Genomic DNA, 57671 nt, shown 5'->3' on the forward strand with positions numbered 1-57671 from the left:
ACCTTGCGCAAAAGAAGCGTGCTCACTGTGTTCGCTGTCGCTAACCTTTTGCACGATAGCCGATGATAGTGTGGGGGCGGCCAGCGGTGGCTTTCCCATATGAAAGTAGGGCATCGCCAAGCGCCAAATAAAAGAAAGCCCGATCCGAAAGAGTCGGGCTTTTTTTCGTCTAAGTCCCTCGGCAACAGCTAAACGAGCTCATTCACCTTGCGCAAAAGAAGCGTGCTCACTGTGTTCGCTGTCGCTAACCTTTTGCACTTTATTCATCTCTGAAGCTGGGTTCTATCGCGCACCCATGTGCTCACCTCTTCGAGCTGCGAAGCATAGCTTTGGTTTCTCATCGCCATTAATCAAAGCATGTAAGTTCAATGCACAAGCTAATCATCTAGAAAGTATTCGTATAACTTTTAGCTATTCCCGCTTTTTGCCAATGTCGTTTTACACATTATTATTGCTTTAATTGCACTATAGCCCTGGGTTTAATTGGGAAAACGCTCTTGGTGAAAAGTACTGAATAGTATTCAGAAAAGCGCTTATGTGGCTTACTCATTTCCCTAAATTTGCGAGAATAACCGCTTAATATTAATAAAATCATATGAATGTGATTTCTTGTTATGAGTGCTGCCTAGGCCATTGTAAACGAATGTAACGGTATGCATGAGATTGGTGTTTTTTTGATAGAAAGTTCATTTAATTTGATGTATTATCCCCGCTTTGTGAATGGTTGATGGAAGATACCGTTCAGAATTGTTGTATTCAAAGTGGAGCGTCAGATGCAGTTCGAATTAGCAGTCGACGATTATTTTATTCTTACTCCCACGCAGATAGGGAATATCGACCTCAAGCAGTTGCTGAGCGATCTCAAACCGATGCAGAAGAGGCGCTTGAGTTATTTTGCCAAACTCGCTATGGGTAGTTTATTACAATTAGATAAAAGTGATTCCGAGCGTCTTAATTCTCAAATGGGGTCCAATTGTGAACTCGTTTTTGCGAGCCGACACGGTGACTTTCATAAAACAAGTGAGTTACTCGACACTTTAGCTGCAAAGCAAGAGTTGTCACCGACAGCCTTTAGCCTATCTGTACACAATGCTGTATCTGGCCTGTATTCAATATTTAAAAATAAAAAAATACCCATAACCGCAATTTCTGCTGGGAAGGACACTTTTTTATCGGCACTTATTGAATCTTATATACGGATTCATAGTAAACGATTAGACAAAGTTATCTTGATATACGTAGACCAAGCGCTACCGGATCACTACCAGTGTTTTTCTGATGAAGAATTACCAGCACACACGGTGGCTTTAGAGTTATCGGCTTGTACGGAAAGTAATGACGACTCTTTAAAGCTGGCGTTTAGGAACGAAACTGACGTCGCAACGAATGGAAAAAGCAACGCTTGTCATAGCCTTTGTTTTGCTGAATGGATTACTTCAGTAGAACCGCAATTAATACTGACAAGTGAGCGAACGAGCTGGGTAGTTAAAAAATTATGATTAAACGTATGAGCTATTTACGTCGCTTAATATTGACGGGTGCATCATTTACTCTTTTCGGCTTTGGCGGGATTTTTCTGTCGTTTATTGTTTTTCCAATTCAGGCTTTAATCTATCGTAATTTGGAAAAGCGAAAGCAAGTTGCTAGATATAGTGTGCATCTTGGTTTTAGGTTTTTCTTAAAGGTAATGATGGTATTTGGTTTGTGTAAAGTTGAGGCTAATATTGAGGAGAAACTACAAAACCTCAAAGGCAGCCTTATTTTGGCCAACCATCCTTCGCTAATTGATGTCGTCGTACTGATTTCAATGGTGCCAAATGCGGATTGCGTTGTAAAAGCGCACTTATTAAAAAACCCGTTTATGCGGCGAGTTATTCTGGGCACTGGCTACATCAGTAATAGTGAACCCGAGTTATTGATTTCAGACTGTCAGCATTCTCTACAACAGGGAAATAACTTAATCATTTTCCCTGAGGGAACGAGAACTAATAAAGACAGCATCTTAGACAATTTTCAACGCGGCGCGGCAAATATTGCTTTACGTTGCAATGCATCACTTACGCTTTTAAAAATTAAGGTTACCCCAACTACATTAACTAAAAAAGAAAAGTGGTATCACATCCCAGAGCAAAAAATTAAGTTCTCTCTAACGGAGTTAAATAGGGAGTTATGTATCAAAAAATACAACCACACGTCACTGAGTGTTGCTTCTAGAGCGCTGACTAAAGATTTGTGGAATATGTACGAGCAGGAGTTAAATATAAATGGCTGATGAAAACTTAAGAGTTGTGGTAAAAAAGCTGATAATCGAGAGTCTCGATTTGGAAGATATCACACCTGAAGAAATTATTGATGATGAACCACTTTTCATTGATGGTTTAGGGCTAGATAGTATTGATGCGCTTGAACTTGGGCTAGCCGTTAAAAAGCAGTTTGGCGTGAAAATAGATGCAAATAGCGAAGATACAAAACAGCATTTTGCATCAGTGAATAGTTTATGTGATTTTATTTCGAGTAATACCGAAGGTTAAAAATGAGTTCTAGAGAAGATTTATTTAAGAAGCTAAGCGCAATTTTGGTTGAAGAGTTTGAGATTGAAGAGGACTCGATAAAGCCGGATGCTAACCTTTACGATGAATTGGATTTAGACAGCATCGATGCTGTCGATTTAGTCGTGAAATTACGTGAAATGACGGGGAAGAAAATTGACCCAGAAGCATTCAAGCAGGTAAGAACCGTGAATGACGTCATTGACGAAATGGAAAAGCTACTAAGTAAGTAAACCACTTGAAAGTATTTGTTGGGGTCATACTTGCGATTTTGACCATCGCGTATCCTATATTAGTCTTTGTAGGATTGAAGCACTTGAATTTTCAAGTGCTAGCGATGGTGTTGGCAAGTGTGCTCGCATTAAAACTAGTGCTACAGCGCAAGGCGACCTCTAAAGTGTTTAATTGTGTTTTAGGTGTCGGAATAAGTTTCCTAGTCCTGTCTTCTGCGCTGAATTTGCCTTTAGGGATGTTGCTATATCCTGTCGTGATTAACGCTTGCTTGTTACTTGTATTTGGCGCCTCTTTGAGGTGGAAGCCGTGTATTATAGAGCGCTTAGCAAGACTCAGTGAACCTGACTTGCCACCCAAGGGTGTTTTGTATACTGAAAAGGTGACCAAAGTGTGGTGCGCTTTTTTTGCAATTAATATGCTCGTCTCTTTATATACTGCTTTGATGACGCCGATTGAGGTTTGGACTTTATACAATGGCTTTATCGCATATATTGCAATGGGGCTTCTGTTTATAGGCGAATGGTTGGTGAGAATTAAAGTCAGACAACAACATGATTAGATCCTCCATTTGTACACCTACGCACTTTTCCTTTGTATCTGATTTAGGGGAGGTGAAATCTTCTGAGTCATTCTGGCGAGACTGTTGCTTGTACAGCCAAAAGCTCAGACTTGTAAAAGAAAACTTAGATGGCCAGTCCACGCTAACAGCTGTCTTGTTTGACAGCACCCCTTATTCTTTTGGCTACAAATTATTTGCGCTTTTAATCAATGAATTTGAAGTTGTACTCCCCAACAACTCACAGCCATGCACATTACAAGATGCCGCCAGTCATGCAGATATAGTTTGTGGTAATGCGCTTGGAGATATGGCTCGAAGTAAAGTATGGGTGGATGGTTTGCCGGACTCTGAATTGAATCGCATGTCGGATAATATCGATTGGCCTCTTTGCGGTTCGGTGGTTTTTTCAACTTCGGGGTCCACCGGCAAAAGTAAACAGATCAGAAAATCTTGGCAATCACTACAACTTGAATTAGACACGCTTTTGACGACTTTTGATATGTCATCTGTGAAAACGTTTATTTCTACAGTGCCTCATTATCACATCTATGGTCTGCTATTTAGGTTGTTGCTACCGATGAAACTAGGTGCGCAAATCTATCCTACAAAGGAATACCCAGAGCACATTGTTCCACTGGTAAAAACAGCAGGAAAACAGCATTGTATATTGATTTCAAGTCCCGCATTCTTGAAGCGTTTATGCAATGATAACGTACTTAGTGTAAGCGCTGATAGGTTTTGCCATATCTTTTCTTCAGGGGGGAAACTTGAGCAGGATACTGCGACCAAGTTATATGCGCAGATGCGTTTCTCAATTTGTGAAATTTATGGCAGCACAGAATCTGGCGGTATTGCCCACCGAAAACAGACCAATGGACCAGATGCTCTTTGGACGTTGTTCCGGGGAATGTCGATTTCGGCTAAAGCAGAAACTCAGCAGTTAGTGCTGCGATCCCCCTATTTGAATTTTCAGCCATTGGCAATGGATGACAAGGTCGCGCTCCATGCAAGCGGCCAATTTAAATTGCTAGGTCGTATCGACCGCACGGTAAAAGTGGAAGAAAAGCGGGTTAACTTAAGTGATTTAGAGCGCACTCTCGAGGCGCATGCATGGGTGCAGTCTTGCAAGGTAATATTGCTCGAAGGTAAACGCACCACATTGGCAGCGGTCGTCGTTTTAAAGCAAGAAAAACCTGCGTACGAATCAAAGCGTCGCCTCAATCAGGCTTTGAGGCAACATTTAGCCAGTAAATTTGAATTGATATGTATACCCAAAAAATGGCGGTATGTGGAAGAGTTTCCTATAAACAACCAAGGAAAAACCACCGCAGCAGCATTGGAGAAACTTTTTGAATAACCTTACTACGCGCCCTGAAGTACTTAATGTGACGAAAGAAGAAAGCAAAGTGACACTCTCACTTAAGGTCACTGAACAGATCACTTACTTTCAAGGGCACTTTCCTGATGCGCCTATTTTAGCAGGTGTGGTACAGCTGGATTGGGCGATATATTATGCTCGATCGCTGTTTGAACTCACAGAAGTAGAAGTTGAAGAGATACAGGTATTAAAGTTTCAAAACGTCATTGTACCCAATAGTATTATTACTTTACGGCTGGTCCAAAAATCACCAACTAAAGTCGTTTTCGAATATGAATCTGAGAAAGGTAATCATGCATCTGGGCGCATTGTTTTTGAGGAGCTGTAGGTGAAATATTGCTTTATTATTCCGAATTATAACCATATTGATGGTTTTGACAGTCTCATTAGTAAATTAAGTGTGTATTCACTGCCTATTATTGTGGTAGATGATGCAAGCACTGAATCTGTAAAGTCCCAATTGCTTACAATTGCACAACAGAACCCAATGGTAGTTTTGTGTCATCATCGCTTTAATCAAGGGAAAGGGGGGGCTGTGCAAACCGGGTTGAACAAAGCCATTGAGCTTGGGTTTTCGCACGCGTTGCAAGTTGATGCGGATGGCCAGCACAATTTACAAGACATCGATGTGTTTTTGTCTTTATCAAAGGCGAATCCTGACACTCTCATTTCGGGATGCCCTATTTATGATGAGTCTGTGCCTAAGCACCGTTACTATGCGCGCTATATCACGCATTTTTGGGTCTGTGTGGAAACCCTTTCTAGAGAGTTGAAAGATACGATGTGTGGATTTCGGGTTTATCCTTTGGAAGCCTATGACCGGTTATCAAGTCGCAGCGCTTTAGGCAAAAGAATGGACTTTGATATCGAAGTGATGGTCAAGCTCTACTGGCAAAAAACACCGTTCAAGTTTGTGCCAACAAAAGTACATTATCCAGAAAATGGCCTCTCTCATTTCAATGCGTTAGATGACAATATTAGGATATCCTGGATGCACACACGCTTGTGTTTTGGCATGCTGTGGAGAAGCCCTGATCTATTAGCCCGTTTCATCAAAAGAAGTTTTAGCAAAGCATGAGTCAGAAACATTGGTCTCAAATTGGTGAGCGAGGCTCCTTGTTAGGATTGCGCTTCTTACTCATCGTATATAAAGCGCTCGGGAAATATCCGCTTTGGATTTGTTTGTTCCCTGTGGTTTTTTATTTTTATCTAACAGATAAAAATGGCAGAAAGGCGTCCAAACAGTTTTTGACGAAGATCTCTGAAAATCAAAGCAATAATCAGATTGCCCATGGTCAAATGTCGGTATTGAAACACTATTGTACTTTTGCTGATGCTGCTTTTGATAAGCTTGATGCCTGGTTAGGGAATATAAGTAACAAACAGATCGTTTATAGCTACCCAGATGCGATGGAAAATATCGCGAAGCAGGGCAAAGGGGCCATTTTTATCGGCTCTCATTTGGGGAATCTAGAAGTATGTAGAGCGATGAACCAGGACCGCTACGGTACAAAAATTAATGTGCTTGTATTTACGCAACATGCAATCAAATTTAATCAGTTGCTTAAGGAAGTTGCAGAGGATGTGGATCTTAATATGATTCAGGTCTCAAATGTCGGTCCCGATACCGCAATGCTTTTAAAGGAAAAAGTGGAACAAGGTGAAATAGTGGTAATTGTGGGTGACAGAACGAGCCAGTCTGTTGCTGGAAGAGTCATTTATTCGCCCTTTTTAGGGCAAGAAGCGCCATTTTCTCAAGGCCCATTTATTTTGGCAGCGCTGCTGGAATGTCCAATATACTGGTTATTTTGTTTTAAAGAAGGTCGTAATTTCAAGGTGTGTATCGAACATGTCACCGACAAATTGAAATTACCTCGCAAGCAGCGCCAAGAAGTACTTTCAGACCTAATTGCAAGTTATGCAGCTAGGCTGGAGTATTATGCTATGAAGTATCCATTCCAATGGTTTAATTTTTACGATTTCTGGCAGCGGGACAACAGTGCTCAACGTGTCAGCTCAAAAGAGGATAAATAAGTGAGTAAAAGTACCATCACTTTTGGTAACAGCAAGCTTACCATAAAAAACATTGTTGATATTGCGAAAGACAAAACGACAGTTGCATTGAGCGGCGATGAGCACTTCGCAGAAAAGATTGACTCTGCCGTTGCCTTTCTTGAGAGTTTGCTGGATGAAGAAGGCGTCATTTATGGCGTCACAACGGGGTACGGTGACTCGGTTACGGTGGATATACCTTTGGACCTAGTAAACGAACTACCTTTGCACTTAACACGTTTTCACGGCTGTGGTCTGGGCGATTATTTCGATGAACAACAAGGCAAAGCGATTTTGGCTGCTCGTTTAGCTTCTCTTTCGCAAGGGTTTTCTGGAGTAGATTGGCCCATGCTGAAATTGCTTTGTGAGTTCATCAATCAAGATATTATTCCACGTATCCCTCAAGAAGGGTCTGTCGGAGCCAGTGGTGATTTAACGCCACTTTCTTACATTGCAGGGGCCTTGGTTGGAGAACGTGATGTGTTCTACAAAGGTGAGGTCAAAAATAGTAAGACAGTCATGCAGGAAGTGGGGTTGGAGCCTATTTCGCTTAGACCTAAAGAAGGTTTAGCGATCATGAATGGCACGGCGGTGATGACTGCTTTGGCCTGTCTCGCACACGATCGTGCTGCATATTTAAGTGAGCTTGCTACGAGAGTGACGTCTATGGCAAGTATCGCTTTGCAAGGTAATACACACCATTTCGACGAAATTTTGTTTAGCGTTAAACCGCATCAGGGCCAACAGAAAGTGGCGGCACGCATCCGTTCGGACTTGCGTCACGTTGAGCACCCAAGAAACTCACCACGATTGCAAGATAGATACTCAATTCGATGTGCGCCTCACGTCATTGGGGTATTGGAAGATAGTTTACCATTCTTCGAAACTACGATTGAAAATGAACTTAACTCGGCAAATGACAATCCTATCATCGATGGTGTGGGCCAACATGTGTTACATGGGGGCCACTTTTATGGTGGTCATATTGCGATGGTGATGGACTCACTAAAAACCGCTGTTGCTAATTTAGCGGATTTAGCAGATAGACAGCTAGCTTCTTTGGTGGATACCCGATACAACAATGGGTTGCCTTCAAACCTATCTGGTAGCTGTGAAGCGCGCAAGTATATCAACCACGGCTTCAAGGCTGTACAAATTGGTGCATCTGCATATACAGCAGAAGCGCTCAAGCTGACTATGCCGGCGAGTGTATTTTCTCGCTCAACAGAGTGTCACAACCAAGATAAAGTCAGTATGGGCACCATATCCGCAAGAGATGCACTGCGAGTATTACAACTGACCGAGCAAGTTGTCGCAAGCACGCTGCTTGCCGCGGTACAGGGAATAAGGTTGAGGATTGCACAAGGGCAATTGACTCGCGAAGATTTAGAAGAAAGTGTTGGTAAGATGTACGATGATATTGACGCATCATTTCCGTTATTGGTCGAGGATAGGCCATTAGAGCAAACGCTTAGAGACACAATCGCATCGATTCAAGGACAAAAATGGAAGCTCTATGAGAAATAAAAAGGTATTGCTAGAAGCCAATGTTGAGATTGAAGTCCCATTTCATGATTGTGATCCAATGAATGTGGTTTGGCACGGTAATTATGCGCGCTACTTTGAAGTGGCGCGTTGTAAGCTACTAGACAAATTCAATTTTGGATACAACAACATGGAGAAGCTGGGGTATGTGTGGCCAATCATTGATATGCAGACCAAGTTTATTGGTGCCTGCGTGTTTGGTCAAAAAATCAGTGTTTTGGCGCAATTAGTTGAGTACGAAACACGTCTGAAAATCAACTATTTAATAACCGACAAAGAGACAGGCCGCAAATTGACCAAAGGGTCTACAACACAAGTTGCGGTAGATAAAGAAACAAAAGAAATGCAGTTCGGTACGCCACAGAAATTAGTTGATAAATTAAAGGCAGCGATAGAACCGTGATTAAGGCAGTATTTACAATACTGTTGATGCTTTGTAGCCTGGACGTTTTTGGCCAGGCTTTGACGGCACAACAGGCTACAAATCGATTAAATTTAATCGCCCCAACTTTGCCTTTATCGGGGAGTTTTGAGCAGCTGAAATACTTCAAAGTGTTGAAGCACCCTCTTAAGTCCCAAGGAGAGTTTGAGGTTAATCGGCAGCGTTTAATCTGGCAGACTCTCATGCCCGTTAAAAGTGCAGTGTTGTATGAAAACGAGACGCTTTATACTGTGAATAGTCGAGGGGAAAAAACGCCAACACCACAGGGCGGTGATATGTCGACATTGATTTTTTCTCTGTTGCAAGGCGAGTTTGAAGAACTAGAAAAAACTTTCAGCCTATCACCAGATAAACGCCTCAATTGTATTTTAATGACTCCAAACAGTGCGCCTTTGAGCTTAGCACTGAACAAAGTTGTGCTATGTGGTCAAGGTGCTATTGATAGAATCGAGCTTTTTGATAGCAAAAACAATAAGACAGCCATTAATCTGCAGTCTGCATCGTCGAAATGACAAAAAGAGTTAGTCGTAATATATGCCACATTTGTCAAAGAAACTTCATTTACCGCTAGGTCTTGCGCAGTTAATCATGGCTGTTTCGTTCCTTGTCTACTTACTCGTGCAGGGAAAGGTTCATCTTGAAGCGGATATACTTTCACTGTTGCCCAGTGAGGATATTGAATTTGTAAATGAAGCAGAAAGTGCATTTTTTCAACGTTACAAAAATAATGTGATCATTGCTTTTAGTGGGGAAGATGCAAAAGCTGCTCACGATGAAATCCGGACAAACTATGGCGAAAAAGGGTGGCTATATGGCAATGCTAGTTTTCCGGAACTTGAAACCATCGCGAAACTATTTGGTGCATATCAAGGTTACTTATTGACTGAAGAGTCTCGTCAGATGTTGGCGCAAGGCAGCTCTCTGGGAGACGCGGCACTGGCGAAGCTAAACAGTGCCTTTGACCCGTTTTCACCGTTATTCTTCCCTATTGACCCAACACTAACAACCGCTTCATTTGTGCAATCCGCTTTGGCGCAGCAGGCAAGTAAGTTGACTGTCGAAGCGGGACGTCTGGTCGTCAATGACGACCTTAAGCAGTATGTTTTGATGTTGTCTCTGCCGTTAGCCGACATAGGGAGCATGAAGGAAGCCACAGACATCGTATATTCAGTCAGAGATTCACTGGCAGATGTTGAAGCTGCCTACTCAAACCTGTCCATAAGCTACTCAGGGGTCCCCTTTCATACCGCTGAAAATATGCGTCAAGCAGACAAAGAAATGCGTTGGCTCGGTGGAGTGAGTGCATTCTTCATCGTTTTAATTGTATTGTGGTCTTTCAAAAGTATACGCGCTTTATTGGCAGTACTGGTTACGCAGTTAAATGCGGTATGTTTTGGTCTACTGGCTTTGTCATTGTTGTATGACTCTGTGCATGTTATCACCTTGGTGTTTTCTATCACGTTAATTGGAATCGCGATAGATTACAGCTTTCATGTGATGACAACAAAACAAGATGATTTAGCCGCTTATCACAATGTGCGTAGCGCAGTTAAACTGGGATGTGTATCAACGGCGACGGGGTATTGTGCATTTATGATGTTGCCTATGGAGGCCTTGGAGCAAGTCGGTATCTTCATCGCATTTGGATTAGTGGGAGCTCTGTGCAGTGCCTTATTTATCATCCCGAGTATGCTGCGCCGATATGCTGGTCAATCACGTCTAGATCGGTTAGGGGAAGGAGTGGTTGCAATTTTAGATGCTTCAAGGGCTAAAACAAGGGTGACAATATGCGTAATTGGTTTGCTGTCTATTGCGCTGGTTATGATCAATGAACAAGTCTTTAATGACGATATAGCGTTACTAAACGCAAGTAGTGACGAGTTACGAGTTAATGAGTTCGAGCATCAGCAGTGGTATTTTGGTACCCAAAGCCAGCGTTTAATTTTATGGGAAACCGATTTAGAGGCGCTGCTGGAGAAAGAGGAAGCACTTGTAGCTGCGCTAAAATTACAATCCCCCACTGTCACAGCACAAGCAATCAGCAATTGGCTGCCGTCTAAATCTCGCCAGCAGAAAAACCTCGCGCTTCTCACAGAAGCTCAAAACCGAGGTGATTTTGTGACCCTTTCAGGATTGATGGGACGCCCAATTGAGTTAGGGACGACATCTAATTTGACTTTGGAGACATTGCTGGAATCAGAGCTGGGTGAGTTATTGTCTAGTCAATATCTAAAGCTCGATGGATATCATGTTAGCTTGGTATATATTAATCACGCGGAAAAACATGACATTGACACGGTGCTCTTAAATTTTGTTCAGACTGCTCGTATTGATAAAGCAGAGCAACTGTCACAAGTGTTACTTGAAATGCGACACAGCCTGTTGATTTGGTTTGCTATTGCGCTCAGTGTATTTTTAGCTATTTTGTGCGTGCGCTTTGATCTCATGTCGGCGGTCAAGAGTGGTTTTTGGTTACTATTGTCTTGTTTAATTGGCTTGTCAGGCTCGTTATTACTGCAGGGAAGCCTGAATCTATTTAATTTGTTAGCGTTGGTCTTATTGGTGGCACTCGCCATTGATTATTTTATTTTTTACCTGAAGTGTGGTCAGGAGAGCAGCACCGCACTGGCAATATCACTGTCAGCCCTTTCATCAGTATTTGTATTTGGAATGCTGTCATTTAGCCAAACACCAGCCATATACAGTTTTGGTTATACCATCATGATTGGCATCGTAAGTATATATTTTGTCGCGCCGTTAGTCGTAAAGAGGAAAGCATGAATCGAGAAGTATCAGATGTAATAATTATTGGCGCAGGCCCTGCAGGCGCTGCCACTGGTGCGATGTTAGCGCGCCAAGGCTATCAAGTGACAATTATTGAAAAGCAACATTTCCCGCGATTCTCAATTGGCGAGAGTTTGCTACCGCAGTGTATGTCGTTTCTCAAAGAAGCTGGCCTAGAACCTTTAATCCACGACGCGGCACAGCACTTGGGCTTTCAATACAAAGATGGTGCGACATTCCAAAAGTTGGACAGCTATACAAGCTTTGACTTTGAAAAGAAATTTAGTGAAGGGCCATTTGCAACCTACCAAGTTAAACGTGCTGACTTCGACCATTTGCTGGCGAAGGGAGCCGCGCAGTTTGGTGCGGATATTCGATTTGGTCATGCCGTGGAAAAAGTTGACGTTGAATCTGATATGCCAGTACTAGATGTGCTAAATGAGCAAGGTGAAGCTTACCAATTGCAAGGCCGGTTTCTTTTGGATGCAAGTGGCTTTGCGAGAGTGTTACCGCGTTTACTCGATCTAGAAAGGCCTTCTTGTTTTCCATCGAGAAAGTCGTTTTTTACACACATCACAGACAAGATTCAATGCGATCAATTTGATCGTAATAAAATTTTAATCACCGTTCATCCTGAGTCGCCAGATATCTGGCTGTGGTTAATTCCTTTTTCGGATGGCACTTCTAGTATCGGTGTTGTTGGTAAAGAGACACAGTTCTGTGCGCGTTTAACTGAGCAGGAAACGCTTAAAAAATATGTTTACTCTGCCCCTAACCTTGCGCATTTGTTACAACAGGCCGAATGGCCAAATGATGTTAATAGCATTAAAGGGTACAGCGCAGATGTGACGCACTTGTCGGGTAAGAACTATGCATTGCTTGGTAATGCGGGAGAGTTTTTAGATCCTGTGTTTTCTTCGGGGGTTACGATAGCCCTCAAGTCTGCCAGTCTGATTTCTCCACTGGTAGTCAAATACCTTGAAGGGGAGAAAGTAGACTTTAAGACTCAATTTGAAGTGCCATTGCGCAAAGGCGTGGACTGCTTTAAGACGTTTGTCAGTGCTTGGTATACCGCTGAGTTCCAAGATATTATTTTCTACGATGAACAAGATGCGAATGTTAAAAGCATGATTTGTTCGATTTTGGCAGGGTACGCTTGGGATGAGAAAAACCCCTATGTGGCACAAAGTGAGCGACGTCTGAAAGTATTGGTGGACTTATGCCGTATGTAAAGTCATTGCCAATAACGCTCAGTGTTGTCCTGATGATGATGGTTCTGAGTGCTTGTACCTCTTTGAAGGTGCATGACCAAGGGACTGTTTATCTAGCCAAAGGTGTGACCATGTCCCTGAGCTCAGTTGCGGAAACACTGCAAGGTAAACACCTTGTTCAGCTACTGCAGTTTGAAGTTGACGGTAAGGTGAATGAGCTCATTGTGCAGCTAGAGTTTAAACAACGTGAAATGTCGATGGTTGCTATGACGACGACTGGACTACCTGTTTTTGAACAAACTTTTCGCGATGATGGCCAGCATGAATTACATAGTTATATAGCGCTACCTCAAGTGAAGCCCGAGTATGTCATCGCTGACATTCAGTTGGTACATTGGCCAATTAGGTTACTTCAACAGAGTATTCGTGGCGCTCATATTTCGGAAACCCTAGTGGGTAATGAACGCCAACGAGTTTTACTCGTCGATGGGCAACCTATAATTGAGATACGCAAATCTTTGGAAAAGACCACATTTGTCAATCTAGAGCGTAAATACAAAATTGAGATTAGCAGCTTAGACTATTGAGTTAAGGTTATGACTTCATTTATAAATGATTTAGGAATTGTGTGCTCGCTGGGTTGTGGCCAGAGTGAAATTAAACAAGCGCTGAGCAACCCAGAACAAGAATATTTAAGTTTAGATTCAGCGCTTCATACCTCAGAGAAGCCCGTATATGTTGGTAAGGTGCGTGAGGAACTGCCTACTTTAGCGTCATTTCCAAGCCACTATCAGACTAGAAACAATGCGTTAGCTAAATTAGCTTATACGCAAATTGAAAATACGTTCATGATGCTGACCCAAGGTGTTGAGAAAAAACGTATTGCTGTTGTCATCGGCACCAGTACATCGGGCGTTGCGAGCGGTGAAGAAGCGGCTTCGCACTTCAAAGAGCAAGGAAAATTTCCAGAGCAGTATGATTATCAGTGTCAAGAGTTGGTCGCCCCCGCCCATTTCATTGCCGATTTGACAGGTGCATTAGGGCCAGTGTATGCCATCTCTACCGCCTGCAGCTCGAGTGCAAAAGCGATGATGACAGCCCATATGCTGCTAGATAGTGGTGTGGCAGATATTGTTATCTGCGGCGGTGTTGACTCTCTGTGCCGATTAACGGTGAATGGATTTGATGCATTGGAATCTGTGTCCGCTTCATTGTGTGAACCATTTGCAGAGGAACGTGACGGCATCAATATTGGGGAAGCGGCTGCGTTGTTCATTATGTCAAAGCAGACAAGTAAAATTGCACTCCTTGGTGCCGGTGAGAGCTCCGACGCTTATCACATCTCTGCGCCCGATCCCAGTGGTGCGGGAGCAATATCAGCGATGCAGCAAGCCATTGAAATGGCGCAGTGCCGAGCATCTGACATCGACTACGTTAATTTGCACGGTACGGGCACCGTAAAAAATGATGAGATGGAATCAAAAGCAGTATTTGATATGTTTGCTAACAAGGTCAGCACGAGTTCAACTAAGCGTTTCACTGGTCACACACTCGGTGCGGCAGGGGCATTAGAAGCCGGGCTTTGCTGGCTACTGCTTGATGACCCGCAAACACCATTGCCACTACATAAAATGACAAAACCAAGGGATATGAATTTGCCTCAAATTTCGCTCGTGGAAGCAACGCATTATACCCAACCTAAGCTATGTTTAAGTAACTCTTTTGCATTTGGTGGAAACAATATCAGCCTGATTCTAGGAGTATATAATGAAAAAGAATAGCTATGGCATAGAACAGCTTATCGCCCATCGAGACCCCATGATATTAATCTCAGAGTTGTCTGAATACGATGACAGCATGGCAACAGGTATGGTTCGCATTACGTCAGACTCTCCATTTATGTCAGAAAAAGGCGTGCCAAGTTATGTCGGCATTGAGTACATGGCACAAATGGTTGCGGCTTATGAGGGGGCAAAAGCACTAGATAGTGGCGGTACCGTAGATATTGGCTTTTTATTGGGATCGAGAAAATACAAGACCCATACACCTTACTTTAAACTAGCTCAGCATCTTGTTGTGAGTGTCGAGGAGTTACACAAAGAAGAAAGTGGTCTTGGTGTATTTGATTGTAAAATTAAGTACAATGGCGAATTGTTGGCGGAAGCGAAAGTGAATGTCTTCCAGCCTGACGATCCACAGGGTTTTATCAAGGGGCAATAATGCAAAAAAGAATTTTAGTTACGGGCTCTAGCCGAGGAATTGGCAAAGCTATCGCATTTGAACTAGCACAGCAGGGGTATGATATTGCGCTACATTGCCGTAGCAATTTGGCCATGGCTGAGGCGTTTAAAAGTGAGTTGGAAGCATTGGGGCGTCATGTAACTGTATTGCAATTTGATGTGTGTGATCGCCAAGCAGCCAAAGCGGCACTGCTGAATGATATCGAAGAGTTTGGGGCGTACTATGGAGTCGTTTGCAACGCGGGCATTACGCGTGATGGCGCTTTTCCTGCATTAACTGACGATGACTGGGACAGTGTGATCCGTACCGGACTAGATGGTTTTTATAATGTCGTTCACCCAGTACTAATGCCAATGATCCAAATGCGCAAAGGTGGCCGTATCATCACTGTCACCTCGGTCTCGGGTATTGCTGGCAACCGAGGACAAGTAAACTATAGTGCGGCAAAAGGCGGTGTTATAAGTGCTACAAAAGCTCTTTCCTTAGAGCTAGCGAAAAGAAAAATAACGGTCAACAGTGTTGCCCCTGGATTGATTGAAACGGACATGACAGAGGGGGCAGAAATCGATGAAATTAAAAAGCTGATCCCGATGCGCAGGGCAGGGCAGCCAAAAGAAGTTGCTGCGACCGTGGCATTCTTGATGTCTGATGGTGCAGGTTATATTACGCGCCAAGTTATTTCTGTTAATGGTGGACTGGTTTAATGAAGCGTGTAGTTGTCACTGGCATGTCTGCGATCACTGCATTGGGTCAAGACTGGGATAGTTTCAAAGCCAACCTACAGAAGGGCCAAAGTGCTGTTAAGCAGATGCCTGAGTGGGCAGAAGTGGCTGAATTAAACACTCAAGTTGCCGCACCAGTCGTAGACTTCGAAAAGCCAAAACATTATAAACGTAAAATGATCCGCTCGATGGGGCGTGTGGCGCTCATGTCAACGGTTGCCACGGAACAAGCGCTGACGCAAGCTGGCTTGTTGGGACATGAAAGCTTAACCAATGGTGACACTGGTGTTTCCTATGGGTCATCTTCTGGGTCGACAGCACCCACGGTAGAGTTTGGCAAGCTCCTTAGTGATAAAGATATGTCGGGCATTACAGCAACCAGTTACATCCAAATGATGGCCCATACAACTGCGGTGAATATCGGTGTATTTTTTGGGGCTAAGGGTCGCGTGATTACCACAAGCTCAGCGTGTACATCAGGCTCTCAGGGGATTGGCTACGCCTATGAGGCGATACAGTCTGGACGTCAAAAAGTCATGATTGCTGGTGGCGCTGAAGAATTGTGCGTTTCTGGCGCTGCGGTGTTTGATACCTTATATGCGACATCGACAAAGCTTGCACCTGAAAATACTCCAAGGCCATTTGATAAAGCTCGAGACGGCCTTGTGATAGGGGAAGGTGCAGGAACACTCATTCTCGAAGAATTAGAGTTTGCCAAGGCGAGAGGGGCAACTATTTTAGCTGAAGTGGTTGGGTTTGGTACTAATTCGGATGGCCAACATATTACGCAGCCGACTTCAGTCACTATGGAAGAAGCCATGCGTTTGGCTTTACGTGATGCGCAATTGCAACCTGAGCAAATCAGTTATGTGAATGCCCATGGTACGGCAACTGATCGGGGTGACATTGCTGAGTCACACGCAACATTTGCCGTATTTGGTGAAAAGCCGATCAGCTCGTTAAAAAGCTATCTCGGACATACCTTAGGAGCATGTGGCGCAATCGAAGCGTGGGCGTGTATCAATATGCTTAATTCCAGTTGGTGTGCGCCAACACTTAACCTCACTGAAGCGGATCCTGACTGTGCACCACTGCACTATGTGACCGGACAGGGGGAAGAACGAAATATGGATTACGTTATGTCGAATAACTTTGCATTTGGTGGTATCAATACGTCGCTGATTTTCAAAAAATACACAACGTAATTGTACTTATTGTTGTCCTTTTAGCCCGTGGTGATACCCTGCGGGCTATGCACTATTATGACGCTAGGTGAGAGTTTTAACTGCCTGAGCAATGCCTTCGAGTGTGAGTGGGTACATCCGTTTTTCCATCAATCTGTCAATTTGTCCTATCGACTGGTAATAATGCCAATATTCTTTTGGCTGTGGATTTAGCCACGCAACTTTGTCAAAGTGAGCGGTAAGACGTTGCAACCATGCGCTACCCGGCTCTTGATTCCAATGCTCAACACTGCCACCAGGGTAGGTAATTTCATAAGGTCCCATGGTTGCATCACCGACAAATATTAACCGGTAATCTTTACCAAATTTATTGATGAGTTGATAGGTATCGAGCATAGAATCGTTTAATCGTTCATTGTCTTGCCAGACATGCTCATACACACAGTTATGAAAATAGTAAAACTCTAAGTGTTTAAACTCTGAATGGGCGGCACTAAAAAGCTGTTCGCAAATTTGGATATGGTCGTCCATTGAACCACCGATATCAAACAACATCAGTACACTGATCGCGTTATGTCGCTGTGGTGCCATTTTAACATCCAACAACCCCCCCTGTTTGGCGGTTGCTTCAATGGTGTTGTTTAAATCAAGCTCTTCACTTTCATGACTGCGCGCAAACTTTCTAAGCTGTTTGATCGCCAGTTTCATGTTGCGACTGCTAAGATCAGCATCTTTATCTAGGTTTTTATATTGTCGCTTGTCCCATACTTTCACCGCTTGCCGGTGGCGGCTTTCATGTTGACCTATTCGAACGCCTTCAGGATTATAGCCATAGGCGCCAAAGGGGGAGGTGCCGCCAGTGCCTATCCATTTATTACCGCCAGCATGCCTTTTTTGTTGTTCTTCAAGGCGACGTTTTAATGTCTCCATGAGTTTATCTAGGCCCCCTAAGGCTTTGAGCTTGGCTTTCTCAGGTTCACTAAGCTGTTTCTCAAATTCTTTTCTCAACCAGTCAGAGGGAAGAGCTTGCTGTTGGAGTGCATTGGCTATGTCGACTTGTTCAACGCCTTGAAAGTAATCGGCAAAAGCCCGATCGAACTTATCAAACAAAGTCTCATCTTTGACAAAAATCACTTTGCTAAGAGTATAGAAGTCCTCTAGGCTGCCAAAGCAGAGTCCTTTCTCAAGCGCTGCGAGGCAATCTAATAGCTCTCTGAGACTCGCCTGAATACCATGGCGTCTTAAGGTAAATAAAAATGCTATGAGCATTATCTTTTACTCATAAAAGCGAGCTTTTCTACTAAGGTAACATCCTGCTCATTTTTTAGCAGTGCGCCGAATAACGGCATTAGTCCACCTTGGTGGGTTTTATTATGGAGTGTCTTTGCATCAATATCTTCAGCGAGTAATAGCTTTAGCCAATCCAATAGTTCACTGGTACTTGGTTTCTTTTTAAGACCACGCGTGTCACGTAAATTAAAAAATACCTCGAGTGCTTGTGTAAGCAGCTGTGATTTTATATCTGGGAAATGCACATCAACAATGGCTGTCATCTCTTGGGGAGTAGGAAAGTCGATATAGTGGAAAAAGCACCGACGCAAAAAAGCATCTGGCAATTCTTTCTCATTGTTTGAGGTGATGATAACAATGGGCCTGATATCTGCTTTCACTTGCTGTTGTGTTTCATAAACATGAAACTCCATTTTATCCAGCTCAAGCAGTAAGTCGTTCGGGAACTCGATATCGGCTTTGTCTATTTCGTCGATCAGTAAAACAGGGCGCTTGTTTGCAGAAAAAGCCTGCCACAGCTTGCCTTTAATAATGTAGTTATTGACGTCATGAACACGTTCATCACCCAATTGGCTATCTCGCAGTCGAGACACTGCGTCATATTCATACAAGCCTTGTTGCGCTTTAGTGGTTGATTTTATATGCCATTGTATCAGTTCAGTATCTAAGCTTTGTGCAAGCTCTTCTGCTAAAAGTGTTTTGCCGGTGCCTGGTTCACCTTTTATTAGGAGTGGCTTTTCTAGGAGTATGGCGGCATTGACCGCCTGTTGTAATGCCGTTGTTGCGATATATTTATCGGTGCCTTTGAACATATTTAATTGTGGTCTGATGAGATAATGGTATCAGTTTGCCACATTTTTAATTTTACTATCAAATATCATTCTTCTCGTAAATATTGAAACCGGGGTTGGGCTTTCCCCTCGACAACCACTTCTTCAACAAACATGTCGAGAGGCCTTGCCCAGTGTCCAAAATCGCCATATAAAGTTTGATATATGACAAGTGTTTCTTCACGCTCACTGTGGGTTGCGATAAATAGCACTTTATATTCTTTACCTTTGTAGTGGCGGTATATTCCCTTTTTAAGTTCGTTAGGCATTGTTGTGTCCTTATGTGGCTGGGTATAATTGGCGTAATTAAAAACGAGCCAATATGCTCGTCTATCTATGAGATAAGGTTTTAAGACATGAATTATATTGCGCTAAGCGATTTCAAGAAAGCGTGGGTTTTTCGTCATCAAGATTTACCTATTGCGGAGTCTGACTTGGATCAGATTAAACCGATGACGGCCCAGCGCGCAGCCGTGCTATGGAGTACTATGGTTAGCCGAGAGCAAGATCACCCAGATTTTTTTACGCCGAATGATTGGGTGGGGAAAGAGGAAAATTGGGAAGAGGTTGTGGATTGGGAGCAAACATGGGAAGAAGGCGCAGAGCAATTGCCGGAACCAATCTCTCAATATCTCAATTGGGAAGACAATACCACTGTCTATTTTTGCCTATCGAGGGAACATGTCATTGAAACTCAATTTGGTGTTTTTAAGCGATGTTGGCAAAACTTCATGTTTTTAGTGGATGGGAGTCTTTTGTTGGGTAAAAAACGTGATGCTGCTGTACAGTTTTTGGAATCAGGCGAAGCTAAATTAGGCCAAAGACCAAAAGGAAACTAGCGATAAATCTGCTGTGTAATTTTGCCAGATTGGCTGTATTTAGTTGCAATGCCGTGTTATAAAATCCTCACTAAGGAGGAGCTTTGGAAAAATACCACTCTAGCAGGCAGCAAACGACGATCTGGCAAGATGAAGCTTCGAGGCTTATTTTTGCCGAGCTTGTTAATGTATTTTACACCAGAGAAATAAGCACTCTGGTGAACGAGCCAGATCCTATTCGTTTGAAGCGGGTTTTACAAAGTTTACCTTACTATGTCGAGCGTGCTGCCACACATATTGTATTGGGTGAAGTACCGCTTGAATTAGATAGCCACAACGGATGTTGGATTGCGACACAAAAAAAGAAACCTTTACAAGAATCTTCGGTCATAAACACGTATTACCACAACAATGCAGTTGTCGGGTTAGTTGTACCAATTGTACAGGAAGTGCAACACGAGACTGGTATTTATATTGATATGATCGATCAGGTAAAGTCACAAAGTGTGCATTGCAACGAATTTGGTTGGTTTGATTTCTCTGGAAAGAGTCAAGAATCATCGAAGTCTAAGCTTCTGAAGCCAAATAAAGCTTTAATGACCGCTGCCTGTTGTGGACATCGTTGGCATTATCATAAAATAGCAACACCAAGATTACTTGGGTTAAGGGAGATGCTCTTAGCAAGCAGTATCAATTGGCCCAATGTGACTAAAAAGAAAATAGTGTCAGGTTAATAATCGCATTCAGGCGACGAGACTACACAGTTCATACTCTAGGATATTGAATTATGCGTTTATTCCAACTTGCGCTGTTTTGTCTGTGTGTCTACATTCAATACAAACTTTGGTTTGGCCACAATGGCCTGCAAGACTATCGGCGACTAACTGAAACAGTTAACAAACACCAAGAAATGAATGCGGAATTGCTCAAAAGAAACAAATTATTAAAAGCGGATATTGAAGATTTAAAGCTGGGCTTAGAGGGCGTTGAAGAACGAGCTCGACATGAGCTCGGTATGATCAAACCTAACGAAACCTTCATTCGTGTATTACCAAAGAAACAAAATGAATAAATCTATTTCAATTGCAGCAGTGGTACCAGCTGCTGGTGTTGGCGCAAGAATGGGGCTCAATCACCCTAAGCAATACTTAAAAATTAACGGTAAAACCATCCTTGAGCATACATTAGAAAAACTAGCGAGCGTTGCGCAAATAGAGCGGACTTATGTGGCGATTAGCCCAGACGATGCGTACTATTGCGAGCTGGTGATTGATCACCTTGACGTGTTACGTGTTGACGGTGGTAAAGAGCGAGCAAATTCGGTATTAAACGCGCTGAGAGCCATGGCTGCTAACCCTCCTTCATGGGTGCTGGTGCATGATGCCGCGAGACCGCTGGTTGACCCCAAAGATATTGAAAGGTTAATCGCTCAATGTGTGTCAAATAATGAAGGGGGCATTCTTGCTAGTAAAGTAAAAGACACGATTAAACGAGGTGGGCAATATAGTGAAGAAACAGTGCCTCGTGATGCGCTTTGGCAAGCATTAACCCCACAACTTTTTATGTTCGAAGAGTTGCTATACGCACTCGAAACTGCATTGCAACGCGGCGTGCCAATTACCGATGAGGCATCAGCGATGGAGCTTCAGGGTAAACCGGTAAGGTTAGTACCGAGTCGCTCTGATAATATAAAAATTACCACGCCAGAAGATCATGCTTTGGCATGTTTTTTAATGAGCCAACAACAAAAGAGTAGTTAATATGTTTAGAATTGGTCATGGTTTTGATGTGCACAAATTTGGTGGCCAGGGGCCTTTGGTGATTTGTGGCGAAAACATAGAATATCAGCAAGGTTTTGTCGCCCACTCGGATGGTGACGTGGCCGTTCATGCACTCTGTGATGCGTTGCTCGGGGCGTTAGCGTTGGGCGATATTGGAAAGCATTTTCCTGACACAGACAATGAATTTGAAAATATCGACAGTCGTATATTGTTGCGTCGAGTCATGACCCATGTTGCAGAGTTGGGGTATCGTGTTGGTAATATTGATGTGACGATAGTGGCACAGGCGCCAAAAATGCGCCCTCATATTGATGCTATGCGAGCAAACTTAGCCGCTGATTGTCAAGTTGAGCTCGACCAAGTCAATGTGAAGGCAACGACGACGGAAAAACTAGGCTTTGAGGGTCGCAAAGAGGGGATCTCAAGCCACGCCGTTGTATTATTGTTTAAGGAATAAGAATGTGATTGAAGCCATCTCTTCCTTAAATTACCTGTATGGTAAACCGCTCTCAGACGGTGATTTTAAGCATGCCCCAGAAGACTTTGTTGTCGAAGAGATATTGGATATCGAGTTTACAGGCGAAGGTGAGCATGTTTGTGTGCAAATTATAAAGCGTGGTGAAAATACCGCTTTTGTGGCAAAAAAAATTGCGCAACTAGCTGGCGTTTCTCCACGTGATGTGAGTTATGCGGGCCTCAAGGATCGCCATGGTGTGTGCACTCAGTGGTTTAGTGTGCCTGTGCCAATAAAAACACACATAGAATTCTCTAAGTTAAACAGCGACTCTATTGTGGTCATCAAGCAGGTGAGGCACAACCGCAAGCTAAGAACTGGTTGTCACCGTGGTAATCGCTTTATCATCACTCTACGTAACGTTTCTGAGCCTTTGGATGTATTATCACGCATCAATGCGGTACGCCAAGGGGTACCAAACTATTTTGCCGAGCAGCGGTTTGGGCATGACGGCCATAACCTTGTGATGGCCGAGCGTTTGTTTGGTGGAGAGCATATTCGTGACAAGAAGTTACGGGGGATTGTTATTTCAGCTGCACGCTCGTATATTTTCAATCAGATCGTTTCTAGGCGAGTAAAAGAACATGGGTTGGCCAAAACGTGGCACAGAGAAGTCTTTTTGTTAGCCGGTAGTAATGCATTTTTTGAAGATGATTTAAACGACGAAATTGTAGCGCGTTTAAATCGAGAAGATATTCTATTATCCGCTCCTTTAGTTGGCAAAGGAGATAAAGGACTCACTGCACTAGAACGTGAGTGGCTCGAAAGGTATGAAAGTTGGCATCAGGGACTCGCTAGTTTAGGATTAAAAAATGAGCGCCGCAGCTTACGTGTTATTCCCAAAGAACTAAAGTTAGAATCCATGCAGAATAATGCGATTAAATTGGCTTTTGAATTGCCAAAGGGCTGCTATGCCACATCCGTACTCAGAGAACTAATTAATCACAAAGATGTGAGTTTGGTTGAGAAAAACAATACCGGAGATCTGGAAGAGTGAAAATCTTATTGAGCAATGATGATGGTGTGAATGCAAAAGGTATTGAAGCGTTATATAACGCGTTAAGTACAATTGCTGATGTAACAGTGGTTGCGCCTGATAGAAACTGCAGCGGCGCAAGTAACTCATTAACACTACTTAACCCATTGCGTACAACAGAATTAGAAAACGGCTTTATTTCTGTTAACGGAACACCCACTGACTGTGTACATCTCGGTGTGAATCAGTTGATGGCGTGTGCACCTGATTTAGTTGTTGCAGGTATTAATAATGGCGCGAACCTGGGCGACGACACGCTTTACTCTGGTACGGTTGCTGCCGCTGCTGAAGGGCGTCATTTGGGGTTGCCTGCCATTGCCGTATCACTTTGTTCCAAAAAAGAAGCGCATTATGAAACTGCGGCAGCGGTAACCGTTAAAATTATAAAAGCTTTGGGTAGCCACCCATTACCCAAGGATCAAATTATCAATTTAAATGTGCCTGATATCCCCTTAGATGACCTAAAAGGGATCAAAGTTACGCGTCTAGGAGCGCGCCATAAAGCCGATACAATGACGAAGCAACGGGATCCGTGGCATCGAGATATATACTGGTATGGTTCTCTGGGATCTGAAAGCGATGCTGGTGAGGGAACGGACTTTTTTGCCATAAACCAAGGTTACGCATCAATTACCCCTTTGACTGTAGATATGACCGCGCATGATAGCATTGACGGCCTTACTACTTGGCTTTCTGAGCAGGAGTAATGCCATTGCTCAATAACTACCAACGCAGTGCCGATAAGCTCGCTGCGCATCTCAGAACCGCTGGGATACAGGATGAAGCGGTGCTACAAAGTATTGCTGAAATACCAAGGCATGTATTTGTTGATGATATCTTAAAACACAAGTCATACGAAAATACGGCCTTACCCATCGGTCAAGGGCAAACGATTTCTCAGCCATATATTGTGGCTAAAATGACTGAAGTGTTAAAGCAGTTAGGCGTGACCGGTAATGTGCTTGAAGTGGGCACGGGATCTGGTTATCAAACAGCGGTGCTTGCCAAGTTGTTTGACAATGTGTTCAGTATAGAGCGGATTAAATCGTTGCAGTGGCAAGCCAAAAGACGATTGCACCAATTGGATCTGTACAATGTATCCATGAAGCATGGGGATGGTTGGCAGGGCTGGCAATCTAAAGCACCGTTTGATGGTATTATCGTGACAGCCGCAGCATCAGTGGTCCCAGAAGCATTACTTGGTCAATTGGCAGATGGAGGGGCTATGGTGATACCTCTGGGCGTAGAAGAACAAATACTGACATTGTTCATTAACCACCAGGGAAAAATTACTCAGCAGGCGCTGGCACCTGTGCGATTTGTCCCCTTGGTGGCTGGACCGATAACGTAAAATAAATGAAGAAAAATTTGATGAACCCTGATAAATTTGACTTTTCTTAGTTATTTTTAAAGCGTGTAACGAACTCGACTATGGATTTTGGTGGTGTAAGGGTGAGACAAACAAACTGTATTACAATAGGGTTACTCTGTCTTACTTTAGGTGCATGTACGTCTGTTCACAAACCTGCACCAGTGGTTAATCTAAGTAAAGGTAAGACAACTTCGTCAAAAAAAATTCATATTAAAAATAACCGTTACAAGGTGGAAAAAGGCGATACTTTGTTTGCCATTGCATTCAGTGCAAGTAAAGATGTACGCACAGTTGCTAAAATCAATAATATTAAGCCCCCCTACACAATCTACCCAGGTCAAACAATATTATTAGCCTATCCTAAAAAAGCAAATAAATCGCGCAAAATTTCACCGTCAAAAATCAAAAACAATACAAATAATAAACCTTTAAATAACAAGTTGTCGAAAAAAGAGCTTGATCCCCCCTCGCAACGAGAGTATGTTCAAAAGCAAGCCAATAAAAAAACCAATGACACCAGTACTTTGTTGAATAAAAAGGTACGTTGGCATTGGCCCGCAGTAGGTAAAGTTACAAAACGCTTTTCTATAAAAGAAAATGGCTACAAGGGAATACAGATCACTAACAAAACAGGGACATCGATAAAAGCTGCGGCAAACGGCATTGTTGTATATGCAGGGAGTGCATTAAGAGGCTATGGCAATTTAATCATCTTGAAACACACCGATGATTATCTTAGCGCGTATGCCCACAATTCCAAATTGCTAGTAAGAGAGCAGCAGCAGGTTAAAGTGGGGCAGAAGATTGCCGAAATGGGGAATTCGGACTCGAGCTCGGTTGCTTTGCGTTTTGAAGTAAGATATCGAGGAAAGTCAGTGGACCCAATGAGGTATCTGCCCAGAAAATAGCGTATCGACGTATTGATGGAACACTATCACTTATTCGCTTGGGAGGATGCTTATGGCTCAAACAGCAAAACAGAAAAGTAAAGTGAACCCGGAATTAGACGATAAATTTAGCGGGGTTGACTCTGAAGATGGTCCTAGTGAAGAACTTCTTGAAGATATAGATAATGAAGAAGAGCTTTTTGCGAAGGATGAGACGGTTAAAAATTTAGACGCAACCCAATTGTATCTCGGTGAGATTGGCTTCTCTCCATTACTGAGCGCTGAAGAAGAAGTATATTTTGCGCGCAAAGCCCTGAAAGGGTGTGAAGCCTCTCGTAAGAGAATGATTGAGAGTAATTTACGTTTGGTTGTTAAAATTGCACGCCGTTATAATAATCGGGGACTAGCACTGCTCGACCTCATCGAAGAAGGTAACTTAGGGTTAATTAGAGCAGTCGAAAAATTTGACCCAGAACGAGGTTTTAGATTCTCGACTTACGCTACTTGGTGGATAAGGCAGACCATCGAGCGGGCGATTATGAATCAGACCAGAACTATTCGTCTACCTATCCATGTCGTGAAAGAGTTAAACGTATATCTCAGAACTGCACGAGAATTGACGCAAAAACTAGATCACGAACCTACAGCTGAAGAAATTGCAGAGTGTCTCGACAAGCCGGTTGAAGACGTGAGCAAGATGCTTCGCCTAAATGAAAAAATCACCTCTGTTGACACACCAATCGGTGGCGACAACGATAAAGCACTGCTTGATATCATCGCTGATGAAAGAGGCTATGAACCGGAGAGTGAAGTACAAAATAAAGATATCAATCGCCACATAGTTGACTGGTTAGGTGAGCTTAACCCTAAACAGCGAGAAGTCTTAGCACGCAGATTTGGATTACTCGGTTATGAACCATCGACATTGGAAGATGTAGGTCGAGAGATTGGTTTAACCCGTGAGCGGGTAAGGCAGATTCAAGTTGAAGCACTGCGTCGTCTCAAAGATATTTTACAGCATGAAGGTTTAAGCACAGATAGCCTATTTGAACAGCTTTAATCTTTACCCATAAAACCAATGCTTTAAGAGCATAGGTGGCACTTTTTCCCTAGGTTTGAAATAGTATTATCTAGGGAAAAAGTTGATTTTTCTTACGCTCGATTCCCAATTATTAACGCATTCAATTCATCCGTTGACTAGGCATGTTGTGTAAAAGCAAGTTACTTGGAGCTGTTCAACTTATTGACCGAGTGAGATGGTGATGGGTCTATCAGATATAAAAAAGCCACTGTATGGGACAGTGGCTTTTATTATCAATGTAAAGCGAGATTAAAGAGATTCTATTTTAGCTTTTTGCTCTAGTAGCTTGGCTTTCGCATCGCTAAATTCTGCTAATTTCTCTTTCTCTTTTTCTAATACCGCAGCGGGTGCATTATTCACAAACTTTTCGTTTGCCAATTTTTTCTCCACCTGGGCAAGGCCTTTTTCAGCTTTTTCTAGCTGTTTAGCAATACGAGCAAGCTCCGCATCGACATCGATGAGACCTGCCATTGGGATCATAATTTCTAGATCACCAATAAATGCTGTGGCTGACGCTGGGGCATCTTCTTTATTTTCTAGAACAGTAAACGCTTCTAGTTTAGCCAATGAGCTCAAAAATGCTTTATTGTCATCTAGTCTACGTTGATCTTGCTCGCTTACATTCGCCAGCAATACGCTCAGCGGCTTATTCGGACTGATGTCCATTTCACCACGAATGTTACGAATGGCCAAAATGAACTGCTTAACCCATTCAAGATCAGCCATTGCTTGTTCATCGACAATTGAAGCATCGAATTGTGGGAATGCCTGCAACATAATTGTACTTGCTTCGATGCCTGCAATCGGTGCGACACGCTTCCAGATGGTCTCGGTGATATAGGGCATTAATGGGTGCATCAGGCGTAGCAGACCTTCTAACACAGTGATTAGTGTATGACGTGTGCCACGTTGTTGTACTTCATCACCTTTGAATAGAACAGGCTTAGTTAACTCTAAGTACCAGTCACAGAACTGATTCCAAGTGAATTCGTAAATTGTATTTGCTGCAAGGTCAAAACGATAGTTGTCCAAATGCTCAGTAAAGGTATTTACCGTGTTTTGGAACTGGCCCAAGATCCAGCGGTCAGCCAATGAATATTGTTTAGGCGCATCGTTGAATCCGCAATCTTGCTCTTCTGTGTTCATCAGCACGTAACGGCTCGCGTTCCAAAGCTTATTACAGAAGTTACGATAGCCTTCAAGTCTGTTCATATCCCAGTTGATATCACGACCTGTAGATGCCATTGCCGCAAGTGTAAAACGCAATGCATCCGTACCGTGGGCCTCAATACCATCCGCAAATGTTTTACGGGTGTTTTTCTCAATCTTCTTTGCTAATTGAGGTTGCATCATGTTACCGGTGCGCTTAGTCACAAGGCTTTCCAGGTCAATACCGTCGATCATATCTAGCGGATCGAGTACATTCCCTTTTGACTTAGACATCTTATCGCCGTTTTCATCACGAATAAGGCCAGTCACATAAACGGTTTTAAAAGGTACTTGTGATGTGCCATCGTCATTTTTAACGAAGTGCATGGTCATCATGATCATGCGGGCAACCCAGAAGAAAATAATATCAAAGCCAGTAACTAGTACATCAGACGGGTGGAATACTTTTAAGTCTTCCGTATTTTCTGGCCAACCTTGTGTTGAAAAAGTCCACAGTGCAGATGAGAACCAAGTATCCAATACATCATCGTCTTGTTTGAGTACAACGTCGTCACTTAGGTTGTTGTCTTTGCGCACTTCAGCTTCGTCGCGACCAACGTATACGTTACCCTCGGCATCATACCAAGCTGGAATACGGTGTCCCCACCAAAGTTGGCGAGAGATACACCAGTCTTGAATATCACGCATCCAAGAGAAGTACATGTTTTCGTACTGTTTAGGTACAAATTGAATATCACCATCTTCGACTGCTTTGATAGCAGGCTCAGCAAGCGGTGCGACTCGTACATACCATTGGTCTGTTAGCAATGGCTCGATAACCACACCGGAACGGTCACCGTAAGGCACGGTTAGGCTATGGTCGTCAATTTTCTCTAATAGGCCAGCTTGTTCAAATTCTTCAATGATTAACTTACGTGCATCAAAGCGATCTAAACCGTGGAAGCGCTCAGGGATCGGTGCATCAAGAGTCAGCTCTTTACCGTCAAAGGTATAGCTTTCACCTTGTGCCAGTACAGCAGCGTCTTTGTTAAACACGTTGATCATAGGTAGCTGGTGGCGCTTACCTACTTCGTTATCGTTAAAGTCATGTGCTGGTGTGATCTTTACACAACCAGTGCCTTTTTCCATGTCAGCATGTTCATCTGCAACGATTGGAATACGACGATTAACGATAGGAAGCAAAATCTCTTTGCCAATCAGGTCTTGATAGCGCTCATCGTCAGGGTTGACTGCAACCCCTGTATCACCAAGCATAGTCTCTGGGCGGGTAGTCGCGACAATGATATAGTCTTTTCCGTCTTTGGTTTTAACACCGTCTGCCAACGGATAGCGCAAGTTCCACATGTGACCTTGCTTATCTTTGTTTTCAACCTCTAGGTCTGAAATTGCAGTGTGTAGTTTTGGATCCCAGTTTACGAGGCGTTTACCACGATAAATTAAGTCATCTTTATACAAACGAACAAAGACTTCTTTTACCGCTTCAGAGAGACCCTCGTCCATAGTGAAGCGTTCTCGGTCCCAATCTACTGACGCGCCTAAACGACGTAACTGCTTTGTAATTGTGCCACCTGACTCATTTTTCCATTGCCAAATTCTGTCGATGAATTCGTCACGACCCAAGTCGTGTCTTGTTTTACCTTCTTCAGCGGCAAGTTTACGTTCCACAACCATTTGTGTTGCAATACCTGCGTGGTCAGTACCGACCTGCCATAAAGTATTTTTACCTTTCATACGCTGGTAGCGTGTTAGCGTATCCATGATAGTATCTTGGAACGCATGGCCCATGTGCAGGCTACCTGTGACGTTTGGTGGCGGGATCATGATTGAGTATGCATCGCCTTGTCCAGAAGGCTTAAAATAGCCATTCTCTTCCCAGTCTTGATATAGTGACTGTTCAATATCTTGTGGATTATAGGTTTTATCCATTACACAGAACCTTTAAAAATACTTTAATTATCAATTTCTTTTGTTGAAATATTTGCGCCTACAGCGCGAAGTTGTTTGAACCTTTCTCGTGCAGCCTGTTTGGCATGTGGCTCCACCGGCACAAAATCGTAAACCAGCTCAAATCGTCGGATAAAATCCGGGACTTGAGTGGCGAGGTTGATCAGTGTGGAGCGCCTTCCAACTGGTGGCATTTGTCCAATTTCCACTGGTGCCCCCCCTTTTGGGCCCTCACCTTGTAAATTATGAGGTACGAAGCTTTCAGCATCGAACTGCCACAAATATTCGTCAATAGCATGGGCATCTTCTACGTTGTCTACATAAATAAACACACGTTGCCCAGCACGGTATAGTTTAGCAGCACTACGTGCTGCAAGATCAAAATGAGCCGGGACTTGCTGATTGGGCTCATGGTCATGCTTTAACACAAAAAAGCGTGCGTTGATTGACATGGCATGTGACTTATATTCAGTCCTGAATTATTGGCTTAGCGCGTGCCGCTTAGCCTCAATTCAGCGTTCAAAATAAAGCCGCATTCTGACACAGAATGCGGCTATCATCAATCTAGAGTCGCACTTGAGTTAAGTTAATTAGTGCTAGGACTCGATATTGCAGTGTTAATTAATCTTGCATACCTTCAGTAATGTTTGCTCGATTTAAAAGGTATTGCATAAGCATAGGAACTGGTCTACCCGTGGCGCCTTTGTTGGCTCCGCTGCGCCACGCGGTTCCCGCCACATCAATGTGTGCCCAATTATACTTTTTCGTAAATTTAGACAGGAAACAGGCAGCAGTAATCGTCCCCGCTGCTTTACCACCTAAATTAGTAAAGTCTGCAAAGGGGCTCTTCAATTGCTCTTGGTAGTCATCCCACAACGGAAGCTGCCAAGCTCGGTCACCACTTTGCTCAGACGCTTTCAGTAAATCATGTGCCAGTGGGTTGTGGTTAGATAATAACCCAGATGCATGATGGCCAAGTGCAACAATGCATGCGCCGGTCAGTGTTGCCACGTCTACGACGGTGTCTGGCTCAAAAGCTTCGACATAAGTCAGTGCATCACACAGTACTAAACGGCCTTCTGCGTCGGTGTTCAGTACTTCTACAGTTTGGCCTGACATGGTTGTTAAAATATCACCAGGACGATATGCGCGACTACTTGGCATATTTTCACAGCCGGCTAAGACACCAATGACGTTAAGCGGTAATTGCATTTGTACGACGGCACGCATTAAGCCTAACACACCCGCTGCGCCACCCATGTCGTACTTCATTTCATCCATTCCTTCACCTGGCTTTAACGAAATACCGCCAGAATCAAAAGTGAGACCTTTACCAACAAAAACAATGGGGGCTTGTTTTTCTGAGGCGCCATTGTAATGGATCACGGACATGACAGACTCATTTTCACTGCCACGACCGACCGCAAGGTAAGAATGCATACCGAGCTCTTCCATCTCTTTCTCGCCGACTAAATTAACCGTGACATTGTCAAATTCTTTGGTCAATTGTTCAGCTTGCTCGCCTAAATAACGCGGGTTACAAATATTAGGTGGCATATTTGCAACGTCTTTACACAGCTTTGCGCCCGCAGCGATGGCTAAACCATGCTCGATCGCATTTTCACCAATCGTCAATTCTCTGCGCGTAGGGACATTAAAGACGATCTTACGAAGTGGACGTCTTGCTTCGCTTTTTTTGCTTTTTAGCTGATTAAAGGTGTATAAGCAATCTTGGGTCGTCTCAACCGCTTGACGCACTTTCCAATAGGTATCGCGGCCCTTAACATGTTGCTCTGTTAGAAAGCACACTGCTTCCATAGAGCCTGTTTCATTAAGTGTATTAATGGTTTTAGATATGATTTGCTTGTATTGTTTGTCATCAAGCTCTCGTTCTTTACCACAGCCAACTAATAAAACGCGTTCGCTAAGTACATTGGGTACATGATGGAGTAATAATACTTGCCCTGGTTTACCTTCTAGGTCACCACGGCGTAATAAATTAGAAATGTAGCCTTCGCTGATTTTATCCAGCTGCTCACCCACCGGCGATAAACGACGTGGCTCATACACCCCAACAACAATACACGCACTGCGTTGCTTCTCTGGACTACCACTTTTAACGCTGAATTCCATTGCGACTCCTGAGTCTAAGTTATGCCATTTTCAACTTTAAATGCCAAATTACATCAAGTTAACTAAGTTACTTTAGTGCACCCGCACTAGTAGGATATTTGATTTTGATGGCATATAATAAAGTGACTAAAATAACCAGTTTACTCAAAATTTCCTACTATTCCAGTGAAATGAGACGTTTTATAGGGGCGAACATTGCTAATTTTTCGATATTTAACTGCTGAAGTTTTAAAATCGCAGGTCGCCGTTTTCCTTACCTTGATGACAATTTTTCTCTCGCAAAAATTTGTGAAGATTTTAGCAGAGGCTTCGGGCGGCGGAATTCCGGGAAAACTTGTGTTGTCCTTTTTGGCGCTTAATTTACCTAAGCTTGCCGTGTATATTCTGCCTTTGAGCGTTTTTTTAGGTATCATTTTAGCGTATAGCCGGATTTATGCTGACAGTGAAATGACCGTGTTGAAAGCGTGTGGTGTCAGTGAGTGGTATGTAGTCAGAGTGACATTGGCTTCCAGTTTGGTAATGGCTTTATTGGCGGCTTTTATTAGTTTATATGCCGCGCCTTGGGCAGGCGAAAAGCAAAATCAATTGCGCGAGCAGGCAAATGCTGAGTCTGGCTTAACCCAGTTACGTGCAGGCCGTTTCCAACAAACGGGTAACGAAAAAGCGGTTGTGTTTATTCACAATACCAGTGAACAAGGCACTGTGCTAAACAAGGTATTCGTGGCACAGCTACCCGAAAAAGAATCTAATCATGCCGCGCGCATTGTGTATGCACAGCAAGGGGAAGTCGTTGATGGTGATTCAGGGGAGCAGCAGCTGATCCTTAAAGATGGTAAAAGATACGAAACGGACGGCTTTAGCCAAGCGTTGAATAAAACAGAATTTGGCAGTTACCAGGTGCAAATCCAAGAGCAAGAAATTGAGCGTAGGCGTCGGGAACTAGAAGATCTACCATCGTCACGTCTACTTGAATTGGATACCCCCGAGGCTGCGGCACAATTACAACTTCGTATCGCCACGCCGATTTCAATTATTTTACTGACGCTGTTGGCTGTGCCGCTCAGTGTTGTAAACCCTCGACAAGGTAAATTTGCTAAACTTGTGCCTGCAATTGGGATTTATCTGGGTTACTTCATTCTTTTAAACGCGGGTAAATATCTCGTTGCGGAGAGTAAAATTCCACCGTCTATTGGTTTGTGGTGGATTCATTTGAGTGTGCTATTTATTGGCACATACTTAATCGTCAAAGGTCGCCCTTTTGGTGTCTGGCTCAGATCGATACTGAAGAGAAGGGAGGCCGTGGCATGATGAAAACACTTGATTGGTACTTGGGGCGCAGCATCTTACAAACAACCAGTTTCGCGCTTTTGGTATTTGTTGGCATCAATACACTGATAAAATTTATTGAACAGCTGCGGTCGGTGGGAAGGGGCTCTTATGAAGTAACGGATGCCCTCCTGTTTACGTTATATAGCGTACCAAGCGACATTGTGGTCTTTTTTCCAATGGCGGCATTGATTGGCGGATTAACAGGATTAGGGGCGCTTGCATCAAGTAGCGAATTGGTGGTGATGCAAGCTGCGGGTATGTCTCGGTTGCAGATTATTGGGTCTGTAATGAAAACCGCCATAGTGCTGGCAATATCGATGATGGCATTGGGTGAGTGGGGCGCACCAGAAGCCGAACGCACAGCAAAACAATTGCGTAATCAAGCGATATACGGAGGGGATGTATATGATGCGCAGAAAGGGGTTTGGGCTAAAGATGGCAATAACTTCATTAATATTGCAAATGTTGAGCAGTCGGGTGAGCTAACAGATGTCAACATTTATCATTTTGATGATGAGTTGAACCTAAAACACATTACCCGTGCCCAGTCAGCGATCCCGTCAAATGACGGTTGGCAATTAAAAGCGGTTGAAGAGGTACTCATCTCTGAGGAGCAAGTGAGTACTTTGTATGCGCAATCGAGTGTGTATGAATCTCAATTAACGATTGATCGGCTTGGTGTTGCTTCTTACGAGCCTGAATCATTGTCTTTCAGTGGTTTGCTTTCTTATTTAAATTACCTTGAACAGAATGAGCAAGACACCAGTCATTATGAGCTAGCCTTGTGGCGAAAAGTCATGCAGCCGATAACAATCGCGGTGATGTTACTCGTGGCATTGTCGTTTATATTTGGGCCATTGCGCTCCGTTAGTATGGGAGCTCGGATCATCATGGGGGTTGTGACTGGGTTGATTTTCCACTTAAGTAACGAGGTGTTTGGCCCCATTGTGATGGTCTATCAAATCCCACCCTTGGTTGGGGCGATTATGCCAAGTATCATTTTTACCATGGTGGCGATGTACTTCTTGCAACGCAGACAATAAACAAAAAGGCGCATTTGGCGCCTTTTTGTTATCAAGCGAAATTAATCATCGAGGCTGTCGTAGACTCTCTTGTTCTCTTCTTTACTCAATAAGACAACCTCAGTTTTGCACACTAAATCTTGTAAAGCACGCCTGTGCTTTCTGTCTAGAATAACAATGAGGTTACCTAGGCCGAGTAATGCGGTCAGGCTTCTTGCAATTGCTTGTGGCCAGCTTAGTAACTTTCCATCTGTACGCTGCACTTTTAATCGCCATGCTCTCATCCCAATCGTTTGACCACTTTTGGTCCAAAAATAACCAAAAAATACGACAGACACAGTAATGAGCATCATCGTGCGTAAATAATAAAGTATGGGCGTTGCCTGAATCAATGCCGTCACATCTTCATGCGTGCCAAGAGAGAACAAGCCAATTGATATCATGCCTTGTACTAAAACTAAATAAATGATGGTTGTCAGCATGGCAAACGCAATAACCACGAGTGCATCATAAATTAATGATGCGAGTCGTCGAATAAACCCTGCGCGAGGAAATGGTGTCATAGGAGCACTCAATAAAAACTATATGGCCAATATTTTACACAATATCGTCCGCTTTCTTTATTAAAGCATATATATTTTATGATTTTGGTCAAATACCCAACACTTAAACACTTTTATCAAAAAAACTGCTTGCTAGCCTGTCACATATTTGTATAATGCAGGGCATAGAGACGAGGGCAAATAAAAAAAGCCTAAGCTCAAAGTGGTTTTTCTTTATCTTCTCATAGCTAGAAGATTAAAGAAAAATGATGCCAGTGTGATGGAATTGGTAGACATGACGGATTCAAAATCCGTTGCCTTCGGGCGTGGCGGTTCAAGTCCGCCCACTGGTACCACTTTTTATAGCCCCAGAATGATTTCTGGGGCTTTTTTATTTCTGCTGAACCCTCATTCACCTTATTTTTCCTGTCTATATACTCGCTATTTGGCCAATCAAAATGAATGTGCCCAATATAAACGGTGCGTTATAGTTTTACTTCTTGCTTTTGAATGCTGATTAAATAATCCTTTTCTTTTGGGGAGAGGTTTAAGCCTTCTAAAGTTTCAATATCTATCTTTACAGGTTCATTGTATTTCATCATGTAAATTATCGAGTCGGCTAGCCTTACTTTATGTCTTGTGGATACAAATATAAATGTCGTATAAATCACAGACAGTACAATCAGTAGTAATAACACAAGTATAGTCGCTAAGATTTCCATCACGTTCCCCATCAATATTTTACTTTATGATGATGGCAAGTGTGACTATAAAATTGTTCATAAAACATACATAGTGCATAACTTTCACTATGCCTATGTCTATATTGGTATTTATTGCAAAATGGGTCGGTTTCTTTTGGCTTAATTGTTTACGCTAGATTGATAATTCTCGACTAAACTTGATCTGGGGCGAGAGACAATTTAGGTTATTTTTGTGCAGTTAAAACAATCACTTTTATTTTTTAAAACGGCCGCTATCGGGTCTGCTTTGGTTATTATGATCGTAAGTTGGGTCATGTATGTTCAGCTTCAACAGACGAGAGAGCTTAACGACCGCTTATTCATGTTGCAAACACAAATACAGCGTTTACTCGATCAGGAAGAGCGCTTTCTGGTTGAGCGTCAACGAGAAAGTTTACAGTCTATTGAGAAGCATCGCTTTGCATATAAAGATAGCTTTAGCCAGTTATTGAACATGCTGGTCTCACAGCAAAGAGATCTTGATCTGCTCTTTAAATTGGATGAAGAGGTTAAGCGTTTTACCCTTAAATATGAGCAGCTGGCTTCGATGCAAGCGTTATTAGGCTACGATAAAAGTGAGGGGGTGTACGGTAATTTTCGACGTCAAGCGCATGCTTTACAGGATATTGCCAAAACAGCCAATCACCCGGACCTCGAAATTTTAATTCTTGAGCTTAGGCGAAGAGAAAAAGATTTTTTACTTAGGTTAGATACGAATTATTTGTTGTTACATCGTGAGCTGCTCAACAAAGCTCGAACGCTGATAACGGCGCAGTTTCCAGATAAATCAGCGCAGATGTTGTCTACATTAAACCAGTATGAACAAGGGTTTAATACCTATATTAATGTACTAAAACGGCAGGGGTTAGATCATAGCCAAGGCGTTAGAGCGGATCTTCATCAGTTAAAGTTGTCCATTAGAGACCACTTTGAAGTCGTATCAAAGCAGCTGTTTAACCAATCGCTAGAAGAAAAGCAGCAATTGGTATTGGCGTGTTTGGCTATGATTGTGTTTATTAGCTGTTGCAGTTTGCTCCTACTGTACATTCTCAATAGCCGCATTTCCGATCATATTATTGCAATTAGCCGTGTGTTGAAAAAAGTGGCTCAGCATGAAGACTTTTCACTCAGGGTTGGCATAAAAGGCGAAGATGAAATCGCGCAAATAGCCCATTATTTAGATGATTTATTGGCGTTTATAGAGACACTCCTAGAGCGGTTAACCGCTGCACAACAAAGGTTGATTGAAGAAGCAAAGATGGCAAGTCTCGGAAATATGGTGAGTGGCTTTGCGCATGAGCTCAATACCCCTTTGGGCGTGGCCATAACCAGTCAATCGCTACTGAAAGAGCAAGTAGAAACTTTGAAAAAGGATTTGGAGTCAGGGCAGTTACAAAAGCATACACTCACCAACCTCATTGATGAAGCGGAAACGGCGCTTTATCTATTAGAAAATAATTTGCACAGAACGGCATCTTTAATTAACGATTTTAAAAAAGTCTCTGTTCAACAAGAGTATGATGAAATCCAAGAATTCAATCTAAAAACTCTTGTGGAAGGCGTATTTGATTGTTATCAGCATGAATTACAAGCGCCAGATTACCATGTAGATCTGGAGATCCCGCAAGCACTCATGTTGAGCAGTTATCCTAACGTCTTTGCGCAAATACTGACATACAGTCTAAACAACAGTATTCAGCATGGAAAATGTGAGGGTAGGCCCTTAAATATCGTGGTCTCTGCCTTGGTCGTGAATGAGTATATTCACCTGTACATCAAAGATGATGGCAATGGCATTGATAAAGAGCTACTGCCAGTAATTTTTGAACCTTTTATCACCACGCAACGTAACCAAGGTGGTATCGGGTTGGGGCTCAGTATTATATACAACTTGGTGACGCAAAAGCTCAAAGGGGAAGTTAAAATACAAAGCCCCGCGCATGGCGGGGCTTGCTTACATATTATTTTGGCGAATACGCCGTTTAAGCTTCAAGAGCATTAAGCTTTTTTACGTGCAACCCATTCGTCAACGAATTGCTCAAGTACATTGAGTGGTACAGGGCCATTCTTTAAAACGACGTCGTGGAATTCACGGATATCGAACTTGTTGCCAAGCTCTTTTTTCGCGTCTTCACGTAACTCAATAATCTTGTTCATACCGATTTTGTATGCCGTAGCTTGACTTGGCATGACAATATGACGCTCGACCATTTTGACTGCATCAGACTTTGCATTTGGGGTGTTGTTTACATAGTAATCAATCCCTTCTTGACGAGTCCATTTCATTGCGTGGATACCGGTATCAACCACTAAACGGCAAGCACGCCATAGTTCCATAGCCAAACGACCAAAGTCAGAATACGGGTCTTCATATAGGCCCATTTCTTTAGGCACTAATTCAGAGTACAGACCCCAACCTTCCACGTAAGCAGTATAACGGCCAAACTTACGGAATTTAGGCATGTTTTCTAGCTCTTGTGCAATTGCAATCTGCATATGGTGTCCAGGAATGCCCTCGTGGTAAGCAAGTGCTTCCATTTGGTATGTCGGCATCGCTTCCATGTCATACAAGTTAGCATAGTAGATACCAGGACGCGCGCCGTCTGGAGATGGCTGTTGATAGAATGCTTTACCCGCTGCCTTTTCACGGAATGCTTCAACACGCTTAACGATCATGTCTGCTTTTGGCTTCACGATAAAGAGTTCATCTAGGCGAGACTTCATATTATCGATCATCGCAGTCGCATCAGCCAAGTACTTCGCTTTGCCTTCTTCTGTATTCGGCAGGTAAAATTGCTTGTCGTCACGCATAAACTGCATAAAGGCTCTTAAATCGCCCTTAAAGCCTACTTTTTCTTTAATTTCGCGCATTTCGTCGTGAATACGAGCCACTTCTTGTAGGCCGATTTTATGGATTTCCTGCGCGGTCAGATCCGTAGTGGTAGTACGTTTAAGGGCGTTATTGAAGAACTGCTCTCCGTCTTTGAACTTCCAAACACCATCTCTAGAATCAGCGCGTTTTTCTAACTTGTGCAAATAATTGATTAGCTTGCTATAAGAAGGTTTTACAGCGGTTGTTAGTGCCGTTGTTACTTCGCTGATCAGCGCCTCTTTTTCGTTTTGTGCAATCTCTAATTTATTTACTTTGCGTTTGAAGTCCGCAAGAATGGCAGAATCATCACCTGCTGCGAAAGGCGCGCCTTTGATGATATTTTTACTTGAGTCGATGACATGAGGAAATACAAACTTAGGCGCGATAATGCCTTTGTCTGCGCGTACTTCTAAGCCTTCGATTAACTGATCAAATAACTTTGGCACCCCATTCAGACGTGAAATGTATGCTTTTGCATCTTTCACATCACTGATCTGGTGCTGATTGATTAAAAATGCAGGGACCATGGAGTGTGTGCCATACATCTGATTGACAGGGTATGAATAATGGCGCCACTGGAAATCAGCAATCGTGTTTTCAAGGCTCTGCTTGAAGAGGTCGTAACTCACTTGTGTGTTGGCGTCCAGCTTGCTACGGTCAATGGCGTTGATTGCCGCTAAATCTTGCTTAGTGAGCGCCAAATCTTCTAATGCTCTTTCGTCCGAGTTATCATCCCATTTATCATAATCGGTCTTAATACCCAGGTAAGTTTGATAAATTGGACTACGCATCACGCTTCTGTTGAATGACTCTTCAAACAGTGTATTGGCTTTTTCTACCTCACTTTGAACAACTTGTTGGACTGCTGTAACAGGCTTTGGTTGTTCAGCTGTTTGCTGACAGCCTGCTAGCAAAACCGCAGATATTGCAGTAGCGACAATGGTAAGTTTACGCATGTTTTACCCTTTTTATTTTCTGTATTAAGAGGTTATCTTTTATTTATATTGAGACTCATGAGCTCAGTGTAGGTCATTATATGAGATGCGACGAATCCCAACATGATTGTGAGACCAATAAAAAATTGATTATTGTATAAATCGCTTTAATTTACCTTAAATTAAACGAACAATTCTAGCAGGTCATTTAAATATCTATGCCCTTTATTTGTTACAAACCATGAATCACCTTGATCTTCTAGCAACCCGGATTCAATTGCGCTTTGAATTTGGGGGGCTATTTCATTCAAAGTGAGTCCAGTGTAGTCAACAAATGCCTGTTTGGAGGTCGATTCCAGCAACCTAAATGTGTTCATAAAGAACTCGAAAGGTCTGTCTTGCGCCTCAACATGCCAGCTATCGTAAAGGTACGGTTTGGTCAAATCCATGTACCCTCTGGGGTGTTTAACTTTAACGGTCCGCAATATGTTGTTTTGTTCAGGTAAAGTGATTTTGCCATGCGCGCCACAGCCAATCCCAAGGTAATCCCCAAAACGCCAGTAATTGAGATTGTGTTGACATTGAAAGTCGACTTTCGCATAGCCAGAGATCTCATATTGGATATAACCGTGTTGTCTCAAGAGCGTTTGACCCGCTTCTTGAATTGCCCACAGCGTTTCATCTTCTGGTAACTTGGGGGGCTTAGAAGCAAATTGGGTATTGGGCTCAATCGTCAGTTGGTACCATGATAGATGAGGCGGGTTAAGTTCAATTACCCGTTGAAGGTCACTCAGCGCATCATCCAACGATTGATTTGGTAAACCGTGCATCAAATCCATATTAAAGCTCTTTAGGCCTGCATCATGTGCTTCGGCCGCCGCATTAATGGCCTCTTCTTCACCATGAATACGTCCTAACGCTTTAAGCTTGTCAGTTTGCAAGCTTTGTACACCGATTGAAATGCGGTTGATGCCTGCTGCGACATAATGCTTGAAGCGGTCGCTTTCGACGGTGCCTGGATTCGCTTCTAGGGTGATCTCTATATTATCTTCAAACCCAATTAAGGCTTCGATCTGTTGCAAAAGATAGACATAAGCATCACCAGAAAGTAGGCTTGGCGTACCTCCACCAACAAAAATGCTATGCAGCTTTCGCCCTTGCACCCACTGTAAATCAGATTTGAGATCGTCCAATAGATGTTGAATATATTCTTTTTCTGGAATAGTCCCCTTTTGACTGTGACTATTAAAATCGCAATAAGGACATTTTTGCACGCACCAAGGTACGTGCACATATAAACTTAATGGTGGAAGGTTCACAGCTTGCTCGTAAAGTGGGTCAATAATTGTTGCAAAGCTTGCCCTCTATGGCTAATTGCATTTTTTTCCTGTTTGGTTAGCTCAGCGGCCATGCGTTGACATGATTTTACCCAGAAAACAGGGTCGTAGCCGAAGCCTTGATCCCCATGTTGCTCAAGTGCTATCTCACCTTCCCAGCTCGCTTGACAAATAATTGGGGTCGGGTCATTGGCATGTCGCATATACACCAGTACACACCAAAAACGAGCACTGCGCACTTCGCTGTTACCGAGGTCGCTGAGCAATTTGTTTATATTGTCTTGATCTGACGCGTTGGCACCTGCATAGCGGGCAGAATAAACGCCTGGTGCACCTTTTAATCCGTCAACCTCTAACCCTGAATCATCTGCAATAGCAGGAAGACCAGTCTCTTTGGCTGCATGACGCGCTTTGATAATTGCGTTTTCTACGAAGGTTGTGCCAGTCTCTGCTACGTCAGAGACATTAAATTGACTCTGCGGCAGCACTTCAATATTGAGGGACTCAAGCATGGTGCCTAGTTCATTGACTTTGCCTTGGTTACCAGTGGCAAGTACGATTTGGTTTGTCATATTACTTAATCTACATAAAACTTTTGTTGAAACTGTAAAACTTGCAGTTTATCGCCTTGTTTGATTTGTATGTCAAAACGGTAAACATCTTCATTGTAGTAGTTGAGCTGCGCGAGATAATAAACGGCATCTCCATCAACGACTTGTTTGAACTCTAAATCTTGTTTGTTGCCCAATAAATTTTTGGCAACGCCGGTCATCTGCACCTGTTGTGCGGTTTTGACTTGATCCTTTGCTAACACTGAAATGTTGATAAGTGCTTTATTGTCATCACGCACGACGCCATACGCTTTGGCGACATTCGGTTGGATAAAGGTAGAAGGAAACGCAATATAGTGCACTTCCCAATTGCCTAGTACTTTAAACTGCCCACCAGATTCCGTATTGGCACCAGCCAAACTGGTGAACAAGATTAGAAACATGATTAAAATTAATCTCATAGCTTTTACCTCAGTAGATTAGTACATGAAGTCCGCAAACAGCTTTTGCAAGAATACCATGCCAATCAGTACCACCATTATAGACAAGTCTAATCCACCCAGTGGTGGGATCACTTTGCGAATGGGTCTCAAAAACGGTTCTGTGAGCTGTTCAAACACTGCGGCTACAGGGTGATAGCCTTGTATTACCCAGCTCATCAATGCGCGGATAACCAGTACCCAAAAAACTAAACTGAATGCTTCTGTGAGCATGGTTAATAAACCACCTAATGCCACACCCGCCGGATCCAAATAGCCACCAAACACCAACATCATGACGGACACTTTTGCACTGGCTACTAGAAAAGCCAGCACTAAAGAAGCCACATCAAACCCACCAAGTCCCGGGACGATTTTACGCAGAGGGTTTATCGCGAAAGACGTTGCTTTGACGATCGCTTGACTCAGAGGGTTGTAAAAGTCGACGCGTGCCCATTGCATCCAAAAACGCAATAACACGACCATCAAAAATAAATTGAACAAGGTTTCTATTAAAAAATGCATTGCACTCATGGCGATTCCTTAAATTTGTTTTTCCATTTCCTGCGCGCGGGCGATACAGGCGTCCATCGCATCAGCAATGGTATCTGACAACTGGTTATTTTTCATAAACTCAATGGCTGCATGGGTTGTACCGCCTTTAGAGGTAACATTAGCACGCAGTTGTTCTAGGCTAATTTCACTCTGGGATACCGCCATTTGCGCGGCACCAAGTGCGGTTTGCTGTACGAGCTTTCTCGCTGTTGGTGCGTCAAAGCCTAAGTCTTTTGCTTTTTCTTCAATCGCCTGCATAAATAGGAAAAAATAGGCAGGAGAAGAACCTGTGACAGCAATAATATCATTGATTTGGGACTCTTCGTTGAGCCATGAGGTAATACCTGTGGCACGAAAGATGTTATCAATAAAAGTTTGCTCGTCTGCATCGATGTCTTGACTAAAGAGACCTGATACGCCGAGCCCAACAAGAGAAGGCGTATTGGGCATACATCTGACAATTTTCGTTTCGTTGTTGAGCATTTCTCTTAAACGGGAAACGGTGATGCCCGCTGCAACAGAAACAATGATTTTGTCACGTAAATCTAGATTGTGCTGTTCAAACGTGGCACATAAATCTGCCATCATTTGAGGCTTTACTGACAAAACGATGACATCGGCGTTGTTCACTGCACTGATATTATCGCTGGTGGTTTGTACACCAAAGTCAGCACTCACTTTAGCTAACTTTTCGGTATTACGGTTTGTCGCTATGATATCTTGTGCCACAAAACCATTTTTTAACATGCCACCGATAATGGCATAGCTCATGTTTCCGGTGCCGATAAATGCGATTTTTTTATTAGACATGTGTTGTTTGTGCCCTTTATTGTCTTTGACCAAAAATATCCGTACCAATACGAACCATCGTGGCGCCCGCCGCAACTGCGGGTTCTAAATCACCACTCATGCCCATTGAAAGTGTATCTATTTGTGGATATTGGGCCTTTAGTCTATCAAAGCAATCTTTCATTTGCTGAAAATATTGTTTCTGTATCAGAAGGTCATCAGTTTTTGCGGTAATGGTCATCAAACCACGTAGAGAAAGTTGTTTAGAGTCATGTATAAAATCTGCCAGTGCTTGTACCTCAGCGGGCAAGCAACCTGATTTATTTTCGTCTTCACTAATGTTTACCTGAATCAAAACATTCAGTGGCTTTAAGTTGGTTGGCCTTTGCTCATTGAGTCTTCGAGCAATCTTGACACGGTCGACGCTTTGCACCCAACTAAAATGCTCTGCGATGTGGCGTGATTTGTTTGATTGGATTGGGCCAATAAAATGCCACTCGATATCTCGACACTGTTTAAAGTGAGTGACTTTATCGACGGCTTCTTGGACATAAGACTCACCAAATAATCGCTGACCTGCGTCATAAGCTTGTTGAATCAGCTCAATTGGCTTGGTTTTTGATACCGCAAGAAGTTGAACAGGGTCAGTTTTATGACTATTTTGTTCAGCTTTTGCGATGCGATCGTAGGCGTTATTTAGCCGTTCTGCTATTGTAACCATATTATTATTTGCTCGTTGTGGAGTCATAGATGGATATTACTGAATTATTAGCCTTTAGTGTGCAACATAAAGCCTCGGATCTACACCTTTCTTCAGAGGTTTCTCCGATGATCCGCGTAGACGGAGACGTTCGTCGCATAAACATTCCCGCTTTAGAGGCGAAGGATGTCAATAGCTTAATATACGATATTATGAATGATAACCAGCGCAAGGACTATGAGCAAAATCTTGAGGTAGATTTTTCGTTTGAAGTGCCTAATTTAGCAAGGTTTCGTGTTAATGCGTTTAATGCAAGCAGGGGACCTGCGGCGGTTTTTCGTACAATCCCGAGTCAAGTGTTAACACTTGAAGAGCTAGGTGCACCTGATATTTTTAAACAAATATCAGAAAATCCACGCGGGTTAGTGTTGGTAACAGGGCCTACGGGGTCGGGTAAATCAACCACACTGGCCGCCATGGTCGACTATATTAATAGTAATAAGCATCATCATATTTTGACGATTGAGGATCCCATCGAATTTGTGCATCAAAATCAATTGAGTTTGGTGAATCAGCGTGAAGTGCATCGCGACACGCATAGTTTTAATGCCGCACTGCGTAGCGCGCTTCGTGAAGATCCGGATGTCATTTTGGTCGGGGAACTGCGTGATTTGGAAACCATCCGATTGGCCATGACAGCGGCAGAAACAGGTCACCTAGTATTTGGTACTTTGCATACGACCTCTGCACCGAAAACCATCGACCGTATTATTGATGTTTTCCCTGGAGAGGAGAAAGACATGGTACGTTCTATGTTGTCTGAATCTTTGCAAGCGGTTATTTCACAAACGTTAGTGAAAAAGGTGGGAGGAGGCCGAGTTGCGGCGCATGAAATCATGTTGGGGATCCCCGCTATTCGTAACTTAATACGTGAAGATAAAATCGCACAAATGTATTCAGCGATTCAAACTGGCGCACTGCATGGTATGCAAACGATGGATCAGTGTTTGATGAATTTAGTGAATCACGGCTTGATAACGACCCAAGATGCATACAAGAAAGCACATGATAAAAATCAATTTGGTAGTGGGTATTAATTATGGCATTACGTGATTACTTGCAGTTGATGGTAGACAAAGAAGCCTCGGATTTATTTGTTTCTTCGGGTCTTGCCGTAAGTGCAAAAATTGACGGTGAATTACGTGCGTTAGATGACGAAGTACTCGATAAAGCAGGTTCATTGGCGATGGTTGAGTCGGCAATGAGCGATGCTCAAAAGCAGCAGTTTCACCATGAGAAAGAGTGTAACTTTGCTGTTGCCAATGATGTAGGGCGGTTTCGTGTTTCGGCTTTTTGGCAACGTGACTGCGCTGGCATGGTGATTCGACGTATCGTAACGGAAATCCCAGATGTGACACAATTGGGCCTGCCTTCGGTTTTGACGGATGTGATTATGTCTAAACGCGGTTTGGTACTATTTGTTGGTGGAACGGGGACTGGTAAGTCAACTTCGCTTGCGGCATTGTTGGGGTATCGCAACCGAAACCAGCGAGGGCATATTTTAACCATTGAGGATCCCATTGAGTTTGTTCATGAGCACCGCAAAAGTATCATCACTCAGCGTGAAGTTGGATTGGATACAGAGAGTTTTGAGGCGGCGCTGAAGAGCTCATTGAGACAGGCTCCCGATGTCATTTTAATTGGGGAGATCCGCTCTCAAGAGACGATGGAATATGCACTCAGTTTTGCTGAAACTGGACACCTATGTGTGGCAACTTTGCATGCTAACAATGCCAACCAAGCCATAGATAGGATCATGCACTTAGTGCCAAAAGAGAAGCACGATAAGCTTAAGTATGACTTGGCACTCAATTTACGTGCAATCGTCGCTCAGCAGCTTGTACCCAACTCTAAAGGTGAGGGAAGGGTTGCTGCGATAGAAGTGTTGCTTAATTCACCGATGGTGGCTGAGTTAATCAAGAAAGGCGATATTGGTTCCATTAAGGAGACCATGTCCAAATCAAAAGAAATGGGGATGCAAACGTTCGACCAGGCGCTATTTGAATTGTATAAAAACCAACGTATCAATTACGCCGATGCCTTACACCATGCTGATTCGCCTAACGATCTGCGGTTAATGATTAAACTGCAAAACAATGAGCAAAAAGGAGCTGGCTTTTTACAAGGGGTCACGATTGATGGTTTGGAAGGCAAGAAAAACTAAGTTTGTTTATTTAGTTGCTTTCTACTTAATGGGCCTAGCGAGTGAAAGCTGGGCTCGGTCTCAGTATATTGACATTTATATTAGAGATGATGTTTATGTCAATTATACGTCTTTGCTGAATGGCCGCTCCCCCTTAGAGGTCAATGACTTTGGCTCTCAGTTTGTGCGCCGTGACGTGGTGGATATGGTGCTCTTGCATAAAGCACTGTTGTTGGGAGGGTTTGATAAACCTTTTAGATATCGCCCAGGGAATGTCAACTTTAGAAACTCAAACTTACTTGATCAGGGTAAGCAGTTGCTGAGTTTCGATACCTATTGGCTTGAAGAAGCACAACAAAAAGAAGATAAGTTATTTATCAGTGAACCCGTTGTGAGGAAAGGGGAGTTTTATGCGGGTATTTATCATGCTAGGGATAACAGGCGTGTACAGTATATTGCATCCCTAGAAGACCTGCGGGGGTTGACGGCTGTTTCCTCAAACCGTTGGCCAGTAGATTGGAATACCCTCAATGACTTACCGTTAAAAGAGTTAGTCAACGAGCCTAACTGGGCCGCTCAAGCGCAAATGGTCAACAAACAGTGGGTGGATTTTATGTTGATACACTTAATCCCGTCAGCAAAGAATGACTTTCAACTTGAAACAATAGACTTGGTATCTCATTCTAAGTGGGTGGTATTGCTAGATAGCAGTCGCCATTTTGTCGTTTCTCGATTACATCCTGAAGGGGAGCGAGCATTCATGGCGTTACAACGTGGGCTTAAGAAGCTCAGGTTGCAGGGAAAAATCGTCGATGCGTATCGACAAGCTGGATTAATCCCTGATATGACAAAATATAAACAGCTGAATGTGTCAGCTCAATAATGGCGTGTTTTGACTACTCGTCCCACATTTGCTCAAAATAACTTTCAAGAATAATCACGGCGGACATTGCATCGACATTGTCTTTGGCCAAAGAGCGATAACCACCTTGATCAAATAGCCTTGCTTTGGCATCTGTTGTCGTTAAACGTTCGTCTTGGGTTTCAACGGGAAGGCGATAATTGTTATGCAGTCTATTTGCGAATTTTTTCGCTGCAAACGTAACTTGCTGATTAGTGCCGTCCATATTGAGCGGCAATCCAACCACCATCAAATCCGGTTGCCACTCATTGACATGTGTTTCAATATCGGACCAGTTTGGAATGCCATCTCTTGCTTTCACCGCACCTAGGCTCGTTGCTGTGCCCGTAATTTCTTGTCCTATGGCCATTCCAATACTTTTGGTGCCAAAGTCAAACCCCATGACCGTACGTTGGCCTTTTGGGGTTTTTTCTTTTTTACTACTCATACTATCTATGCGTGTCCTGCTTGGTTACTTAACTGCGCTATGTCAATACCGAGCATACTGACTGCTTTTTCCCAGCGCTTTTCTGGTGGCGTACTAAATATAATCTCCGGATCTGCTTGGATAATAAGCCAGGAATTTTCTAAAATTTCTTTCTCAAGCTGTCCTTTTTCCCATCCTGAATAGCCAAGCGTAATAATAAAAGCGTCTGGGCTATCGTGGTAAGTGAGGGAAGCGAGTACATCTTTCGAGGTCGTAATCATAATATCCGAGCTGAGCTCCTTGCTGGAAGCATACCCTATTTTAGGTGTATGCAGTACAAAGCCTCGATCAGTATGCACTGGGCCGCCTGCAAACACGGTTTGGTCTGCAGCATGGCTTGTCTTATCGTTGTCTATTTCTATCTGATCAAGAAGTTCACCAACAGTGACATCAATGGGGTGATTTACAATAAGCCCCATTGCGCCTTCTTCGTTATGTTCACATATATAAGTAACCGAACGCTTAAATAGCGGGTCCTGCAAGTTAGGCATCGCGATAAGAAAGTGATTTGCTAATGATTGCATGCGTGACCCCTTCTATGTTTAACTTTCAGTATGGTTGAGTTTTGCTTCAATGGCATCAAAAAACTTGTCCATAATAGATATATCGTATGCAGCTTCAATTTCCTTAACACAGGTTGGCGCTGTCACGTTAATTTCCGTTAACTTATCGCCAATAATATCTAGGCCGACAAAAATAAGCCCTTTTTCTTTGAGTGTCGGCGCCACCGCTTCGGCAATCTTTCTATCGCTGTCACTGATTGGCCTTGCTTCACCTCGGCCACCAGCTGCAAGGTTACCACGAGTTTCACCGCCTTGCGGGATACGTGCTAGGCAGTAGGGTATGACTTCACCGTCAACAACCAGTACGCGCTTATCTCCCTCTTTGATCTCTGGGATGTAGTTTTGTGCCATTGCAAAGCGTTGACCGTGCTCCGTTAAAGTTTCACAGATAACACCAATATTAGGGTCATTGTGTTGCACTCTAAAGATGGAGGCGCCACCCATGCCATCTAATGGTTTTAGAATGATGTCTTGGTGCTTGTCTAAAAATGCTCTAATTTGCGACGCATTGCGTGTGACTAACGTATCTGGTGTGTGTTCACTGAACCATGCAGTAAACAGTTTTTCATTGGCGTCTCGCAGGCTCTGCGGCTTGTTGACGACTAAGGTACCTTCTAATTCAGCACGCTCCAAGATATACGTTGCGTAGATATATTCAGTATCAAAAGGAGGATCTTTACGCATTAAAATGACATCTAAGTCACTCAGGGCGATGTCTTGCTTTTCCTCCAGCTCATACCAATGCTGTTGGTTATCAAACACCTGAGCTTTTGCAGCGGTTGCTCTGCCCGCACCTTGATACAAATACAAGTCACTCAGTTCCATGTAGTACAGCTCATAACCCCTGTGTTGTGCTGCCATCATCATGGCAAAACCAGTATCTTTTTTGATGTTAAAACCACTGATTGGATCTGAAATTATCCCGAGTTTGACTGCCATTGCATTTACCTTATGAGTTACTGTGTGCGTATCGTATGGTGCGACAAATATTTTGCCGCGGTTTACAAGCTATATGAGGTCTTATTTAGTAATTTAAAGAGCTAAATCACCAAACTGCAATTGTAGTGCACTTAAAACCGTCAGAGCGGCAGTTTCTGTGCGCAAAACGCGAGGTCCTATTTTGATGTCGACAAAGCCTTGATCAGAGGTGGTTTGCATTTCTTCATCGGTAAACCCCCCTTCTGGCCCCACCAAAAATCTTACGCCGTGCGCCGGCGCAGGCAGTGTTTTAATTGAATGGGCTGCCCTCGGGTGTAAAGTAAGTTTTAGCTCGTGACTCTGCTCGTTTAGCCATTGTTCCAACGTGATGGGAGTATGAATTTTAGTGACAAAATTGCGGCCTGACTGTTCAGCGGCTGAGATAGCTATTTTTTGCCACTGCTGATGTTTTTTAGTTAACCTATCACCACTGAGTTTGACACCACAGCGCGTCGTGAATAAAGGGGTAATTTCACTCACGCCGAGTTCAACTGATTTTTGAATCGTGAAATCCATCTTATCGCCCCTTGAAATACCTTGGCCTAAATGCACTTTCAATGGCGATTCTACACATTTATCTACGAATTCTGTTGGGACTACAGTAACTGTTTTTTTTGAGACAGTTTCGATGGTTGCAAGATACTCACCGCCTTTTCCGTTAAAGAGGCTGACTTGATCGCCCACGCCCATTCGTAGCACGCGCGCAACATGACCTGCTGCATCATCACCCAAGGCAATGGATTGGTTTAACACTAAATCAGAGGGTTGGTAAATATGAGGAATTCGCATCGTGTAAACGTTCTAAGTTTTTAATGCGCTCATGTTAAGGTTTTCATGGCAGTGAGTCTAGCCTAGATTAGCCATGTACAAGAGGGGATTACACACTAGTCAGTTGTGTCGGTTTTGAGTACGATAAATTCACTGAACGTATCTTCTTTGGTTGCCGCGAGACTCGAGTTACAAGTTAAATGATTGTTGTTAAATGGCTCTGTTACTCTATGATAATCGTATCCACTCGGTAATTGCTCAATGGTATAGCGCTCAGCATGCAGAGAGTTGAAGATAAAACGCTGTTTTTCGTCTGCAAGGTGATAGTCTAACGCATATATTAAAACGCCTTTGACTTGATGGTGCTCGTGTAGGTAGGTAGCAAGCTCTGATACACTGATCTCATTATCGAAGTCACAGTAACTGTAATCTTTGATTTGATCCTTAAACATCATTTTTAACATCTGCTTCGTATTGTCACCAGCAATAATAAGCTGGCTAGGCGTGTCAGGAGTTAGTTTTTTGACAAATTCAACAAACTCTTGACTAAATTCCCAGTTGCTATCAACGAGTAAAAAATTATCTAAGTTCAAAGACATAATTCTCCAGAAGCAGGATCTCCAATAGTGTATTCGACGCTTAAATTGAAAACATGTTTATTAGTAAATAGCCCATGGTACAAAAAACAGCAAATTCTAAACACGCAATACCGATATTATCTTGATGGTCAACTTCTAGGCCAATGTTCACTTTTGGCAACACAACTCTGATCAGTAACCGGCTACAGAGGTATAGTAAAAGCCACATAAAAGCAGAGTGAATGAGCACCGTAAGCACGCTGTCAACTATCTGTCCTTCATAGTTGGGTGCACTGTGAAGTCCTGCATAAATTGCCAACGCTAATCCGATGGTTTTTCCCGCGTAGCGGATCCCTATCGATGTATTAGCAAGATTAAAGTTGTCTTGTAGTGAGGCGCCTTGATTAGACCTTGCAAAACGAAATTCTCGCAATTTACTGTCCATTGCAAACAGTAATTGCAAGATGATAAAACAGATGCTGGCGATGAAAAGAGTATTTAAATTGGTTGGCGTAAACCAGTGATATAGGCCGAGGACGAGAATACAATTTCCGACGAGCATTCCAGAATCCACCAAAGCAGCGCACACATTTTGCTTTAAAATTGCCTGTGTTTCATTGAATTGATATAAGATCCACTTGCGGTGAATATATTGACCTAAATAGATATAGGTCCAAATAAGCCCCATTGGCAGTAAGATCTGGGTATGGAGTGTATGTAACTCGAAAGCCGCTAAATGTCCAAAGAAGTAGCTAATGCTGCCACATAATACTGCCACCTTTGCCGCGTAGTTAATCCCAAGTGCAAAATTATCCCGCTGGGCTAGCTCTTTTTGTAGTAGTTTCTTAGCGTGCATTTGCACGATTAAACGCAAACTGGTCAGCGCCAAGCAAATGAGTATTAGGCTGCTTCCAATCACGAAAAAATTGCTGTTTTCTAAAGACAAGTAACTCATGCTCAGTGTAAGGTTGGTGTTATTTAGCGTTACTATAACACTGCCTAACAAATGAGCCACCGCTCGTTGGAGATTTTTGTATGGAGCAAAGCCACATGACATGTGAATTAATGAGTTTAGGACAGCAACGATTTAACGAGTTATTTCCTGAATCGGAGGCTCATGACGATGTTCTTAAGTTATTAGCACTCAGTGACTTTGCATACCGAGTATTAGCGCAATATCCAAATTGGAAAGACTGGTTGCTAGATGATGGGGTGATGCGAAGTCGCCACTGTGAAGAGGTTTTCACCAGCGAAGTGCAAGATATTTCAGAACAAGAAGCGTTTCATTTGTTACGAGTGTATCGAAAACGCTACTGGCTAAAAATCATGTGGCTTGACTTAGTGCTTGGTAATGATGTCGCTGACAGCATTGAATATCAATCTCGACTCAGTGAGCACCTGATATCCAATGCAAACAAGTGGGCATTTGCGCAAGTAGCATTGAGCAACGGGATGCCTCAAAACGAAGCGGGGGCGCCTTTACCCATGCTAGTGCTAGGGATGGGTAAACTAGGTGGTCAGGAGTTGAACTTCTCTTCAGATATTGACCTGATTTTTACCTACCCTCGTACGGCCAAAACCCAAGGGGGTAGACGCAGTATTGAAGCGCAAGTATTTTATACCAAGGTGGCCCAAAAACTCATTGCCGCGCTGGATCAGCGCACGATGGATGGTCAAGTTTTTCGCGTGGATATGCGCCTTAGGCCTTTTGGCGACAGTGGCCCTTTAGTCATGAGCTTTGCAGCTATGGAAGATTACTACCAAGATCAAGGCAGAGAGTGGGAGCGCTATGCTATGCTCAAAGCGCGGTTACTCGGGGAGAAAAACCCTTATTGGGATGAGTTTAAAGCGTTGATTCGACCCTTTGTATTTCGTCGTTATATTGATTTTTCGGTGATTGAGTCGCTGAGAAAAATGAAACATATGATAGCGCAAGAGGTCAGGCGTAAAGGGCTTAAGAACAATATTAAACTGGGAGCGGGTGGGATTCGTGAAGTCGAGTTTATTGTGCAGGCTTTGCAAATGATCCGTGGCGGACGAGAACCTGACTTACAAGTGCCATCACTCCTTAGTGCGCTCAATGTTCTAGCTCGGCTTGAGGTTATCCCCGCAAAAGTGGCGACAGAGTTACAGTCTCAATACTTATTTTTACGTCGGGTAGAGCAGTACTTGCAGGCGTTTAATGATGAACAAACTCAAACGTTGCCCGAAGATGCAATTAACCTGCAAAGGCTATGTATGCTGCTTAATGTAGAACAACCAGCAGCGCTATATAAATTGCTTGAGCAAGTTCAATCTCAAATACGACGCGAATTTGCGCAAGTCATTGGCGAAGAAGCGCATGACTGTGAAGCACTCGATCCAAGCTTTACCTCTGCGTGGGAGCATAGAGACATTGGTTATTTGGAGATCGGTCTGTGTGATGAGGAATGTGGCAAGTGGCAAGCCGTTTTAAGTGCTTTCTATACGGGCATTACCAAGAAGCAAATTGGTGTTCGAGGTAGAGACGTATTAGATCGTCTCATGCCATTGGTGCTCCGGGAAGTTAGCACAATCAAATCATCCGAAACACTTCAAAGTGTGCTCGACATTGTCGCTAAAATTGCTTCACGCACAGCTTATTTAGAACTACTTTATGAAAATTTAGGTGCGCTGCAACAACTTATCAAACTTTGCGCTCATAGCCTTTGGATAGCACAGCAAATAGCACGTCATCCAATATTACTGGATGAACTCATTGATCCCGCCGTGTTATATCGTCCAATACCGATGAATGCATATTACAATGAAATCCAGCAATACTTCTTACGTATTGACGAGGAGGATCTAGAGCTTCAAATGGAGGCGCTCCGACAGTTTAAACAAACGCAGCAGCTTAGGATTGCGGCTGCGGATGCGACGGGGGTTTTAGACATTATGAAAGTCAGTGATCACCTGACCGCATTGGCGGAGTCGATAGTTGCAAAAGCTGTCGACATCGCTTGGGCACAGATGGTGGCACGTTATGGGCAACCTGAAGGAGCAAGTATAGATGCCAAAGGGTTTGCAGTGATTGCATATGGCAAGGCTGGTGGGTTTGAGTTGGGGTATGACTCAGACTTAGACCTTGTGTTTGTGCATAATTGTGACGGCAATAGTCAAACCTCTGGAGGAAAGTCCATCTCCTCTAGACAATTTTATTTGAAACTGGCACAGCGATTGATGCACTTATTTAATACCAGAACACCTTCCGGTATTTTGTACGAGTTAGACACTCGTCTCAGACCCGAGGGGAATTCAGGTCTCTTAGCGATCAATATTGAAAGCTTCTACCAATACCAGCAAGAACAGGCATGGACATGGGAGCATCAAGCTTTGGTGAGAGCTAGAATGATCGTGGGAGAGCAAGCGCTTGTGAACCGGTTTCACAGTATACGCCATGATATCCTCAGTCAGCCGCGTCAAGTCGATGATTTGCAGGATGATATAGTCACTATGCGAGCAAAAATGCGGACTCATTTATCCAAAGATAGCGAGCAAGAGTTTGATCTTAAACAAGGGGGTGGGGGCATGACGGATATTGAGTTTTTGACTCAGTATGTCGTGCTTGCATTTTCCCATGATTTTCCAGCGTTGACGGGTTATTCTGACAATATTCGGATCCTTGAATTAGCAAGCCGTGAAGGTGTGATAAGTGACACGGAGCAAGCCGTTTTGACAAGGGCGTATTGCCAGTTACGAGAGTGTTATCATTTGAACAGTTTGAATGGCAGAGGAAAAACCATTGAAGCACAACACTTGCGAGAGCAAAGCGCAATGGTCAAACAAATTTGGCAGGCCTATCTGAAATAGGCCTTCTTCTTAATTATTTAAACGGCGGCAGTTTTCCCGCACAAATATAGATGGGTTTTCAGTGATGACCGCCGCACGCTGACGATGGCAAAAAAACGTATACACTTCAAACTCAAAGTCATCGTTAATCGCTCGACCTACTTGATATAGGGCGCTCACAAAATCAGAATCGACTCTGAAGTTTTGCTTTACAACATAATCTTTACTGAGGTACCAAAATAGCTCGATGTCTTCTTGTTTCGCATAATTGGTCAACACACTTTTAAGCGTGTTGCCCATTTCAAAACGTCGAGGTTGAGATTCGCCGGTCCACCTTTGGTTGGTTGGCTTTACGACCAATTCCCGTTGTGCTAATGCATCGTCTAACGGGAATGTTGGTTTTCCGATCTCTACGACGAATTTTTCTCGTTCAGTATCTCTTTCATTTACCCTATTGCGGAAGTTCGCATAAAACTGTGAAAGCCCCTGCGCCGCAGCATTGGTTGTTTCTTTAAACTCCATTTTAGGAATATTACCATACAAGAAATAATAGGCTGCCCAAATCAAAATTCCCCCCAACGAGAGGTGCTTGGTCCAAAACCACATTGCGGATAAACGCTTTTTATTTTTTTTCTTAGCCATTTTTCGCGACGCCAGTTAATCGGTGTTTATGAGTAATATGAAGGAGCGCGCTCATCAGGCCGCGTTTTAAAACGCCTGTGGAGCCACATGTACTGTTCAGGAGCTTGCATAATTGATTGCTCCATTCTTTTGTTAACGCGTGTGACATCATGGTTTTCATCCGCACTCGGAAAGTTTGTCATCGCAGGGTGTATCGTAATGTGGTATTTACCCTTTTCATCACGGGCGCCTGTTAAACTTAATGTCTCACATTTTTTACTTGATGCAAATAATAAAGTGCCTGTAGTTGTGGCTGCATCAGGTACGGCAAAGAATGGGGCAAATTCACATCGTTTTCTACCGTAGTCTTGGTCCGGCAGGTAGTAGCATACTTTCTTATTATGCAGTGCTTTTAAAAGGCCTTTTACATCCCGTTTTCCAATTAAAAATTCGTTGGAACGCAGTCGCCCTTTGGTCATGAAATATTCCATTAAAGGGTTGTTATGGGGGCGGTAAAAGCCGATACCTTGGGTGTGTGTGCCTAACACTCTGCCCAACATTTCTAAATGCAGCATATGCGGCACTAGTAACAGTACGCCTTTATTGTTGTCTTGCGCCGTTTTAAAATGCTCTACCCCTTTAATCGAGCCGATTGCGCGTTTAATTCGCCACTCTGGCCACCACCATGCCATGCCTGTTTCGAATGTTGCAATACCCGTGTTTTCCATATTTTTCAGGACCATCGCATTTCGTGTGTGCTCGTCCATATCGGGGAAGCAAAGCTTTAAATTAACTTCTGCAATTTTGCGACGCTTTTTTACAAATCGATAGACCAGTCTGCCGAGCAACCTTCCCAGAGAAAATTGCACACCTTGAGGTAGCCAAGAAAGGCTGTAAAGGAGGATTACTCCAAGCCAAGTAAGCCAATATTTGGGTGCCAGAAATTGTAATTTAAAGGTGGGATTGTGGACCAAGGCGGTGTTCTCGTACAAGCATAAAAAGGAGTAGTTTATCGATAACTCTCACTTTGCTCAAGCGTTGTTGAATGGGAGCGGGGATAGTTAGGCCAGTTTTTACTGGCCTAAAATAAAAGCGGGATTAGTTGTTTGCAACTAAGCCTGTATTGATGGCTTCTAAATCAGCGCGAGTTAAATCACCAGATGCCTGTTTTAGCTGCAATGTAGACAAGATGTACTGATAACGTAAGTTAGCAAGATTTCGTTTAGCACTATACAAGTTACGCGTGCTCACGAGTACATCAACGATGGTACGAGTACCCACTTCAAACCCAGCTTCAGTTGCTTGTAGCGCACTCTCCGCTGAAACTACAGCTTGCTCTAGTGCTCGGTAAGTTGCCACATCAGACATCACTTGGTTGTAAGATGTGATCACTGAACGTGTGATATTACGCATAGAGGCTTCTAGATCTTCACTGGCTGCAACGTATAGCGCCCTTGCTTGGTCTGTTGCTGCAACCGTTCTGCCACCAGAGTAAATTGGGACATCTAGTGTCAGACCGATACTTGTTTCATCACCGCGCGGTGCCAATTCTCTTCCTGGTGTGTTAGTCAGGGAATCACCATGCGAAGCCTGTAGTGATAGTGTTGGGTAGTGACCAGCTCGGGCTTGGTCAATTTGATCCTGTGCGATTTCAAGCGCTGACTTCGCTACCTGCAAAGAAAGGTTTTTCTCTTTCGCAATGTTGATGAAGTCATCCGCTTTTTTGTTTGGTTTTACCGTTGAAAACTTCTCGGTATTTAACTTGTCAAGCTTCGCGTGATATTTGCCTGTGATAGTACGCAGTGTTTCGCGTGCCGTTTCAACTTCATTCTGCGCGACAATTTCGTTAGCAACTGATTGGTCAAACTGAGCTTGCGCTTCGTGTACGTCTGTAATGGCAGTTAAGCCAACTTCGTAACGTTGCTTTGTTTGTTCAAGCTGGCGTTCGATCGCACGTTTCTCTGCCTGAACGAACTCTAATCCATCTAGTGCACCTAGTACTTCGAAATAGCCTTGTGCGATACGTACAATCAGGTTTTGTTTTTCTTGTTCGTACTGAGTTAAAGATTGCATCGCGCGCTTTTCAGCAATAGACAGGCCTTCCCAAATGCTTAAGTCAAAAATGGTTTGGTTCAGCGTGAGTGTACGAGAGAATGAGTCTCGGTAGCTATCTTGCAGTTGATACCCTGACTCATCGTCTTGAGTCGCTGGTGCGCCCGTTGAGTCCGTGTCTGAGTAGCTAAATCTTAAGCCTAATGTTGGTAACAATTGGCCTAATGCACTGTCTTGTGCATACTTTTGTGCCTCTGCACTCGCTTTTGCACGTAAAACAGTAGGATCGTTAGCTGTTGCAATGTCGTAAACTTGTAGCAAGTCTTCTGCGTAGGTGTTGTTGCTTGACAGCGCACAGGTCAAGCCAACCAACATAGATAAAATGGTTTTTTTCATTATTTGTGCAGTCCTTAGACAATTTTATTGTCAGCATGTTACCTTGTTTTTATGCAAATTCCCAAGTGCTATTCTGGGATAAAAACAAAACAAGTGTAACAGAATATAATACATTATCGGTTCTGGCTTTTTGGCCATTTTAGTTGCTAATAGCAATATGGGGATAAATTAGCCGATATTAAACCCCGTTTTATGAATCTAGGATTAAAAATGAAAGAAATTAATCAGTACACCCGTCATGATGTCACGTTTAACTCTGCCACGCATGATGTTTTGTATGATGGTTTTTTGAAAATTGAAGAGTATATATTTGAACATGCCTTGTTTGATGGCGGTGTTTCCAAGCCCATTCGCAGGGAGATACTCGAACGCGGCCATGCGGTCGCAGTGTTACCTTATGACCCGCGTAGAGACGAAATATTATTGATTGAACAAATTCGTATTGGTGCGCTTGCAACTAAGGAATCGCCTTGGTTATTAGAATGTATTGCAGGCATGGCAGAAGGCAGCACAGATCTTGAAGCGGTGGCTAGAAAAGAAGCACAAGAAGAAGCAGGCTTAAAGTTGAATAACCTGCATTATATGCGTTCTTATCTATCAAGCCCAGGGGGAACGACAGAACGTTTATATTTATATTTAGCGGAAGTTGATTTGAATGATTATCAAGGAGGGACATTTGGGGTGGAGAGTGAAGGCGAAGACA

At 43.2% G+C, this 57671-nt stretch carries 60 protein-coding genes and 1 tRNA gene (1 of these 61 running past the window's edge); 38 read left to right on the forward strand and 23 right to left on the reverse strand.

Annotated features, from left to right (window positions below):
- Positions 1-773 precede the first annotated feature (773 nt).
- The 19 genes from L1286_RS15775 to L1286_RS15865 are packed head-to-tail and all read left to right on the forward strand — an operon-like array spanning position 774 to position 16922.
- Positions 774-1499, forward strand: a complete 726-nt coding sequence (locus tag L1286_RS15775; RefSeq protein ID WP_235408014.1) for a beta-ketoacyl synthase chain length factor — start codon at positions 774-776, stop codon at positions 1497-1499.
- Positions 1496-2272 carry a lysophospholipid acyltransferase family protein gene (locus tag L1286_RS15780; RefSeq protein WP_235408015.1) on the forward strand — a complete coding sequence of 259 codons (777 nt, stop codon included), beginning with the start codon at positions 1496-1498 and terminating at the stop codon, positions 2270-2272. The genes L1286_RS15775 and L1286_RS15780 overlap by 4 nt, the downstream gene beginning before the upstream one ends.
- Positions 2265-2531, forward strand: a complete 267-nt coding sequence (locus L1286_RS15785) for a phosphopantetheine-binding protein (RefSeq protein WP_142046892.1) — start codon at positions 2265-2267, stop codon at positions 2529-2531. Before L1286_RS15780 ends, L1286_RS15785 begins: the two co-directional genes overlap by 8 nt.
- Before the next feature lie 2 nt (positions 2532-2533).
- The gene (locus L1286_RS15790) at positions 2534-2782 is read left to right on the forward strand and encodes an acyl carrier protein (RefSeq protein WP_142046893.1); all 249 of its coding nucleotides are present in this window, start codon (positions 2534-2536) and stop codon (positions 2780-2782) included.
- 5 nt (positions 2783-2787) lie between these two features.
- Positions 2788-3342, forward strand: coding sequence for a hypothetical protein (locus L1286_RS15795; RefSeq protein ID WP_235408016.1), 555 nt, complete (start codon positions 2788-2790; stop codon positions 3340-3342).
- A complete protein-coding gene (locus L1286_RS15800) occupies positions 3335-4699 on the forward strand; it encodes an AMP-binding protein (RefSeq protein ID WP_235408017.1) in 1365 nt (454 codons plus the stop codon). Before L1286_RS15795 ends, L1286_RS15800 begins: the two co-directional genes overlap by 8 nt.
- Positions 4692-5048 carry an ApeI family dehydratase gene (locus L1286_RS15805; RefSeq protein WP_142046896.1) on the forward strand — a complete coding sequence of 119 codons (357 nt, stop codon included), beginning with the start codon at positions 4692-4694 and terminating at the stop codon, positions 5046-5048. Before L1286_RS15800 ends, L1286_RS15805 begins: the two co-directional genes overlap by 8 nt.
- Positions 5049-5798, forward strand: a complete 750-nt coding sequence (locus tag L1286_RS15810) for a glycosyltransferase family 2 protein (protein WP_235408018.1) — start codon at positions 5049-5051, stop codon at positions 5796-5798.
- Positions 5795-6754: an LpxL/LpxP family acyltransferase gene (locus tag L1286_RS15815; RefSeq protein ID WP_235408019.1), complete on the forward strand. Its 960-nt coding sequence runs from the start codon at positions 5795-5797 to the stop codon at positions 6752-6754. The genes L1286_RS15810 and L1286_RS15815 overlap by 4 nt, the downstream gene beginning before the upstream one ends.
- Positions 6755-8299 (forward strand): HAL/PAL/TAL family ammonia-lyase, encoded by a 1545-nt coding sequence (locus tag L1286_RS15820; RefSeq protein ID WP_235408020.1) that lies wholly within the window; start codon positions 6755-6757, stop codon positions 8297-8299.
- Positions 8289-8720 (forward strand): acyl-CoA thioesterase, encoded by a 432-nt coding sequence (locus L1286_RS15825; protein ID WP_142046900.1) that lies wholly within the window; start codon positions 8289-8291, stop codon positions 8718-8720. Before L1286_RS15820 ends, L1286_RS15825 begins: the two co-directional genes overlap by 11 nt.
- Positions 8717-9271 (forward strand): LolA family protein, encoded by a 555-nt coding sequence (locus tag L1286_RS15830; protein WP_235408021.1) that lies wholly within the window; start codon positions 8717-8719, stop codon positions 9269-9271. Before L1286_RS15825 ends, L1286_RS15830 begins: the two co-directional genes overlap by 4 nt.
- Positions 9272-9293: 22 nt before the next feature.
- The gene (locus tag L1286_RS15835) at positions 9294-11540 is read left to right on the forward strand and encodes a hypothetical protein (RefSeq protein WP_235408022.1); all 2247 of its coding nucleotides are present in this window, start codon (positions 9294-9296) and stop codon (positions 11538-11540) included.
- The gene (locus L1286_RS15840; protein ID WP_235408023.1) at positions 11537-12775 is read left to right on the forward strand and encodes an NAD(P)/FAD-dependent oxidoreductase; all 1239 of its coding nucleotides are present in this window, start codon (positions 11537-11539) and stop codon (positions 12773-12775) included. Before L1286_RS15835 ends, L1286_RS15840 begins: the two co-directional genes overlap by 4 nt.
- Complete coding sequence (locus L1286_RS15845; RefSeq protein WP_235408024.1) at positions 12763-13341, forward strand: DUF3261 domain-containing protein; 579 nt, start codon at positions 12763-12765, stop codon at positions 13339-13341. The genes L1286_RS15840 and L1286_RS15845 overlap by 13 nt, the downstream gene beginning before the upstream one ends.
- A gap of 9 nt (positions 13342-13350) precedes the next feature.
- Positions 13351-14535, forward strand: a complete 1185-nt coding sequence (locus L1286_RS15850) for a beta-ketoacyl-ACP synthase (protein ID WP_235408025.1) — start codon at positions 13351-13353, stop codon at positions 14533-14535.
- A complete protein-coding gene (locus tag L1286_RS15855; RefSeq protein ID WP_235408026.1) occupies positions 14522-14974 on the forward strand; it encodes an ApeP family dehydratase in 453 nt (150 codons plus the stop codon). The genes L1286_RS15850 and L1286_RS15855 overlap by 14 nt, the downstream gene beginning before the upstream one ends.
- Positions 14974-15699 (forward strand): 3-oxoacyl-ACP reductase FabG, encoded by a 726-nt coding sequence (gene fabG / locus L1286_RS15860; RefSeq protein ID WP_142046907.1) that lies wholly within the window; start codon positions 14974-14976, stop codon positions 15697-15699. The genes L1286_RS15855 and fabG overlap by 1 nt, the downstream gene beginning before the upstream one ends.
- Positions 15699-16922, forward strand: coding sequence for a beta-ketoacyl-ACP synthase (locus L1286_RS15865; RefSeq protein ID WP_235408027.1), 1224 nt, complete (start codon positions 15699-15701; stop codon positions 16920-16922). The genes fabG and L1286_RS15865 overlap by 1 nt, the downstream gene beginning before the upstream one ends.
- 63 nt (positions 16923-16985) lie before the next feature.
- On the opposite strand, the gene L1286_RS15870 is transcribed toward L1286_RS15865, so the two are convergent.
- From L1286_RS15870 to L1286_RS15880, 3 genes are all read right to left on the reverse strand, one after another.
- Positions 16986-18170 (reverse strand): vWA domain-containing protein, encoded by a 1185-nt coding sequence (locus tag L1286_RS15870; protein ID WP_235408028.1) that lies wholly within the window; start codon positions 18168-18170, stop codon positions 16986-16988.
- Complete coding sequence (locus tag L1286_RS15875; RefSeq protein ID WP_235408029.1) at positions 18170-19003, reverse strand: AAA family ATPase; 834 nt, start codon at positions 19001-19003, stop codon at positions 18170-18172. Before L1286_RS15875 ends, L1286_RS15870 begins: the two co-directional genes overlap by 1 nt.
- A 65-nt stretch (positions 19004-19068) precedes the next feature.
- Complete coding sequence (locus tag L1286_RS15880; RefSeq protein ID WP_235408030.1) at positions 19069-19290, reverse strand: DUF1653 domain-containing protein; 222 nt, start codon at positions 19288-19290, stop codon at positions 19069-19071.
- Between the two features lie 87 nt (positions 19291-19377).
- Between L1286_RS15880 and L1286_RS15885 the strand changes: the two genes are divergently transcribed.
- The 10 genes from L1286_RS15885 to rpoS all read left to right on the forward strand — a co-directional run bounded on the left by L1286_RS15885 (position 19378) and on the right by rpoS (position 26489).
- The gene (locus L1286_RS15885) at positions 19378-19860 is read left to right on the forward strand and encodes a DUF2947 family protein (protein WP_235408031.1); all 483 of its coding nucleotides are present in this window, start codon (positions 19378-19380) and stop codon (positions 19858-19860) included.
- 83 nt (positions 19861-19943) lie between these two features.
- Positions 19944-20573: a hypothetical protein gene (locus L1286_RS15890; RefSeq protein WP_235408032.1), complete on the forward strand. Its 630-nt coding sequence runs from the start codon at positions 19944-19946 to the stop codon at positions 20571-20573.
- Positions 20574-20626: 53 nt separating this feature from the next.
- A complete protein-coding gene (gene ftsB / locus L1286_RS15895) occupies positions 20627-20911 on the forward strand; it encodes a cell division protein FtsB (RefSeq protein WP_235408033.1) in 285 nt (94 codons plus the stop codon).
- Positions 20904-21599: a 2-C-methyl-D-erythritol 4-phosphate cytidylyltransferase gene (ispD, locus tag L1286_RS15900; protein ID WP_235408034.1), complete on the forward strand. Its 696-nt coding sequence runs from the start codon at positions 20904-20906 to the stop codon at positions 21597-21599. Before ftsB ends, ispD begins: the two co-directional genes overlap by 8 nt.
- A 1-nt stretch (position 21600) precedes the next feature.
- Positions 21601-22077, forward strand: a complete 477-nt coding sequence (ispF, locus tag L1286_RS15905) for a 2-C-methyl-D-erythritol 2,4-cyclodiphosphate synthase (RefSeq protein WP_235408035.1) — start codon at positions 21601-21603, stop codon at positions 22075-22077.
- Positions 22078-22093: 16 nt separating this feature from the next.
- Positions 22094-23131 (forward strand): tRNA pseudouridine(13) synthase TruD, encoded by a 1038-nt coding sequence (gene truD, locus L1286_RS15910; protein WP_235408156.1) that lies wholly within the window; start codon positions 22094-22096, stop codon positions 23129-23131.
- Positions 23128-23877 (forward strand): 5'/3'-nucleotidase SurE, encoded by a 750-nt coding sequence (gene surE, locus L1286_RS15915; protein WP_235408036.1) that lies wholly within the window; start codon positions 23128-23130, stop codon positions 23875-23877. Before truD ends, surE begins: the two co-directional genes overlap by 4 nt.
- A gap of 5 nt (positions 23878-23882) precedes the next feature.
- Complete coding sequence (locus L1286_RS15920) at positions 23883-24521, forward strand: protein-L-isoaspartate(D-aspartate) O-methyltransferase (protein ID WP_235408157.1); 639 nt, start codon at positions 23883-23885, stop codon at positions 24519-24521.
- Positions 24522-24601: 80 nt separating this feature from the next.
- Positions 24602-25450 carry a peptidoglycan DD-metalloendopeptidase family protein gene (locus L1286_RS15925; protein WP_235408037.1) on the forward strand — a complete coding sequence of 283 codons (849 nt, stop codon included), beginning with the start codon at positions 24602-24604 and terminating at the stop codon, positions 25448-25450.
- A 52-nt stretch (positions 25451-25502) separates the two neighbouring features.
- A complete protein-coding gene (gene rpoS, locus L1286_RS15930; protein ID WP_235408038.1) occupies positions 25503-26489 on the forward strand; it encodes an RNA polymerase sigma factor RpoS in 987 nt (328 codons plus the stop codon).
- 270 nt (positions 26490-26759) lie between these two features.
- Here the strand turns inward: rpoS and L1286_RS15935 are convergent, their stop codons facing one another.
- From L1286_RS15935 to pepA, 3 genes are all read right to left on the reverse strand, one after another.
- Positions 26760-29606: a valine--tRNA ligase gene (locus tag L1286_RS15935; protein ID WP_235408039.1), complete on the reverse strand. Its 2847-nt coding sequence runs from the start codon at positions 29604-29606 to the stop codon at positions 26760-26762.
- 23 nt (positions 29607-29629) lie between these two features.
- The gene (locus L1286_RS15940) at positions 29630-30076 is read right to left on the reverse strand and encodes a DNA polymerase III subunit chi (protein WP_235408040.1); all 447 of its coding nucleotides are present in this window, start codon (positions 30074-30076) and stop codon (positions 29630-29632) included.
- Positions 30077-30245: 169 nt separating this feature from the next.
- Entirely contained in the window at positions 30246-31757 is a 1512-nt protein-coding gene (gene pepA, locus L1286_RS15945; RefSeq protein WP_235408041.1) for a leucyl aminopeptidase, read from the reverse strand.
- Between the two features lie 195 nt (positions 31758-31952).
- Here pepA and lptF point away from each other — a divergent pair, with 195 nt between their 5' ends.
- A complete protein-coding gene (lptF, locus tag L1286_RS15950) occupies positions 31953-33065 on the forward strand; it encodes an LPS export ABC transporter permease LptF (protein ID WP_235408042.1) in 1113 nt (370 codons plus the stop codon).
- A complete protein-coding gene (gene lptG / locus L1286_RS15955) occupies positions 33062-34129 on the forward strand; it encodes an LPS export ABC transporter permease LptG (RefSeq protein ID WP_235408043.1) in 1068 nt (355 codons plus the stop codon). The genes lptF and lptG overlap by 4 nt, the downstream gene beginning before the upstream one ends.
- Before the next feature lie 41 nt (positions 34130-34170).
- Here the strand turns inward: lptG and L1286_RS15960 are convergent, their stop codons facing one another.
- Positions 34171-34671 (reverse strand): RDD family protein, encoded by a 501-nt coding sequence (locus tag L1286_RS15960; RefSeq protein WP_235408044.1) that lies wholly within the window; start codon positions 34669-34671, stop codon positions 34171-34173.
- 250 nt (positions 34672-34921) lie between these two features.
- Here L1286_RS15960 and L1286_RS15965 point away from each other — a divergent pair.
- A tRNA-Leu gene (locus L1286_RS15965) sits at positions 34922-35006 on the forward strand.
- A gap of 580 nt (positions 35007-35586) precedes the next feature.
- Positions 35587-37395, forward strand: a complete 1809-nt coding sequence (locus L1286_RS15970; RefSeq protein ID WP_235408045.1) for an ATP-binding protein — start codon at positions 35587-35589, stop codon at positions 37393-37395.
- On the opposite strand, the gene L1286_RS15975 is transcribed toward L1286_RS15970, so the two are convergent.
- The 7 genes from L1286_RS15975 to L1286_RS16005 form a co-directional block, all read right to left on the reverse strand.
- Positions 37392-39221, reverse strand: a complete 1830-nt coding sequence (locus L1286_RS15975) for a DUF885 domain-containing protein (RefSeq protein WP_235408046.1) — start codon at positions 39219-39221, stop codon at positions 37392-37394. The genes L1286_RS15970 and L1286_RS15975 overlap by 4 nt on opposite strands.
- A gap of 161 nt (positions 39222-39382) precedes the next feature.
- Positions 39383-40519, reverse strand: a complete 1137-nt coding sequence (hemW, locus tag L1286_RS15980) for a radical SAM family heme chaperone HemW (protein WP_235408047.1) — start codon at positions 40517-40519, stop codon at positions 39383-39385.
- Positions 40516-41109: an RdgB/HAM1 family non-canonical purine NTP pyrophosphatase gene (gene rdgB / locus L1286_RS15985; protein ID WP_235408048.1), complete on the reverse strand. Its 594-nt coding sequence runs from the start codon at positions 41107-41109 to the stop codon at positions 40516-40518. The genes hemW and rdgB overlap by 4 nt, the downstream gene beginning before the upstream one ends.
- 5 nt (positions 41110-41114) lie before the next feature.
- A complete protein-coding gene (locus L1286_RS15990) occupies positions 41115-41549 on the reverse strand; it encodes a DUF4426 domain-containing protein (RefSeq protein WP_235408049.1) in 435 nt (144 codons plus the stop codon).
- Positions 41550-41567: 18 nt separating this feature from the next.
- A complete protein-coding gene (locus L1286_RS15995; RefSeq protein ID WP_235408050.1) occupies positions 41568-42101 on the reverse strand; it encodes a YggT family protein in 534 nt (177 codons plus the stop codon).
- 9 nt (positions 42102-42110) lie between these two features.
- A complete protein-coding gene (gene proC, locus L1286_RS16000) occupies positions 42111-42932 on the reverse strand; it encodes a pyrroline-5-carboxylate reductase (protein WP_235408051.1) in 822 nt (273 codons plus the stop codon).
- Between the two features lie 16 nt (positions 42933-42948).
- Positions 42949-43659 carry a YggS family pyridoxal phosphate-dependent enzyme gene (locus tag L1286_RS16005; RefSeq protein ID WP_235408052.1) on the reverse strand — a complete coding sequence of 237 codons (711 nt, stop codon included), beginning with the start codon at positions 43657-43659 and terminating at the stop codon, positions 42949-42951.
- Between the two features lie 2 nt (positions 43660-43661).
- On the opposite strand from L1286_RS16005, the gene L1286_RS16010 reads away from it, so the two are divergent.
- Genes L1286_RS16010 through L1286_RS16020 form a run of 3 tightly spaced genes read left to right on the forward strand, consistent with a single transcriptional unit; the run spans position 43662 to position 46697 of the window.
- Entirely contained in the window at positions 43662-44708 is a 1047-nt protein-coding gene (locus L1286_RS16010; RefSeq protein ID WP_235408053.1) for a type IV pilus twitching motility protein PilT, read from the forward strand.
- Between the two features lie 2 nt (positions 44709-44710).
- A complete protein-coding gene (locus L1286_RS16015) occupies positions 44711-45835 on the forward strand; it encodes a PilT/PilU family type 4a pilus ATPase (RefSeq protein WP_235408054.1) in 1125 nt (374 codons plus the stop codon).
- Positions 45810-46697 (forward strand): hypothetical protein, encoded by an 888-nt coding sequence (locus tag L1286_RS16020; protein WP_235408158.1) that lies wholly within the window; start codon positions 45810-45812, stop codon positions 46695-46697. The genes L1286_RS16015 and L1286_RS16020 overlap by 26 nt, the downstream gene beginning before the upstream one ends.
- A gap of 13 nt (positions 46698-46710) precedes the next feature.
- On the opposite strand, the gene ruvX is transcribed toward L1286_RS16020, so the two are convergent.
- The 6 genes from ruvX to L1286_RS16050 all read right to left on the reverse strand — a co-directional run bounded on the left by ruvX (position 46711) and on the right by L1286_RS16050 (position 51044).
- Positions 46711-47163: a Holliday junction resolvase RuvX gene (gene ruvX, locus L1286_RS16025; RefSeq protein ID WP_235408055.1), complete on the reverse strand. Its 453-nt coding sequence runs from the start codon at positions 47161-47163 to the stop codon at positions 46711-46713.
- A gap of 5 nt (positions 47164-47168) precedes the next feature.
- Complete coding sequence (locus tag L1286_RS16030; RefSeq protein WP_235408056.1) at positions 47169-47726, reverse strand: YqgE/AlgH family protein; 558 nt, start codon at positions 47724-47726, stop codon at positions 47169-47171.
- An 18-nt stretch (positions 47727-47744) separates the two neighbouring features.
- Positions 47745-48704, reverse strand: coding sequence for a glutathione synthase (gene gshB, locus L1286_RS16035; protein ID WP_235408057.1), 960 nt, complete (start codon positions 48702-48704; stop codon positions 47745-47747).
- Positions 48705-48797: 93 nt separating this feature from the next.
- Complete coding sequence (gene rsmE / locus L1286_RS16040) at positions 48798-49532, reverse strand: 16S rRNA (uracil(1498)-N(3))-methyltransferase (protein WP_235408058.1); 735 nt, start codon at positions 49530-49532, stop codon at positions 48798-48800.
- 95 nt (positions 49533-49627) lie between these two features.
- A complete protein-coding gene (locus L1286_RS16045) occupies positions 49628-50110 on the reverse strand; it encodes a hypothetical protein (protein WP_235408059.1) in 483 nt (160 codons plus the stop codon).
- A gap of 40 nt (positions 50111-50150) precedes the next feature.
- A complete protein-coding gene (locus L1286_RS16050) occupies positions 50151-51044 on the reverse strand; it encodes a DUF350 domain-containing protein (RefSeq protein WP_235408159.1) in 894 nt (297 codons plus the stop codon).
- Positions 51045-51124: 80 nt separating this feature from the next.
- On the opposite strand from L1286_RS16050, the gene glnE reads away from it, so the two are divergent.
- On the forward strand, positions 51125-53920 hold the full coding sequence (gene glnE, locus L1286_RS16055; RefSeq protein WP_235408060.1) for a bifunctional [glutamate--ammonia ligase]-adenylyl-L-tyrosine phosphorylase/[glutamate--ammonia-ligase] adenylyltransferase: 2796 nt from the start codon (positions 51125-51127) through the stop codon (positions 53918-53920).
- A 9-nt stretch (positions 53921-53929) separates the two neighbouring features.
- On the opposite strand, the gene L1286_RS16060 is transcribed toward glnE, so the two are convergent.
- From L1286_RS16060 to tolC, 3 genes are all read right to left on the reverse strand, one after another.
- A complete protein-coding gene (locus L1286_RS16060; protein WP_235408061.1) occupies positions 53930-54541 on the reverse strand; it encodes a TcpQ domain-containing protein in 612 nt (203 codons plus the stop codon).
- A gap of 26 nt (positions 54542-54567) precedes the next feature.
- Positions 54568-55494 (reverse strand): LpxL/LpxP family Kdo(2)-lipid IV(A) lauroyl/palmitoleoyl acyltransferase, encoded by a 927-nt coding sequence (lpxL, locus tag L1286_RS16065; protein WP_235408062.1) that lies wholly within the window; start codon positions 55492-55494, stop codon positions 54568-54570.
- A 124-nt stretch (positions 55495-55618) separates the two neighbouring features.
- Positions 55619-56968, reverse strand: coding sequence for an outer membrane channel protein TolC (gene tolC / locus L1286_RS16070; protein WP_235408063.1), 1350 nt, complete (start codon positions 56966-56968; stop codon positions 55619-55621).
- Positions 56969-57178: 210 nt separating this feature from the next.
- Here tolC and L1286_RS16075 point away from each other — a divergent pair, with 210 nt between their 5' ends.
- Positions 57179-57671 carry the 5' portion of an NUDIX domain-containing protein gene (locus L1286_RS16075; RefSeq protein ID WP_235408064.1) on the forward strand. 131 nt of this gene lie beyond the right edge of the window, so 493 of the gene's 624 nt are visible here — the first part of the coding sequence; the start codon lies at positions 57179-57181; the stop codon falls past the right edge of the window.

It is taken from the genome of Pseudoalteromonas sp. SMS1, from assembly GCF_021530565.1.
GTDB lineage: Bacteria > Pseudomonadota > Gammaproteobacteria > Enterobacterales > Alteromonadaceae > Pseudoalteromonas.

Excerpts from the sequence above, each read along its gene's own strand:
- L1286_RS15845 (WP_235408024.1), top strand. The coding sequence starts at position 12,763 with ATGCCGTATGTAAAGTCATTGCCAATAACGCTCAGTGTTGTCCTGATG.
- L1286_RS15870 (WP_235408028.1), bottom strand. The coding sequence starts at position 18,170 with ATGCTCATAGCATTTTTATTTACCTTAAGACGCCATGGTATTCAGGCG.
- ruvX (WP_235408055.1), bottom strand. The coding sequence starts at position 47,163 with ATGAGTAGTAAAAAAGAAAAAACCCCAAAAGGCCAACGTACGGTCATG.
- rdgB (WP_235408048.1), bottom strand. The coding sequence starts at position 41,109 with ATGACAAACCAAATCGTACTTGCCACTGGTAACCAAGGCAAAGTCAAT.
- L1286_RS16010 (WP_235408053.1), top strand. The coding sequence starts at position 43,662 with ATGGATATTACTGAATTATTAGCCTTTAGTGTGCAACATAAAGCCTCG.
- L1286_RS15855 (WP_235408026.1), top strand. The coding sequence starts at position 14,522 with ATGAAAAAGAATAGCTATGGCATAGAACAGCTTATCGCCCATCGAGAC.
- L1286_RS15850 (WP_235408025.1), top strand. The coding sequence starts at position 13,351 with ATGACTTCATTTATAAATGATTTAGGAATTGTGTGCTCGCTGGGTTGT.
- L1286_RS15925 (WP_235408037.1), top strand. The coding sequence starts at position 24,602 with ATGGATTTTGGTGGTGTAAGGGTGAGACAAACAAACTGTATTACAATA.
- L1286_RS16045 (WP_235408059.1), bottom strand. The coding sequence starts at position 50,110 with ATGTCTTTGAACTTAGATAATTTTTTACTCGTTGATAGCAACTGGGAA.
- L1286_RS15815 (WP_235408019.1), top strand. The coding sequence starts at position 5,795 with ATGAGTCAGAAACATTGGTCTCAAATTGGTGAGCGAGGCTCCTTGTTA.
- L1286_RS15940 (WP_235408040.1), bottom strand. The coding sequence starts at position 30,076 with ATGTCAATCAACGCACGCTTTTTTGTGTTAAAGCATGACCATGAGCCC.
- glnE (WP_235408060.1), top strand. The coding sequence starts at position 51,125 with ATGGAGCAAAGCCACATGACATGTGAATTAATGAGTTTAGGACAGCAA.
- L1286_RS15875 (WP_235408029.1), bottom strand. The coding sequence starts at position 19,003 with ATGTTCAAAGGCACCGATAAATATATCGCAACAACGGCATTACAACAG.
- L1286_RS16030 (WP_235408056.1), bottom strand. The coding sequence starts at position 47,726 with ATGCAATCATTAGCAAATCACTTTCTTATCGCGATGCCTAACTTGCAG.
- L1286_RS15790 (WP_142046893.1), top strand. The coding sequence starts at position 2,534 with ATGAGTTCTAGAGAAGATTTATTTAAGAAGCTAAGCGCAATTTTGGTT.
- L1286_RS15775 (WP_235408014.1), top strand. The coding sequence starts at position 774 with ATGCAGTTCGAATTAGCAGTCGACGATTATTTTATTCTTACTCCCACG.
- L1286_RS16015 (WP_235408054.1), top strand. The coding sequence starts at position 44,711 with ATGGCATTACGTGATTACTTGCAGTTGATGGTAGACAAAGAAGCCTCG.
- ispF (WP_235408035.1), top strand. The coding sequence starts at position 21,601 with ATGTTTAGAATTGGTCATGGTTTTGATGTGCACAAATTTGGTGGCCAG.
- L1286_RS16050 (WP_235408159.1), bottom strand. The coding sequence starts at position 51,044 with ATGAGTTACTTGTCTTTAGAAAACAGCAATTTTTTCGTGATTGGAAGC.
- rsmE (WP_235408058.1), bottom strand. The coding sequence starts at position 49,532 with ATGCGAATTCCTCATATTTACCAACCCTCTGATTTAGTGTTAAACCAA.
- tolC (WP_235408063.1), bottom strand. The coding sequence starts at position 56,968 with ATGAAAAAAACCATTTTATCTATGTTGGTTGGCTTGACCTGTGCGCTG.
- pepA (WP_235408041.1), bottom strand. The coding sequence starts at position 31,757 with ATGGAATTCAGCGTTAAAAGTGGTAGTCCAGAGAAGCAACGCAGTGCG.
- L1286_RS15960 (WP_235408044.1), bottom strand. The coding sequence starts at position 34,671 with ATGACACCATTTCCTCGCGCAGGGTTTATTCGACGACTCGCATCATTA.
- L1286_RS15880 (WP_235408030.1), bottom strand. The coding sequence starts at position 19,290 with ATGCCTAACGAACTTAAAAAGGGAATATACCGCCACTACAAAGGTAAA.
- L1286_RS15975 (WP_235408046.1), bottom strand. The coding sequence starts at position 39,221 with ATGCGTAAACTTACCATTGTCGCTACTGCAATATCTGCGGTTTTGCTA.
- rpoS (WP_235408038.1), top strand. The coding sequence starts at position 25,503 with ATGGCTCAAACAGCAAAACAGAAAAGTAAAGTGAACCCGGAATTAGAC.
- L1286_RS15865 (WP_235408027.1), top strand. The coding sequence starts at position 15,699 with ATGAAGCGTGTAGTTGTCACTGGCATGTCTGCGATCACTGCATTGGGT.
- L1286_RS16060 (WP_235408061.1), bottom strand. The coding sequence starts at position 54,541 with ATGGCTAAGAAAAAAAATAAAAAGCGTTTATCCGCAATGTGGTTTTGG.
- L1286_RS16020 (WP_235408158.1), top strand. The coding sequence starts at position 45,810 with ATGGTTTGGAAGGCAAGAAAAACTAAGTTTGTTTATTTAGTTGCTTTC.
- gshB (WP_235408057.1), bottom strand. The coding sequence starts at position 48,704 with ATGGCAGTCAAACTCGGGATAATTTCAGATCCAATCAGTGGTTTTAAC.
- lptG (WP_235408043.1), top strand. The coding sequence starts at position 33,062 with ATGATGAAAACACTTGATTGGTACTTGGGGCGCAGCATCTTACAAACA.
- L1286_RS15935 (WP_235408039.1), bottom strand. The coding sequence starts at position 29,606 with ATGGATAAAACCTATAATCCACAAGATATTGAACAGTCACTATATCAA.
- proC (WP_235408051.1), bottom strand. The coding sequence starts at position 42,932 with ATGTCTAATAAAAAAATCGCATTTATCGGCACCGGAAACATGAGCTAT.
- L1286_RS15835 (WP_235408022.1), top strand. The coding sequence starts at position 9,294 with ATGCCACATTTGTCAAAGAAACTTCATTTACCGCTAGGTCTTGCGCAG.
- fabG (WP_142046907.1), top strand. The coding sequence starts at position 14,974 with ATGCAAAAAAGAATTTTAGTTACGGGCTCTAGCCGAGGAATTGGCAAA.
- L1286_RS15885 (WP_235408031.1), top strand. The coding sequence starts at position 19,378 with ATGAATTATATTGCGCTAAGCGATTTCAAGAAAGCGTGGGTTTTTCGT.
- L1286_RS15785 (WP_142046892.1), top strand. The coding sequence starts at position 2,265 with ATGGCTGATGAAAACTTAAGAGTTGTGGTAAAAAAGCTGATAATCGAG.
- L1286_RS15995 (WP_235408050.1), bottom strand. The coding sequence starts at position 42,101 with ATGAGTGCAATGCATTTTTTAATAGAAACCTTGTTCAATTTATTTTTG.
- ispD (WP_235408034.1), top strand. The coding sequence starts at position 20,904 with ATGAATAAATCTATTTCAATTGCAGCAGTGGTACCAGCTGCTGGTGTT.
- L1286_RS15990 (WP_235408049.1), bottom strand. The coding sequence starts at position 41,549 with ATGAGATTAATTTTAATCATGTTTCTAATCTTGTTCACCAGTTTGGCT.
- L1286_RS15780 (WP_235408015.1), top strand. The coding sequence starts at position 1,496 with ATGATTAAACGTATGAGCTATTTACGTCGCTTAATATTGACGGGTGCA.
- L1286_RS15825 (WP_142046900.1), top strand. The coding sequence starts at position 8,289 with ATGAGAAATAAAAAGGTATTGCTAGAAGCCAATGTTGAGATTGAAGTC.
- ftsB (WP_235408033.1), top strand. The coding sequence starts at position 20,627 with ATGCGTTTATTCCAACTTGCGCTGTTTTGTCTGTGTGTCTACATTCAA.
- L1286_RS16005 (WP_235408052.1), bottom strand. The coding sequence starts at position 43,659 with ATGACTCCACAACGAGCAAATAATAATATGGTTACAATAGCAGAACGG.
- L1286_RS15800 (WP_235408017.1), top strand. The coding sequence starts at position 3,335 with ATGATTAGATCCTCCATTTGTACACCTACGCACTTTTCCTTTGTATCT.
- L1286_RS15840 (WP_235408023.1), top strand. The coding sequence starts at position 11,537 with ATGAATCGAGAAGTATCAGATGTAATAATTATTGGCGCAGGCCCTGCA.